General features: G+C 43.7%; 38 protein-coding genes, 1 rRNA gene and 1 other annotated feature (1 of these 40 only partly in view). Of the genes, 22 read left to right on the forward strand and 17 right to left on the reverse strand.

Annotated elements, in window-relative coordinates; genetic code table 11:
- The 4 genes in view from ptsP to GVO60_RS15935 are tightly spaced (at most 54 nt apart) and all read left to right on the forward strand, a layout consistent with a single transcriptional unit that may run on beyond the window.
- A protein-coding gene (ptsP, locus tag GVO60_RS15920) for a phosphoenolpyruvate--protein phosphotransferase (protein WP_159655762.1) crosses the window boundary here: on the forward strand, positions 1-1,514 show its 3' portion. Its footprint begins 733 nt before the window's first position; 1,514 of the gene's 2,247 nt are visible here — the last part of the coding sequence; the start codon falls outside the window, past its left edge; the stop codon is at positions 1,512-1,514.
- 5 nt (positions 1,515-1,519) lie between these two features.
- A complete protein-coding gene (locus tag GVO60_RS15925; protein WP_159655764.1) occupies positions 1,520-2,314 on the forward strand; it encodes a sulfite exporter TauE/SafE family protein in 795 nt (264 codons plus the stop codon).
- Between the two features lie 54 nt (positions 2,315-2,368).
- A complete protein-coding gene (gene lgt, locus GVO60_RS15930; protein ID WP_159655766.1) occupies positions 2,369-3,190 on the forward strand; it encodes a prolipoprotein diacylglyceryl transferase in 822 nt (273 codons plus the stop codon).
- A 9-nt stretch (positions 3,191-3,199) separates the two neighbouring features.
- The gene (locus GVO60_RS15935) at positions 3,200-4,051 is read left to right on the forward strand and encodes a thymidylate synthase (RefSeq protein WP_159655768.1); all 852 of its coding nucleotides are present in this window, start codon (positions 3,200-3,202) and stop codon (positions 4,049-4,051) included.
- A gap of 223 nt (positions 4,052-4,274) precedes the next feature.
- Here the strand turns inward: GVO60_RS15935 and GVO60_RS15940 are convergent, their stop codons facing one another.
- Complete coding sequence (locus tag GVO60_RS15940; protein WP_159655770.1) at positions 4,275-5,420, reverse strand: Na/Pi symporter; 1,146 nt, start codon at positions 5,418-5,420, stop codon at positions 4,275-4,277.
- 410 nt (positions 5,421-5,830) lie between these two features.
- Between GVO60_RS15940 and nhaR the strand changes: the two genes are divergently transcribed.
- Positions 5,831-6,721, forward strand: coding sequence for a transcriptional activator NhaR (gene nhaR, locus GVO60_RS15945; protein ID WP_159655772.1), 891 nt, complete (start codon positions 5,831-5,833; stop codon positions 6,719-6,721).
- A gap of 176 nt (positions 6,722-6,897) precedes the next feature.
- Complete coding sequence (locus GVO60_RS15950) at positions 6,898-7,197, forward strand: ArsR/SmtB family transcription factor (RefSeq protein WP_159655774.1); 300 nt, start codon at positions 6,898-6,900, stop codon at positions 7,195-7,197.
- Positions 7,198-7,292: 95 nt separating this feature from the next.
- Here GVO60_RS15950 and rpsT read toward each other — a convergent pair whose 3' ends face one another.
- Positions 7,293-7,553 carry a 30S ribosomal protein S20 gene (gene rpsT, locus GVO60_RS15955; RefSeq protein WP_124937459.1) on the reverse strand — a complete coding sequence of 87 codons (261 nt, stop codon included), beginning with the start codon at positions 7,551-7,553 and terminating at the stop codon, positions 7,293-7,295.
- A 246-nt stretch (positions 7,554-7,799) separates the two neighbouring features.
- On the opposite strand from rpsT, the gene murJ reads away from it, so the two are divergent.
- The 6 genes from murJ (at position 7,800) to ispH (ending at position 15,546) form a co-directional block, all read left to right on the forward strand.
- Complete coding sequence (gene murJ, locus GVO60_RS15960) at positions 7,800-9,362, forward strand: murein biosynthesis integral membrane protein MurJ (protein WP_159655776.1); 1,563 nt, start codon at positions 7,800-7,802, stop codon at positions 9,360-9,362.
- A 71-nt stretch (positions 9,363-9,433) separates the two neighbouring features.
- Positions 9,434-10,378, forward strand: coding sequence for a bifunctional riboflavin kinase/FAD synthetase (gene ribF / locus GVO60_RS15965; protein ID WP_159655778.1), 945 nt, complete (start codon positions 9,434-9,436; stop codon positions 10,376-10,378).
- A 55-nt stretch (positions 10,379-10,433) separates the two neighbouring features.
- Positions 10,434-13,274 (forward strand): isoleucine--tRNA ligase, encoded by a 2,841-nt coding sequence (gene ileS / locus GVO60_RS15970; protein WP_159655780.1) that lies wholly within the window; start codon positions 10,434-10,436, stop codon positions 13,272-13,274.
- 206 nt (positions 13,275-13,480) lie between these two features.
- The gene (gene lspA / locus GVO60_RS15975) at positions 13,481-13,984 is read left to right on the forward strand and encodes a signal peptidase II (RefSeq protein ID WP_159655781.1); all 504 of its coding nucleotides are present in this window, start codon (positions 13,481-13,483) and stop codon (positions 13,982-13,984) included.
- 138 nt (positions 13,985-14,122) lie between these two features.
- Entirely contained in the window at positions 14,123-14,554 is a 432-nt protein-coding gene (gene fkpB / locus GVO60_RS15980; RefSeq protein WP_159655783.1) for an FKBP-type peptidyl-prolyl cis-trans isomerase, read from the forward strand.
- A gap of 26 nt (positions 14,555-14,580) precedes the next feature.
- A complete protein-coding gene (ispH, locus tag GVO60_RS15985; protein ID WP_162596551.1) occupies positions 14,581-15,546 on the forward strand; it encodes a 4-hydroxy-3-methylbut-2-enyl diphosphate reductase in 966 nt (321 codons plus the stop codon).
- A gap of 110 nt (positions 15,547-15,656) precedes the next feature.
- On the opposite strand, the gene GVO60_RS15990 is transcribed toward ispH, so the two are convergent.
- Positions 15,657-17,141, reverse strand: a complete 1,485-nt coding sequence (locus GVO60_RS15990; protein WP_159655787.1) for a carbon starvation CstA family protein — start codon at positions 17,139-17,141, stop codon at positions 15,657-15,659.
- A 200-nt stretch (positions 17,142-17,341) separates the two neighbouring features.
- Between GVO60_RS15990 and GVO60_RS15995 the strand changes: the two genes are divergently transcribed.
- Positions 17,342-17,683, forward strand: a complete 342-nt coding sequence (locus tag GVO60_RS15995) for a DUF2799 domain-containing protein (RefSeq protein WP_159655789.1) — start codon at positions 17,342-17,344, stop codon at positions 17,681-17,683.
- 50 nt (positions 17,684-17,733) lie between these two features.
- Here the strand turns inward: GVO60_RS15995 and murQ are convergent, their stop codons facing one another.
- Complete coding sequence (gene murQ, locus GVO60_RS16000) at positions 17,734-18,660, reverse strand: N-acetylmuramic acid 6-phosphate etherase (RefSeq protein WP_159655791.1); 927 nt, start codon at positions 18,658-18,660, stop codon at positions 17,734-17,736.
- Between the two features lie 12 nt (positions 18,661-18,672).
- On the reverse strand, positions 18,673-19,785 hold the full coding sequence (locus GVO60_RS16005) for an anhydro-N-acetylmuramic acid kinase (RefSeq protein ID WP_159655793.1): 1,113 nt from the start codon (positions 19,783-19,785) through the stop codon (positions 18,673-18,675).
- 100 nt (positions 19,786-19,885) lie between these two features.
- On the opposite strand from GVO60_RS16005, the gene nagZ reads away from it, so the two are divergent.
- Positions 19,886-20,872, forward strand: a complete 987-nt coding sequence (gene nagZ / locus GVO60_RS16010; protein WP_159655795.1) for a beta-N-acetylhexosaminidase — start codon at positions 19,886-19,888, stop codon at positions 20,870-20,872.
- 49 nt (positions 20,873-20,921) lie between these two features.
- On the opposite strand, the gene btsR is transcribed toward nagZ, so the two are convergent.
- Positions 20,922-21,641 carry a two-component system response regulator BtsR gene (gene btsR / locus GVO60_RS16015; protein ID WP_159655797.1) on the reverse strand — a complete coding sequence of 240 codons (720 nt, stop codon included), beginning with the start codon at positions 21,639-21,641 and terminating at the stop codon, positions 20,922-20,924.
- A 9-nt stretch (positions 21,642-21,650) separates the two neighbouring features.
- Positions 21,651-23,327, reverse strand: a complete 1,677-nt coding sequence (locus GVO60_RS16020) for a sensor histidine kinase (RefSeq protein WP_159655799.1) — start codon at positions 23,325-23,327, stop codon at positions 21,651-21,653.
- Between the two features lie 236 nt (positions 23,328-23,563).
- Here GVO60_RS16020 and GVO60_RS16025 point away from each other — a divergent pair, with 236 nt between their 5' ends.
- Both GVO60_RS16025 and tyrA read left to right on the forward strand, forming a co-directional pair.
- Positions 23,564-24,634, forward strand: coding sequence for a 3-deoxy-7-phosphoheptulonate synthase (locus tag GVO60_RS16025; RefSeq protein ID WP_159655801.1), 1,071 nt, complete (start codon positions 23,564-23,566; stop codon positions 24,632-24,634).
- Between the two features lie 29 nt (positions 24,635-24,663).
- Positions 24,664-25,791 carry a bifunctional chorismate mutase/prephenate dehydrogenase gene (gene tyrA / locus GVO60_RS16030; RefSeq protein ID WP_159655803.1) on the forward strand — a complete coding sequence of 376 codons (1,128 nt, stop codon included), beginning with the start codon at positions 24,664-24,666 and terminating at the stop codon, positions 25,789-25,791.
- Between the two features lie 61 nt (positions 25,792-25,852).
- Here tyrA and GVO60_RS16035 read toward each other — a convergent pair whose 3' ends face one another.
- From GVO60_RS16035 to ettA, 3 genes are all read right to left on the reverse strand, one after another.
- Positions 25,853-26,860 carry a M23 family metallopeptidase gene (locus GVO60_RS16035; RefSeq protein ID WP_159655805.1) on the reverse strand — a complete coding sequence of 336 codons (1,008 nt, stop codon included), beginning with the start codon at positions 26,858-26,860 and terminating at the stop codon, positions 25,853-25,855.
- Between the two features lie 10 nt (positions 26,861-26,870).
- A complete protein-coding gene (locus GVO60_RS16040; protein ID WP_159655807.1) occupies positions 26,871-27,242 on the reverse strand; it encodes a PilZ domain-containing protein in 372 nt (123 codons plus the stop codon).
- A 183-nt stretch (positions 27,243-27,425) separates the two neighbouring features.
- Positions 27,426-29,093: an energy-dependent translational throttle protein EttA gene (gene ettA / locus GVO60_RS16045; RefSeq protein ID WP_159655809.1), complete on the reverse strand. Its 1,668-nt coding sequence runs from the start codon at positions 29,091-29,093 to the stop codon at positions 27,426-27,428.
- A 256-nt stretch (positions 29,094-29,349) separates the two neighbouring features.
- Between ettA and sltY the strand changes: the two genes are divergently transcribed.
- Both sltY and trpR read left to right on the forward strand, forming a co-directional pair.
- Positions 29,350-31,305, forward strand: coding sequence for a murein transglycosylase (sltY, locus tag GVO60_RS16050; RefSeq protein WP_159655811.1), 1,956 nt, complete (start codon positions 29,350-29,352; stop codon positions 31,303-31,305).
- A gap of 16 nt (positions 31,306-31,321) precedes the next feature.
- Positions 31,322-31,618 carry a trp operon repressor gene (trpR, locus tag GVO60_RS16055; RefSeq protein ID WP_159655813.1) on the forward strand — a complete coding sequence of 99 codons (297 nt, stop codon included), beginning with the start codon at positions 31,322-31,324 and terminating at the stop codon, positions 31,616-31,618.
- A gap of 76 nt (positions 31,619-31,694) precedes the next feature.
- Here trpR and yjjX read toward each other — a convergent pair whose 3' ends face one another.
- The 7 genes from yjjX to bamD form a co-directional block, all read right to left on the reverse strand.
- Positions 31,695-32,228 (reverse strand): inosine/xanthosine triphosphatase, encoded by a 534-nt coding sequence (gene yjjX / locus GVO60_RS16060; protein WP_159655815.1) that lies wholly within the window; start codon positions 32,226-32,228, stop codon positions 31,695-31,697.
- On the reverse strand, positions 32,194-34,542 hold the full coding sequence (locus GVO60_RS16065; RefSeq protein ID WP_159655817.1) for a putative bifunctional diguanylate cyclase/phosphodiesterase: 2,349 nt from the start codon (positions 34,540-34,542) through the stop codon (positions 32,194-32,196). Before GVO60_RS16065 ends, yjjX begins: the two co-directional genes overlap by 35 nt.
- Positions 34,526-35,569 (reverse strand): polyamine ABC transporter substrate-binding protein, encoded by a 1,044-nt coding sequence (locus GVO60_RS16070; protein ID WP_159655819.1) that lies wholly within the window; start codon positions 35,567-35,569, stop codon positions 34,526-34,528. The genes GVO60_RS16065 and GVO60_RS16070 overlap by 17 nt, the downstream gene beginning before the upstream one ends.
- Before the next feature lie 163 nt (positions 35,570-35,732).
- Complete coding sequence (gene pheA, locus GVO60_RS16075; RefSeq protein ID WP_159655821.1) at positions 35,733-36,911, reverse strand: prephenate dehydratase; 1,179 nt, start codon at positions 36,909-36,911, stop codon at positions 35,733-35,735.
- Positions 36,912-36,925: 14 nt separating this feature from the next.
- Positions 36,926-37,046 (reverse strand) — a sequence feature (Phe leader region).
- 129 nt (positions 37,047-37,175) lie between these two features.
- Entirely contained in the window at positions 37,176-37,511 is a 336-nt protein-coding gene (gene hpf / locus GVO60_RS16080; RefSeq protein ID WP_159655823.1) for a ribosome hibernation-promoting factor, HPF/YfiA family, read from the reverse strand.
- Between the two features lie 355 nt (positions 37,512-37,866).
- On the reverse strand, positions 37,867-39,306 hold the full coding sequence (locus tag GVO60_RS16085; RefSeq protein ID WP_159655825.1) for an MltF family protein: 1,440 nt from the start codon (positions 39,304-39,306) through the stop codon (positions 37,867-37,869).
- A 115-nt stretch (positions 39,307-39,421) separates the two neighbouring features.
- Positions 39,422-40,147: an outer membrane protein assembly factor BamD gene (gene bamD / locus GVO60_RS16090; RefSeq protein WP_159655827.1), complete on the reverse strand. Its 726-nt coding sequence runs from the start codon at positions 40,145-40,147 to the stop codon at positions 39,422-39,424.
- 172 nt (positions 40,148-40,319) lie between these two features.
- On the opposite strand from bamD, the gene rluD reads away from it, so the two are divergent.
- The 4 genes from rluD to GVO60_RS16115 form a co-directional block, all read left to right on the forward strand.
- Positions 40,320-41,300, forward strand: a complete 981-nt coding sequence (gene rluD, locus GVO60_RS16095) for a 23S rRNA pseudouridine(1911/1915/1917) synthase RluD (RefSeq protein ID WP_159655829.1) — start codon at positions 40,320-40,322, stop codon at positions 41,298-41,300.
- A 2-nt stretch (positions 41,301-41,302) separates the two neighbouring features.
- On the forward strand, positions 41,303-42,031 hold the full coding sequence (gene pgeF, locus GVO60_RS16100) for a peptidoglycan editing factor PgeF (RefSeq protein WP_159655831.1): 729 nt from the start codon (positions 41,303-41,305) through the stop codon (positions 42,029-42,031).
- A 114-nt stretch (positions 42,032-42,145) separates the two neighbouring features.
- On the forward strand, positions 42,146-44,719 hold the full coding sequence (gene clpB, locus GVO60_RS16105; RefSeq protein ID WP_159655833.1) for an ATP-dependent chaperone ClpB: 2,574 nt from the start codon (positions 42,146-42,148) through the stop codon (positions 44,717-44,719).
- Positions 44,720-45,253: 534 nt separating this feature from the next.
- A 16S ribosomal RNA gene (locus GVO60_RS16115) occupies positions 45,254-45,481 on the forward strand; the annotation flags it as partial.

The raw sequence follows: 45,481 nt of genomic DNA on the forward strand, positions 1-45,481 counted from the left end.
TCACTCACTTACTCAACGATCCTATGTTGCGTAAAGATCTTAAAGCGCAGATTCAAAAGGGTGATCGTGCTGACTGGGCGCTTAGACAAGTGGTTGAGAGTTATTCCAATCGCTTTGCTCGTATGTCGGATGTCTACTTGCGTGAAAGAGCACAAGATATCCGTGAATTAGGTCAGCGCCTGCTTTACTTTCTCCACAATACTGAAAAAGAACAGCCATCTTTGGACAAGCCGGTCATTTTAGTTGTGCGCGAGCTTACTGCGACGATTTTAGCTTCTATTCCTAAAGATAAGTTACTTGCGGTGGTTTCACTTGAAGGCGCCGCCAACTCACATGCGGCTATTCTTTCTCGGGCATTAGGCATTCCTGCTGTCATGGGCGCGAACGTTAACCTCAATACGATTAGTGGTAAACGTGGTGTGGTTGACGGGTACAGCGGTAAGATCTTGATATCACCAAGTCGACAGCTTCTGCGTGCCTACAAAGCATTGGCAAATGAAGAGCGTGAATTGTCCACTATGGTCAATCAACGTATCTTAGAGCCTGCTTGCACGAGTGATAATCAACGTATTGAGATTATGCTTAATGCAGGCTTAAGTGCTGATGCTAATATCGCGGTGAATCAAGGTGTTGATGGTGTCGGGTTATACCGAACTGAAATATCGTTTTTACTGCAACACCGCTTCCCATCTGAAGAAGAGCAAACTCAGCAGTATCAAGCGGTACTTAATACTTACCCAGAGAAACGGGTAGTCATGCGTACTTTGGATGTCGGTGGGGATAAAGCACTTCCATATTTGCCAATCGAAGAAGACAACCCGTTTTTAGGTTGGCGTGGTATTCGTTTTACCTTAGATCATCCTGATATTTTTTTGATGCAAATTCGTGCCATGATGAAAGCGAGTGCGCAGAGTCAGAACTTAAGTATTCTGTTGCCGATGGTTTCCGGGGCTCAGGAATTAGATGATGCGATAGAGTTGATCGAACGCGCTTATCACGAAGTGGTCGAGCTCGATGAGCGTATTCGTATGCCGCAAATAGGCGTCATGATTGAAGTCCCATCGATGATCTATTTATTACCGTTGATTGCAGATAAAGTCGACTTTGTCTCGATCGGCACCAACGATTTAACTCAATACTTGCTCGCTGTCGACCGCAACAATGCGCGAGTTTCTGATGTCTATGAGTCGATGCATCCATCAGTGATCATGGCCCTCAATCATATTCAACAAATGTGCCAGCAACTTAATCTTCCGGTATGCATTTGTGGTGAGTTGGCTGGCGATCCAATTGGTGCCTTATTGATGGTTGGTTTAGGTTATCGTAGCTTGAGTATGAACACTTCAAACGTAGCCAAAGTGAAATATCTGCTGCGACACACGAATAGTGAAGAGCTCAAGCAACTTGCTGACAAAGCCTTGATACAACCTTACGGCAACAACATTTATACTATGATGCAAGACTTCTTCGAAGAGAAAGGCTTCTCTGGCTTTATTCGAGCGGGTAAGCGGTAGAAATAATGGTGAATTTAGAGTTTATAGCGCTACTGCTTTTGCTAGGGAGCTTTGTCGGCATAATGGCTGGCTTGCTTGGTATTGGCGGCGGGTTAATTGTTGTTCCAGCGCTGATGTTTCTGCTGCCGGTGGCAGGCATTGATACAGGGATTAGCATGCAGATTGCTTTGGCTACATCACTTGCATCGATCATTGTGACTTCTGGTTCCTCAGCTTATAACCACTTTAAGCTAGGCAATGTTGATATGTTTGTGGTTAAGTGGCTGATGCCCGGTGTGGTTATTGGTGGTTTCCTTGGCGCTAACGTTGCGGAGTGGATCCCATCGCAGTATTTGCCTAAAGTGTTCGGCGTTATCGTGCTTTGCCTTGCGATTCAAATGCTGTTTTCTATTCGGGGAAAAAATCAGAGGATAATGCCAGGTAGTGGCGTAACGATGGCTATTGGTACTGGCATTGGTATGATCTCAAGCCTTGCTGGTATTGGTGGTGGTTCCTTATCGGTTCCATTTCTTAATCGGCATGGTATTGAAATGCGCAAAGCGGTGGGGTCATCTTCTGTATGTGGCAGCTTTATTGCGATATCAGGGCTTGCAGGCTTTATCCTCCATGGTTATAACGTTGAATCGTTGCCCAGTTACAGCCTTGGCTATGTCTATTTGCCTGCGTTGTTTGGTATTGCGTGTACCTCGATGTTAACTACCCGTATCGGTGCAAAATGGGCAACAAGATTACCAACCAGTACCTTGAAAAAAATTTTTGCACTGTTTTTAATGTTTGTTGCCGGAACTATGTTGCTGTAACGTAATCTCATCTATACGCTTCATTATTTTCTAAATTTAAAGAGTAATACTCCTATGTCTCAGGGATACCTTTCATTTCCTAATATAGACCCTGTTCTGGTTTCTATTGGACCTCTTTCAATCCGCTGGTATGGACTAATGTACCTAGTGGGTTTTGCTTTTGCCCTTTGGTTAGCTAATCGACGCGCAGATAAACCAGGCAGCGGCTGGACGCGTGAACAAGTATCGGATCTGCTGTTTGCCGGTTTCCTTGGTGTGGTCATTGGTGGCCGCGTTGGCTATGTACTGTTTTATAACTTTGACCTGTTTCTTCAAGATCCACTTTACTTGTTTAAAGTGTGGACTGGTGGAATGTCGTTCCACGGTGGGTTACTTGGCGTGATCTCTGCGATGTTCTGGTACGCCAAGAAAAACGGTCGAACGTTTTTTGGTGTGGCCGATTTCATTGCACCGCTTGTACCTTTTGGTTTAGGTATGGGTCGTTTGGGCAACTTCATGAACAGTGAATTATGGGGACGAGTGACAGATGTGCCTTGGGCATTTGTCTTCCCTAATGGTGGGCCGCTGCCACGTCACCCATCTCAGCTTTATGAAATGGCTCTGGAAGGGATCGTTCTATTCTTTATCCTGAACTGGTTTATCAAGAAGCCGCGTCCGTTAGGTTCTGTATCGGGTCTATTCCTTGCGGGTTACGGAACATTCCGTTTCCTAGTAGAATACGTTCGTGAACCTGATGCGCACTTGGGCCTATTTGGTGGGTTTATCTCAATGGGACAAATTCTATCTCTGCCTATGGTGATCGTTGGTGCTCTAATGATGGTTTGGGCATACAAGCGCGGCTATTACAAAGATGAATTACCGCAACAAACGAAATAAGGAATTGGCGTGAAACAGTATTTAGATCTCTGTCAGCGAATCGTTGATGAAGGTACGTGGATTGAGAACGAACGTACAGGCAAGCGCTGCTTAACGGTTATTAATGCAGATCTGACGTACGATGTTGGCAACAACCAATTTCCACTTGTCACAACTCGTAAAAGCTTTTGGAAAGCAGCGGTTGCTGAGCTGCTGGGTTATATCCGTGGTTATGACAATGCGGATGATTTTCGTAAGCTAGGCACAAAAACCTGGGATGCTAATGCTAACTTAAATGAGGCTTGGCTAAATAATCCTTACCGTAAGGGTGATGATGATATGGGGCGTGTGTACGGTGTACAAGGCCGTGCTTGGGCGAAACCTGATGGCGGTCATATCGATCAGCTACGTAAGATTGTTGATGATTTAACGCGTGGTGTTGATGACCGTGGTGAAATTCTGAATTTTTACAACCCGGGTGAATTCCATATGGGATGTTTACGCCCATGTATGTACAGTCATCATTTCTCGCTATTAGGTGATACCCTGTACCTCAATAGTACTCAACGTTCATGTGATGTTCCTCTCGGCCTAAACTTCAACATGGTTCAGGTTTACGTGTTCTTAGCGATTATGGCGCAGATCACTGGTAAAAAAGCGGGTCAGGCATACCATAAGATTGTGAATGCTCACATCTATGAAGATCAGTTAGAGTTGATGCGTGATGTTCAACTGAAACGTGAACCTCTAAATGCACCAACGTTCCATATTAATCCAGAGATTAAGTCCCTAGAAGATTTAGAAACTTGGGTGACACTAGATGATTTCTGGGTAGAAGGTTACGAGCACCACGATCCAATTCAGTATCCGTTCTCGGTGTAATAACACACTATGATTGAGAAAGCCGCCTTAGATAGGGCGGCTTTTTTGCGTCCGAAGGAGCGGGCTTCATCTTGAATGAGATCACCAATTCCATATTGAGTCATTCCATAGAGTGACGAAGGAGCGAGCAGGGAGTCTCTACTCGCTTTTGGTTTCCTTAACCTAAATACGAAAAAGCCCGCTACCTAAGTAGCGGGCTTTTAAATAAGCGATGGTGTCGGTATTAAGCTGTCAGCGCTAGGATAGAACCTGGCAGTACAAGGAATACCGCAATAAGGTAACCAGCGACAACCGCTTTATTTTTAACAGCCATATCAGAAATCATATCAGCTGCTTTTACTGGTAATTCACGTAGGAAAGGAATGCCGAAAATAAAGACGGTAGACATTACGTTGAATACTAGGTGTACCAGAGCAATTTGTAGTGCGAATACTGCAAACTCACCAGACACTGCTGTTGCTGCAAGTAGTGCTGTAATACACGTACCAATGTTAGCGCCCAAAGTGAATGGGTAAACATCACGTACTTTAAGAACGCCTGAACCAACTAGTGGAACCATTAAGCTTGTTGTCGTTGAAGAAGACTGAACAAGAACAGTAACAATAGAGCCAGAAGCGATACCGTGTAGAGGACCACGACCAATTGCATTCTTTAGAATTTCACGAGCACGACCAACCATTAGGCTCTTCATTAGCTTACCCATAACAGTGATAGCTACGAAGATAGTCGCGATACCTAGTACGATAAGCATTACACCACCAATTGTGTCACCAAATGTCGCTAGAGGCTCTTTAATAGCGCTAACTACTGGTTTAGTAATTGGTTTGATGAAGTTCAGACCTTTCATGCTCATGTCACCTGTTGCAAGCATAGGTGATACTAGCCAATGAGAGACTTTTTCAAGGATACCAAACATCATCTCTAGTGGTAGGAAGATCAGTACTGCAAGTAAGTTAAAGAAATCGTGAATGGTTGCACTTGCAAATGCACGCTTGAACTCTTCTTTACAACGAACGTGACCTAAAGAAACTAGAGTATTTGTTACCGTTGTACCGATATTAGCACCCATAACCATAGGGATTGCTGTTTCTACCGGTAAACCGCCAGCCACTAGGCCCACGATAATAGAAGTTACGGTACTAGAAGATTGAATCAGTGCTGTTGCTACCAAGCCAATCATAAGACCTGCTACTGGGTGAGAAGCAAATTCAAAAAGTACTTTTGCTTGATCGCCAGTTGCCCATTTAAAACCGCTACCTACCATAGATACAGCTAGAAGTAGTAGGTATAACATGAACGCCAAGTTAGCCCAGCGTAACCAGCGAGCTGTGCTCGAGATAGGTGCTGCTGCAGTAGTAGCTTGGTTCATAATTTTTCTCCGTGGACCGTTAATGTCTTGTTTTGGTCTGTTGTTGAAACTGAGGGCGATGTTAGAGGGGAAATATTTCAGTAATATTACAGTTAGATGTAATAAAACTTTTTTTCTCGGTGAGGTCAAAAAAAAAGCTGTTTGTGAAATTTTACATGTTAGTTAAGTTGTTGATTTGTAATTAATAAATTAGGTGTGAATATGGTCGTGAAATATGAATTTTTTATGGCAGTTTTCTCATTAAGTAAGACAGGTTTCTCCTCTTTATTACACCGTTTTGTCATATAAGTCGGAACAACTTTCGGTAAAACTGTAGCTATTGATTGTATGATTCGTTTTTCTCGAACTATTGTTGTCATTGAATGGTTTTGTTATAACCCTATTCATTCCTAGCATTTCGAGTGACTGATATGTCTCATCTTAATTACAACCATCTCTACTACTTTTGGATGGTGTGCAAACAAGGGTCTGTGACCAAAGCGGCAGACGCTTTGTTTTTAACACCACAAACGGTAACAGGTCAGATCAAAGCCTTAGAAGATCGAATGGATGGTAAATTAACCAAACGCAATGGACGTAGCATTGAACCTACCGAGTTAGGCCAACTTGTCTTTAAGTATGCTGACCGTATGTTTGGTTTGAGTTACGAAATGCTAGATATCGTTAATTACAGCCAGCGCTCAAATATTCTGTTTGATGTTGGTGTTGCAGATGCTCTTTCTAAGCGCCTAGTCAGCAAGATTTTGATGACGACTGTTCCGTCTGACAACAGCATTCATCTACGTTGTTTTGAGTCGACTCATGAAATGCTGCTTGAGCAGTTGTCGCAACATAAGCTGGATATGATCTTATCTGATTGCCCAGTGGATTCGAGTCAAAGCCCAGGCCTGTATAGTAAAAAGCTCGGCGAATGCAATATGAGTTTCTTTTGTTCTGGCAATGTCGATAAAGTTCAGTTTCCAGCCGTTTTAGAACAAAGAAAGTTACTGATCCCAGGGAGTCGAACAGCAATGGGACGTAAGGTGTTGCAATGGTTCGATCGCCAAGGCATTCAACCGAATATTCTCGGTGAGTTTGATGACGTGGCGTTGATGAAGTCTTTTGCTCGCTATCATCATGATGTCATTTTCTTAGCACCCTCACTTTATGTGTCTGAGGTAGAAAGCGATTTACCTTTGCAACTGATTGGTCATATTGAAGAGCTCAAAGAAGAGTATTATGTGATATTTGCCGAGCGAATGATTCAGCATCCTGCTGTAAAAAATGTCTGCGATGCGGATTTTATATCTCTGTTTAAGTAGCGTTTTCATTTATAACAAATAGATTACTTGTTACAAATCGATTAATATTGTCAATATAAAATTTTGACATGAGCAATGAAGTCAGTCATACGCGCATTCTGAATCCGATGTGATCAGACTATGATGATAGCGTTGCAGATGATTTAGTTGTATTTGGCTTTAAGAGGTTGTGGCCGATGAATTTACAAGAGATGGAGCAAAACTCTGCAAAAGCGGTTGTATTACTTAAAGCAATGGCTAATGAGAGAAGGCTGCAAATTTTATGCTTGCTACATAATAATGAGTTATCGGTTGGAGAACTTTGCTCGAAGTTAGAGCTTAGCCAGTCAGCTTTATCACAGCATTTGGCTTGGTTAAGGCGTGATGGCTTAGTCCATACTCGTAAAGAGGCTCAGACCGTTTATTACACTTTGAGTAGTGAAGAAGTAAAATTGATGATTCAGCTGTTGCACAGTTTGTATTGCAGCGAAGTATAAGAAGAGAGGCGAAAGCCTCTTTTTTTGACCCTGAATTTCAGATATAAAAAAACCGGCCTAAGCCGGTTTTTTCTTCACTGAGAAATCAAATTCTATTAAAGAGCTTTGATTGCTGCAGAGAAGCGAGACTTATGACGAGCAGCTTTATTCTTGTGAATAAGGCCTTTAGTCGCCATGCGGTCTAGGATTGGTGTAACTACAGCGAATGCAGCAGTTGCAGCTTCTTTGTCGCCTGCTTCGATAGCAGCAACAGTTTTCTTCATGTAAGTACGCATCATTGAGCGACGGCTAGCGTTGTGCTGACGACGTTTCTCAGCCTGGATAGCGCGCTTCTTAGCAGATTTACTATTTGCCAAGGGTCTAACTCCCAAAAACTTAGTTCAGTGACAATTTAAGGGCGAGGAATATCCCTCATTTGCGCTTAAATGTCAAATAATTTGTGCAAAAACCAATCGTGCCAAACAAATTTTGGATTGAAGGGTCTTCACGGTTAAGATGGCGGGGATTCTAACAGTATTTTTTTTTCAATGCTAATACTAATCTGCTCCATCTATGACATTCCTGTTGTAAAGTAGAGCAAATTTTTGATTCCCGAGGTAATTGTGAGTAAACGTCTGCTCAAGTCTGGCATGATCGTGAGTGCCATGACATTGATTTCACGCGTACTTGGCTTAGTGCGTGATGTCGTTGTAGCGAATTTAATGGGTGCGGGTGCAAGTGCTGACGTATTCTTCTTTGCCAATAAAATCCCCAACTTTTTACGTCGTCTTTTTGCTGAAGGGGCGTTTTCTCAGGCATTTGTCCCGGTATTGACAGAATCACATGCCGCTGGAGATATGAATAAGACCCGAGAGCTCATCGCAAGAGCGGCAGGGACGCTTGGGGTTATTGTCTCTATTGTGACCGTTTTAGGTGTACTGGGCTCCGGTGTAGTCACTGCGATGTTTGGTTTTGGCTGGTTCCTTGATTGGTTGAATGGTGGTCCATCGGCTGAAAAGTTCGAACTTGCCAGCTTGATGCTTAAAATTACCTTTCCTTATTTATGGTTTATCACTTTTGTTGCGTTGTCTGGGGCAATCTTAAATACGATGGGGAAATTTGCCGTTTCTTCATTTACCCCTGTTTTCCTCAACGTAATGATCATTTTGTCTGCTTGGTTCATTGCCCCTCAGTTATCCCAGCCAGAAATAGGCTTAGCAATCGGGGTGTTCCTCGGCGGCTTAGTTCAGTTCTTATTTCAAATTCCGTTTTTAATTAAAGCGGGCGTGATGGTCAAACCCAAGTGGGGTTGGCGAGATCCTGGTGTTGTTAAAATTCGCACCTTAATGATTCCTGCTTTATTTGGGGTTTCTGTCAGCCAGATTAACTTATTGTTTGATACTTTTATTGCCAGTTTCCTGCAAACGGGGTCGATCAGTTGGCTTTATTACTCGGATCGCTTATTGGAATTTCCTCTTGGTCTATTTGGAATTGCAATCGCGACGGTCATCCTACCCGCGCTGTCACGTAAACATGTCGATGCGCAAAGTGATGGTTTTGCCCATACCATGGATTGGGGCGTCCGTATGGTGACCTTATTAGGCGTGCCGGCAATGTTAGGCTTGATGGTCCTTGCCAAGCCGATGCTGATGGTGCTGTTCATGCGTGGTGAATTTAGCCCGCAAGATGTACAGTTTGCCTCGATGTCTTTGGTCGCGTATGCCTCAGGACTATTGAACTTTATGCTGATTAAGGTTCTCGCTCCTGGCTACTACTCACGTCAAGATACAAAAACACCAGTTAAATATGGCATTATTGCGATGGTAACGAATATGGTATTCAACGCTATTTTTGCTTGGTTTTATGGTTATGTAGGTCTGGCGATTGCCACCGCTCTGTCTGCTTTTGTTAACATGTCTCTATTATATAGAGGGCTACATATTGCTGGCGTATATCGCCTGACGGGTAAAACCATAGCTTTCATTGCCAAGTTGGTGTTTGCTGGTGGAGTGATGGTTGCTGCTATTTTATGGAAACTTGAAGAGATGAGTGTTTGGCTTACATGGAGCTTTATGGAGCGCGTTATGTGGCTAGTGGCATTAATTGCTCTCGGGGCTGGTGCTTATCTAATCACATTGCTCTGTTTAGGTGTTCGTCTAAAAGATCTAAAAGCAGCGACAGAGTGAGACTGATTAGTATATAATCCGTCGGTTTCACGCGATATAAATATTAAGTTACAGGTTTCTAGCAGCTTCCAATGGAATTGATCCGAGGTATTCAGAATATAAAGTCACACCATGCAGGGTGTGTATTGACGATCGGAAACTTCGATGGTGTCCATCTCGGACATCAAGAGGTCTTGCGACAAGTGTCTGAACAGGCAAAAGAATTAGGTTTGCCTTCAACAGTGATGACATTTGATCCTCAACCATTGGAGCTATTTGCTAAAGAGAAAGCACCTGCAAGATTAGCCCGTTTAAGAGACAAGTTTGTTCAACTCAGTAAACTCGATATAGAGCGTTTACTTTGTGTAAACTTTAATCTGAAGTTTGCTAATCAAACGGCGGACGAGTTTATTAGTGACTTGTTGGTAAAGCGTTTGGGTGTTAAGTTTCTCGTCGTTGGCGATGATTTCTGCTTTGGGCGTGGTCGTGAAGGCAACTTTTCGATGCTCAAAGAAGCCGGGAAAAAGTACGGTTTTGAGGTCGTCAGCACGCAAAGCTACCGTATGCAAGAATTGCGAGTCAGCAGTACTGCTATTCGCGAAGCATTAGCGCAAGATAAGCTTGATGTTGCTGCAGGTATGCTGGGGCGCAACTATAGTATCAGTGGTCGAGTGTCTCATGGCCGAAAACTAGGACGAACCATAGGTTTCCCTACGGCAAACATCCCACTGAAACGATGCGTATCACCGGTTTCTGGTGTTTATGTCGTTCAAGCACTTGGCCTTGGCAATAAAGCGATAGGCGGTGTGGCGAACATTGGTAATAGACCAACCGTAAACGGCGTTCGCCAACAACTAGAAGTACATTTATTCGACTTTCAAGCCAACTTATATGGCAAACAATTAGAAATTGTACTTTTACACAAGCTGCGAGATGAGCATAAATTTGACTCTTTCGACGCTTTGAAACAACAAATAGAATTGGATGCTGATGCCGCAAGGGTGTGGCTGCATCAGCTTGAAGACCAAGCGGTTTAGTTCACTGCTTGGCATAATGTCTAACTGTCACCCAACACAACGGAATTAAGAATCGATGAGTGAGTATAAAGATACCCTGAACCTTCCTGAAACAGGGTTTCCGATGCGCGGTAATCTGGCCAATCGCGAGCCAGAAATGCTTAAGCGTTGGTATAAAGAAGACCTTTACGGTGAAATCCGCAAAGCGAAGAAAGGCAAAAAATCTTTCGTCCTACACGATGGCCCTCCATACGCGAACGGCGACATTCATATTGGCCACGCGCTAAACAAGATTCTTAAAGACATTATTATTAAATCCAAAACACTTTCTGGTTTTGATGCACCGTACATTCCTGGTTGGGACTGTCACGGCCTACCAATTGAACTAATGGTAGAAAAGAAAAAAGGCAAACCAGGCCAAAAGATTTCTGCATCTGAATTCCGCGAGGAATGTCGTAAATATGCAGCGGGTCAGGTTGAAGGCCAAAAAGAGAGCTTTAAGCGTCTTGGTATCATGGGTGAGTGGGACAAACCTTACCGCACTATGGACTTTGGCACAGAAGCAAACATTATCCGTGCACTAGGTAAAATTGCAGATAATGGCCACCTACTAAAAGGTTTTAAACCTGTTCACTGGTGTACAGACTGTGGCAGTGCACTTGCGGAAGCAGAAGTCGAATACAAAGACAAAGTCTCTCCATCTATCGATGTGAAATTCACAGCGGCAGACGAAGCAGCACTGCTTGAGAAATTCTCTTTAGCTGATGGCCACGAAGGCCAGGGCGAGATCTCAATTGTTATCTGGACAACAACGCCATGGACACTGCCTGCAAACCGCGCAGTGTGTCTACGTGATGATCTAGAGTACGTACTGATCCAAGTCGAAGCAAATGGTGAGCAACCAGCGCAACGTATCGTTGTAGCTTCTGAATTAGCAAAAGACGTTATGGATCGCGCGGGTATCGAGCATTTCCACAACCTTGGTTTTGCTAAAGGTGCGGATCTAGAGCTTGCTCAGTTCAACCACCCATTCTACGACTTTACAGTTCCTGCGATCCTTGGCGATCACGTGACAACTGACTCAGGTACTGGTGTGGTTCACACTGCTCCTGGTCACGGTCAAGAAGACTTTGTAGTTGGTAAAAAATACAATCTAGAAGTTGCTAACCCAGTCGGTTCGAATGGCGTTTACCTACCGGATACAGAGCTATTCGCTGGTCAGCACGTATTTAAAGCAAACGACTCTGTTTTAGAAGTTCTAAAAGAGAAAGGTGCACTACTGCATCACCATGCGTACGAGCACAGCTACCCACATTGTTGGAGACACAAAACTCCAATTATCTTCCGTGCAACACCACAGTGGTTCATTTCTATGGATCAAGCCGGTCTACGTGCAAAAGCACTAGAGTCAATCAAAGGTGTTGAGTGGTTGCCAGAATGGGGTCAAAGCCGCATTGAAGGTATGATTGAAGGTCGTCCTGAGTGGTGTATCTCTCGTCAACGTACTTGGGGTGTGCCAATCGCTCTATTCGTTCACAAAGAGACTGCTGAGCTGCACCCGAATTCACTAGAGCTTATTGAAAAGGTAGCGCAGCTAGTTGAAGAGAAAGGTATTCAAGCATGGTGGGATGTGGATGCAGCGGACCTAATGGGTACTGAAGACGCAGCTAACTATGAGAAAGTCCTTGATACGCTAGACGTATGGTTCGACTCAGGTGTGACTCACTACTCTGTGGTTGATTCTCGCGAAGAGTACAACGGTAACAGTGCTGATCTATACCTTGAAGGTTCTGACCAACACCGTGGTTGGTTCCAATCTTCTTTGATTTCATCAATTGCGATGAAAGACGAAGCGCCATACAAGCAAGTGCTGACGCACGGTTTTGTGGTTGATGGTCACGGCCGTAAGATGTCTAAATCAATCGGTAACGTTGTAGCACCAAAAGACGTAACCAACAAACTAGGTGCAGACATTCTGCGTCTATGGGTTGCATCTACAGACTATACGGGTGAAGTTGCGGTTTCTGATGAAATCCTTAAGCGTTCAGCTGATGCGTACCGTCGTATTCGTAACACAGCACGTTTCTTCCTAGCGAACCTAAATGGCTTCAACCCTGAAACGGATATTGTTCCTGCAGAAGAAATGGTTGCACTGGATCGCTGGGCTGTAGGTCGTGCTCTCGCTGCTCAAGAAGAGATCGTTAAAGCGTACGGTGAGTACAATACTCACGCAGTAACGCAGCGTCTAATGCAGTTCTGTTCAATTGAAATGGGTTCATTCTACCTAGACGTGATTAAAGACCGTCAGTACACAGCGAAATTGGGTGGCCACGCTCAACGCAGTTGTCAGACTGCGCTTTACTACATCGTAGAAGCGCTAGTTCGTTGGATGGCTCCTATCATGTCATTCACAGCAGATGAAATCTGGAACGAAATGCCAGGCCAGCGTGATAAGTTCGTATTCACTGGTGAGTGGTTCGATGGTCTATTCGGTCTAGCTGAAGGTGAAGAGCTAAATAACGAATTCTGGGCTGAAATCCAGTCAGTTCGTGGTGGCGTTAACAAACTGCTAGAAGATGCTCGTAAAGAGAAAACCATTGGTGGTTCTCTACAAGCGCAAGTGACGCTTTATGCGGATGATGCACTAGCGGCGAAAATCAACAAGCTAGAAGATGAGCTACGTTTCGTATTGCTAACATCGGCTGCAGTGGTTAAGCCTCTAAGCGAAAAGTCAGACACAGCACAAGCGACCGACGTTGAAGGCTTGTTTGTTGAAGTACAAGCGATTGAAGCTGAGAAGTGTGACCGTTGTTGGCACCACACACCAGACGTAGGCACAATCGAAGGTCACGAGAAGATTTGTGGTCGTTGTGTGTCGAACGTTGATGGTGAAGGTGAAGTTCGCAAGTTCGCTTAATTGCTCGTCATTCTTGGCACTGTAGCTGTGTTGACTGCACTGACTCGCTCCATCACATAGGAAAACTATGCTCAGGAGCCTCGTAAGCTTGTCGCCTTGCTACAGCACCAATAATTTAGAGCAAGAGTTCTCGGAACTTTATTGAAATTTTATAGCCCCAGTATCTACTGGGGTTATTTTTAGGATTTATTTCTTTAGGGGATAAGATGTCAAACATTCCACTAAAACAATCAGGTGTGCGCTGGCTATGGTTAGCCGTGTTGATCTTTATTGCGGACATCGCGATTAAACTGTTTGTTATGGACAATATGGGTTATGGCTGGGCAAATCGTATTGAGGTATTGCCTTTCTTCAATTTCCTCTATGTTCATAACTATGGAGCTGCGTTTAGCTTTTTGAGCGATCAAGCAGGTTGGCAACGTTGGTTCTTTACCGGTATCGCATTCTTAGTGACAGGCATGCTGACTTACTGGATGAGCAAGCTACCAGCCAAAGAAAAGTGGAACAACATTGCTTACGCCATGATCATTGGTGGAGCCGTTGGTAACGTCTTTGACCGCGTGGTACACGGCTTTGTTGTGGACTATCTTGATTTCTTCTGGGGTGATTATCATTGGCCTGCATTCAATCTAGCGGACACGACTATCTGTATTGGTGCGGCAATGATCATTCTTGATGGCTTTCGCAAGAAAGAAGATGCCAAAGCTTAAATCGTGATTAATTGAATAACCCTAAGCGCTGTCTGTTGATTCAGGCGGCGCTTTTCTTTATGTTGATGCCCAAGTCGACAGTTATTCGTATTACAAAGTTAAAAGAGTCGACAAACCTAACCACAAGGAAGCAGTAACGTGACAACAATCGCCCAAGACTCAGCAGTAACTCTGCATTTTACCATTAAGATGAACGACGGCTCTGTCGCTGATAGCACTCATAACATGGGTAAGCCAGCTAAGTTAGTGATTGGGGACGGAAGTTTAAGTGAGAACTTTGAAAACTGCCTGATTGGTCTACAGCAAGGTGATAGCAAAGCCATTGAACTGAAAGCTCAAGACGCATTTGGAATGCCAAATCCTGACAGTATTCATCATATGGACCGTGCTAAGTTTGTCGGCGATGCTGAAGTTGAAGTCGGCACTATCATGGCTTTTTCTGGCCCTGATGGTATGGAAATTCCTGGAATCATTACCGAAATTGCAGGTGATTCAGTAACAGTCGATTTCAACCATCCGCTAGCCGGACAAGATGTGACTTTTGAAGTTGAGATTTTGACAGTAGAATAGCCAGCCAGAGCGAAAATATAACCACCATGAGCAATGAAATGAAAATTCTTTTAGCCAACCCTCGCGGTTTTTGTGCCGGTGTTGATCGCGCGATCAGTATCGTTGAGCGTGCATTAGAAATGTATCAGCCACCGATTTATGTTCGCCATGAAGTCGTGCATAACCGTTTTGTTGTTGAGGGTCTTAAACAGCGCGGCGCAATATTTGTTGAAGAGCTGCATGAAGTACCTGATGACAATATTGTTATCTTTTCCGCTCATGGTGTGTCTCAAGCGGTTCGCAAAGAAGCTAAAGAGCGTGATCTTACTGTGTTTGATGCGACTTGCCCATTGGTTACAAAAGTTCATATGGAAGTGGCTCGCGCAAGTCGCAAGCATATGGAAGTGGTTCTGATTGGTCATGCTGGTCACCCTGAAGTCGAAGGTACAATGGGGCAATATGCGAGCGAGCAAGGTGGTATGTACTTGGTTGAAACGCCAGCAGATGTTGAAGCTCTAAAAGCTAAGGTTAATGATCCAAGCAAATTGCACTATGTTAGCCAAACAACACTGTCTGTTGATGAAACGGCAGATGTGATTGAAGAATTACGCCGTGTCTTCCCTGATATTCAAGGCCCTCGAAAAGATGATATCTGTTACGCGACTCAGAACCGCCAAGATGCAGTGCGTGAGATGGCAACGGATGTGGATGTCGTGATTGTTGTTGGCTCAAAGAACTCATCAAACTCGACGCGTTTGAAAGAGTTAGCTGAGAAACTGGGCACGCCAGGATTTCTAACTGATTGCCCAGAAGATATTAAACCTGAGTGGTTTGAAGGAAAAGTTAAGGTCGGCGTAACAGCGGGCGCATCTGCACCGGAAGAGCTTGTGAATCAGATCTTAGAAAGAATTAAAGAACTAGTGGGTACTCGCTCAGTCGAAGAAATTCAAGGTCGTGAAGAGAACATGTTCTTTGAAGTACCTAAAGAGCTGCAAATTAAGCAAGTTGACTAAATACATTGATTAAGAAAAGCCAGCGGTAATCGCTGGCTTTTTTACATTTTCAGATAGAGATAAGGCTCCCGAGGGAGCCTTTTTGTATAGCAAGCGAAGTGCTGTTGGCTTTATGCAGTTTCAGTGACTGCTTGTGGTTTTTCTTCATCAGCAAGGTCGGTTTCGCCTTTCCCTTTTGATGTTTTGATTACGTAAGCCGTTACTGCTAGTGCAAATAGGATTCCTGAGACGGTTGATACCTGAATTGGTAGACCGAAACCAAGGGTACTGTTGTTCAAAATGAACGTTGCACATACAGTTGTCATGAACATCGCTGGGATAGTTGTAATCCAGTGCAGCTTGTTATGGCGTAGTAGGTAAGCCGATGCAGTCCACAGCATCATTACCGCTGTTGATTGGTTAGCAAAGCCGAAGTAGCGCCAAATAACGCCGAAATCTACTTGAGTTAAGATGCCACCAATGATGAATAGTGGAACAGCCATCATTAGTCGATTGCGTAGTGCTTTCTGGTCAACGTTAAAATATTCAGCAAGGATTAAACGGCTAGAGCGGAATGCCGTGTCACCTGAAGTGATTGGTAAAATAACCACACCTAGGAAAGCAACGATACCACCGAAGACACCAAGTAGACCAAATGATGCACTGTAGACGACATTACCTGGACCACCGTTCTTAACTGCCTCAGAAAGTGATTCTAGTGAGCCGAAGAAAGAAAGCGCAATCGCACACCAGATAAGAGCAATTACACCCTCACCAATCATTGCACCGTAAAAGACAAAGCGACCATTCTTTTCATTTTCCATACAACGAGCCATTAGTGGCGATTGTGTCGCGTGGAAGCCTGAGATAGCACCACAAGCGATGGTAATGAATAGAGCAGGCCATAAAGGCATATCGTTCGGGTTTAGATTGCTCAGCATGTCGCTGACTTGGAAATCGCCCATAACTGTGTGCTCGCTTGAGAAAGCCACTGCAGTCATCAAGCCAACAGACATAAAGATTAGTAGTGCACCGAATAGAGGGTAGAAGCGACCGATTATCTTATCGACAGGAACAATCGTTGCGATGATGTAGTAAGCAAAGATGGCGATAACCATTGTCGTCATGCTGACATTTAAGCTGGTTTGATCGTTGATAAGGTTGGTGATCATGCCTGCTGGAGCAGAAACAAATACCACACCAACTAGCAGTAATAGAACAATGGCAAAGATGTTCATAAAGTGTTTAGCGCCATTGCCTAGGTATCGACCCGTGATAGTTGGTACGGATGCACCGCCATTGCGCACCGATAACATACCGGAGAAGTAGTCATGTACGGCACCAGCGAAGATACAGCCAACGACAATCCATAACATTGCTGCCGGGCCGTAAAGCGCCCCCATGATTGGCCCGAAGATTGGACCTACACCCGCAATGTTGAGTAGCTGGACAAGGTAAACTTTTTTCGTCGACATTGGTACGTAGTCAACACCATCTTGCTTGGTATGAGCAGGTGTTTGACGTTTTTCGTTAATACCAAATACTTTCTCAATGAAAGCACCATAAATAAAGTAGCCGCCGATGAGGGCTGCAACGCAGGTGAGAAACCACAACATAACACTTATTCCTTAGTATTTAAGCTCACCATGGATATTACGGAGTCTCTTAGCAAGATACATTCGCTTCTGAAGTGAGTGGTCGTATTGTAGTTTTAGTGGTAATAACTCAACTTGAGCGGTTTTTATCTCTCATAAGTGGCAATTTCACCAATTTAGTGTTTTAGTTAAAAGAACAGTTGAAAAAGTGAAGAAAAACAATGAGAAAGATTGTATTGGTTCTGATATCTCTATCATTAATGGCGTGCATGGCATCTCCAGAACAGCTTGCACAAGAGGGCAATTGGTACGAGATTGGTTATCAAGATGGTGTGTCCGGTCACACTCAGCGTTCAGTGAAAAACCTATCTAAGTTAGGTTCAGCGAAATATGGTGAATATGAGCAAGGTTATCTAGAGGGTGTGGATGAGTATTGTAACCCCAACTTTGCGTATCAAATCGGTCTATCTGGGCAATATTATGAAGGGGTTTGCGAAGGCACTCAGTATGGACAAAAGTTTCGTATGGAGTGGCAACGTGGTTGGAATGAATATAACCAGTAAATGAGATAACCGCTGAATAAGAGGGAGGAGAGACCTCTCCCTCTTAATACCTATTCACCTTTATAGTGTTGTACGGCTTTGCGTAAGAAACCATTTTGGTGAGCTAATTGTTCATGTGCCGCCTCGATATCCATTCCCGTCAATATCATCAGGATCGCCAGTTTCACATCATATTTTGTTTGCTGTAAGGTTTGTTCGGCAAGCGATTTATCGCAGTCGGTCGCTTGCATCACAATGCGCGCAGCGCGTGCGACAAGCTTTTTGTTGGTTGCTTTTACGTCGACCATTAAATTCTGATAGCTCTTGCCTAGGCGGATCATACTCGCTGTGGTGAGCATGTTTAAAACTAGTTTCTGTGCAGTCCCTGATTTCAAACGTGTTGATCCGGTTAAGGCTTCTGGTCCAACAACTGGGCTAATGGCAATTTGGGCAATGTCAGCAATCGGTGAATCAGGGTTACATGACAGAGCAACCGTAGTCGCACCAGTCTCATTCGCGTATTCTAAAGCGCCAATCACGTATGGAGTGCGCCCGCTCGCTGCAATACCAACAACAACATCTCGTTGACTGAAATTAATAGCTTTGAGGTCTTCGACACCTAAAGTGAGCGAATCTTCCGCCCCTTCCTTAGCTTTAAGAATCGCTTCTGGACCGCCTGCAATGAGCCCTATGACCATTTGATCGGATACGCCAAAGGTCGGTGGACATTCTGAAGCATCAAGCACCCCTAAACGGCCACTTGTTCCTGCGCCCATATAGATGAGTCTACCGCCAATTTTGAATGCTTCGGTAATCTTCTCAACCGCTTGGGCTATTTCAGGTAACACCTTCTCTACTGCAATTGGAACTTGTTGGTCCTGTTGATTGATCCTTTGGACTATTTCTAAAGCGGGAAGCAAATCGATGTCCATAGTGTCTGGGTTGCGTCCTTCGGATACAAGGTGTGCGAGCGCGGCAATGAGTGCATCGTTTGTCATGGAAATCCTTAGTTAATTAGCTGAATAGAGCACGCCAAGTGAAGCTAGGCGACTTGCCCCTGTCACTTCGGGTAGGTTGCTTGGCAGGCGGTGTATGTGGCGATAAGCTAGCCAAGCAAAAGCCATCGCTTCCATATTGTCACTACTGATGCCTTTTGTGTCTGTAGCGCAAACCGACCAATCAGGTAGTAGGGCGGAAAGACGTTGCATGAGGAGTGGGTTGTGAACACCGCCACCGCAAACAAGAACTTCAGGGCTAGGACCCAAAGTAAACTGCTCTACCTGTGCGCAAATAGTCTGCGCGGTAAATTCACATAGTGTGCGCTGAACATCATGATGATCCATAACGTGATGAGTTAGCTTTGATGTGAGCCAGTCAAGATTAAATAGCTCCCTACCTGTGCTTTTCGGCGCTTTTAAAGCAAGGTAGGGCTCTTCAAGTAGAGTGGCCAGCAAATCAGTATCGACATTGCCTTGCCGTGCAAACTCTGCATCTTTGTCGAAAGGCTGACCTCTATGGAGGTGACACCAAGCATCCATCAGCATGTTACCAGGCCCGGTATCATAACCTATCACTGGTGCGTTGGGGCTCAGTACCGAAATATTCGCAATCCCACCAATGTTAAGTACCACGATGCTGGAATCTGTTGGCTGAAAAATCGTTTGATGAAAGGCTGGAACTAATGGCGCTCCTTGGCCTCCGAGTGCGATATCTTTACGACGAAAATCCGCCACGGTATCAATACCAGTGTGCGCCGCGATGATATTAGCGTCGCCAAGTTGGGTCGTAAATGGTGTTGAGCCTGTTGGCTGGTGGAAGACAGTTTGACCGTGGTTGCCAATAGCTCGAATCGATTCATTCGGATAGCCCGTGCTATCTAATAGCGCATTGATCGCGTCAGCATAAAGTACACCTAGCAAGTGATCGATTTGGCCAATTTCAATCAGATCTGTTTTTTGCCCTAAACAAATATTGAGCACGCGCTGGCGAATCTCGTCAGGGTAGGGGAAGTCATGATGAGCCAGCAGCCTCGGTTGACCATTGTCAATTTCAACCAGTGCAGTGTCGACACCATCTAAACTGGTGCCCGACATGACACCGATATATAACTCTTTTGTAGCCATTCTCAATTTTTACTACGCCTGACATAGAATCCATTGTAAACCGAGAATAATCCTAATACTCTCGGCAGCATAGCGAAAAATCAGTTTGGCTGGAGTAAATATGGGACCATTATGGCTGGATGTGGATGGCTACGAGCTAACCGCTGAAGATAAAGAGATTTTAGAGCACCCAACGGTGGGTGGTGTCATCTTATTCTCACGCAATTACTATGATAACAAACAGCTTCTGGCATTAAATCAATCGATTCGTGAAGCGGCGAAACGACCTATATTAATTGGTGTCGATCAAGAAGGTGGCCGAGTTCAGCGATTCCGTGATGGTTTTTCTATTATTCCGGCAGCGCAAGAGTTCGCCAAACATAATCGCGGAGAGCAATTGGCTGAGCAAGCTGGTTGGTTGATGGCGGCTGAGCTGATTGCTCATGATGTTGATCTCAGTTTTGCCCCTGTTTTGGATAAAGGGCATGAGTGCAAAGCGATTGGTAATCGAGCGTTTGGTGATGAGGTGGATACGATTGTTCGTCACAGCACGGCTTATATGCGTGGAATGAAATCTATTGGTATGGCGACAACGGGTAAACACTTCCCGGGCCATGGCGGTGTAATTGCAGATTCTCACCTTGAAACGCCTTATGATCAACGTGACACAATTTTTGAGCTCGATATGCAGGTGTTCAAAACGCAGATTGAAGCTGGTGTATTGGATGCCATGATGCCAGCTCATGTGGTTTACCCTCATTACGATGATCAACCAGCAAGTGGTTCTGAATATTGGTTAAGACAAGTATTACGCGAACAGCTTGGCTTTAAAGGCATTGTGTTTTCGGACGATTTAACGATGGAAGGTGCGGCCATTATGGGCGGACCAGCAGAGCGTGCGCACCAAGCTTTGGTGGCAGGGTGTGACATGATATTGGTGTGTAACCAACGTGATGCTCAAGTTGAGGTATTAGATAATCTACCTGTATTAGAGACCCCAGGCGCTGAAGTTCTTTCGAAAAAGCAGAGCTTTACCTTGGCGGATCTTCAACGTAGCTCGGAGTGGAAGCAAGCCTCTGAAGCCATGCGTCGTATGCTTGAAGATTAGTTTTTTACGTCATTATAAGTATAAAAAGAGCCACAAAATGTGGCTCTTTTTAATGGAAACCCAGTCGCTCTTTTAATGTTTTTAAGTAGCGTCGACTGACGGGGATTGGGTGATCGCTGATGGTAATGATTTCGGCTAATCCGTTTTCGAGCAACTTGATCTCTTTAATCGCCTTAACGTTAACTAAAAACTGGCGATGGCAGCGAACGAGCAAGGTTTTCTCTTCCAACGTTTTAAGTGTGAGTTGAGATGTGGCTTGTTGCTCGTTCGTCTGAACGTGTACCCCACTAATATCGCTATACGCAAATTCAACATCTAGGGTAGGGATGATTACGATTCGGTTTAAACCCACACAAGGGATCTGATCGAGGCTTTGTGGCGCGATAGCCGCTATTTGATCATGGCTGTTTAGTTGGGATTTTAGTAGGCGTTTGATGGTCTTGTTTAATCGCTCTGTGTCGACTGGCTTTAATAAATAATCAAAGGCATTGTCTTCAAAAGCTTGAATAGCAAATTCATCATAAGCCGTGACAAAGACGACTTTAGGCATGGTTTCAGGATCAAGCATTCCAAGCAGCTCAATACCTGTAATTTGCGGCATTTGAATATCAAGGAAAACCACATCAGGCTTGAGCTGGTTGATCTTCTTTAATCCTTCAATTGCATTGCTTGCTTGATCAATTACGTTAATCTTTCCTGTCTCTTCCAGCAGTTCCGTTAGCTCTTCACGAGCGAAGAGTTCGTCATCTATGACTAAAGCAGAAAGCATCTCAGTACCTTAATTTTTGTTCTTGATTGGAATGATAAAACTCATTCGGGTTAATTGATTCGGTTCTACATCAATAGTTAGGGCTGAATTCCGCCCAAATTGATTGGTTAGGCGCTTGTCTACGATTTGCATGCCTAAACCTGCATGGTCCTCTTTGGGCGCGACATAGCTGCCAGCGTTGTCTTGCACAATGACTTTGTAACCGTCTTCTATGGCTTGGCTGTAGATTCTGATTTGCCCGCCTTCAAGTAAGTTAGATATCCCGTGTTTAATTGCATTCTCAACTAGTGGTTGCAACGTAAAGGTTGGCAACTTAAGGTCCATTAGGGCGTGATCAATATTGATGTCGACTTCTAACCGATCTGTAAAGCGTGCCTTTTCAATCGTGAGATACGCATTGACATGAGCCAACTCTTCTTCAAGGGTTACCGTTTCTATATCTTGCTTCAAGTTACTGCGAAAGAATTGTGACAGATGCTGTATGAGCTCACGTGCCTTGGTTGGATCACGCCTGATAACCGCACTTATGGTATTCAATGCATTGAATAAAAAGTGTGGATTTACCTGAGCGTGAAGCAATTTAATTTCGGCTTGAGAGAGGAGAGTTTGTTTCTGTTGATAGTCTCCAAACAGAATCTGACTGGAAAGAAGTTGGGCGATACCTTCAGCCATCGACATATTGATGGTTGAGAACAACTTTCTTTTCGGTTCATATAGCTTAATGGTACCGATCACCTTGTCACCGGTTCTAAGAGGAATGATTAAAGCGGAGCCGAGTTTACAGTCCATGCTTATGGAACACTGATATGGGCGTTCTTTGCCATCAAGGTAGATGATGTCGTTTTTCTTAATTGCATCCATCGTACTTTGAGAAGAGATTGGCGTCTCGGGTTTATGGTGATCATCACCAATACCAACGAAAGCGAGAATCTTTTCGTCATCGGTGATTGAGACTGCACCTACATTGGTCTCTTCATAGATGATGCGGGCAATTTTTTCAGCATTTTGACTATTAAAGCCAGACGCAAGAATCCCTACTGAACGTTCAGCAATATTTAACGCTCTACGAGAAAAGGTTGCAGAGTATTCTTCAAAGATGGTTTTTCTATCTTGTAGGATACTCATAAACAATGCGGCACCGACGGAGTTGGCGATAATCATTGGTGCGGCGATAGCAGAAACTAGGCTATATGCTTGATCAAATGGTTTAGCGATGATCAAGATGATCACCATTTGGACGATTTCAGCGACCAATGTGATAGCAAACACGACGCTAGGATTAAAGAGTTGATCGCTCTTGCCTTTACGTACGAGGTAGGTGTGTAGTAAACCGCCAATTAATCCTTCTGCTGTCGTGGAAATAGTACAAGCAAGATCGGTAAAACCGCCTAATGTGTATCGATGAATGCCGCCAGTTAATCCGACGAAGAATCCCACCACGGGGCCACCAAACAATCCACCCATAACAGCGCCAATCGCTCGGGTATTTGCGATGGCATCATTGATCTGTAAGCCAAAATAGGTGCCCATAATACAAAACAGTGAGAACAGAATATAAACACTGACTTTGTGGCTGATTCGATTTGAGATATTGAGCAGAGGCAAAAAGATAGGGGTCTTGCTTAGCATGTAAGCTAAAACGAGGTAGACGCACATTTGTTGAAGTAGCGAAAGAATCAGATCCATAACTTTTTCTGCTGATGTTTTTTGTCTATTTTAGATAACTTCTCTGTTAGAAAGTATGTTTAATGCGTCACTTTGGCATAAAACGTCTATTTTTATCTGATGTAAATTATTATTTACGATTGTGTTTTTTATTGTTTACGGTTGAAATCTGGATTTAGCCTGTTAAGGTAGAGTTATTCACCACTCAGTATGAATGGATAAATTGAGTGTAAATTTATATATACAGGTCAAGAGTTATGCAAAAAAGTGAACTAAGCAATATCAATATCAGTGAAGAGCAGGTGTTAATCACGCCGGAAGAGTTAAAAGCTAAAATTCCACTGAGCGACAATGCGCGCCGCTTTATTCAAGAATCTCGTGATACGGTAGCTAACATCATCCATAAAAAAGATCATCGTTTATTGGTGGTATGTGGACCATGTTCAATTCACGATGTTGATGCGGCAAAGGAGTATGCGCGTCGATTGAAACAGCTTTCTGAGCAGCTTAGTGACCAACTGTATATTGTAATGCGTGTTTACTTTGAAAAACCTCGAACAACGGTTGGTTGGAAAGGGTTGATTAATGACCCTCAATTAGACGGAACGTTTGATATTGAGCACGGGCTGCATGTTGGCCGTAAACTGCTGGTTGAATTGGCTGAGATGGAAATCCCGCTGGCAACAGAAGCGCTTGACCCAATTAGTCCACAGTACCTAGCAGATACTTTTACTTGGGCTGCGATTGGCGCGCGTACCACTGAATCGCAAACACACCGTGAAATGGCGAGTGGCTTATCTATGCCTATCGGCTTTAAAAATGGTACTGATGGCAGCCTAGCGACCGCAATTAATGCGATGCAAGCGGCTTCTTCTAGCCACCGCTTTATGGGTATCAATCGCGAAGGCCAAGTTGCATTGCTGACTACCCAGGGCAACCCAAATGGTCATGTAATTCTGCGTGGCGGTAAGCAGACTAACTACGATTCGGTTTCTGTGACTGAGTGTGAGCAAGACATGGCGAAGCACGGTCTAGATGCATCTTTGATGGTGGACTGCAGCCATGCGAACTCACGTAAAGACTTCCGTCGTCAGCCATTAGTTGCGGAAGATGTTATCCATCAAATCCGTGAGGGCAATAAATCTATTATTGGCCTAATGATTGAGAGCCACATCAATGAAGGTAATCAATCTTCAGATATTCCTTTGAATGAAATGCAATATGGCGTATCTATTACGGATGCATGTATCAATTGGGATACAACTGAGGCACTATTGCGTCATGCGCACACAGAATTAGTGCCATTTTTGGAAGAACGCCTGAAGTAACTATCTCTTCAATCAAGTAAGGAAAATCAATGGCTGTTGAGCTGAATGAGTTGCGTGATCAGATAGACGCAGTAGATAAGCAAATTTTAGATTTATTGGCGCAACGTTTGTCGTTGGTTGAAAAAGTCGGTGAAGTTAAGAGTGAACACGGCTTACCTATTTATGCTCCAGACAGAGAAGCAGCCATGTTGGCTTCGCGTAGAGAAGAAGCTGAGAAGAAAGGCGTTCCACCGCAACTGATCGAAGATATTCTACGTCGCACTATGCGCGAATCGTACGCGAGTGAGAAAGACTCAGGCTTTAAGTGCTTAAATCCTGAGCTGCGTTCAGTGGTTATTGTCGGTGGTAACGGTCAGTTAGGTAGCTTGTTTGGTCGTATGTTTAAGCTTTCTGGCTACGATGTGAAAGTGCTCGGTAGTCAAGATTGGTCGCGTGCCGATGAGATTCTAGATGGTGCGGGTTTGGTTGTTGTAACGGTTCCGATTCACCTGACGGAAGGGGTGATCGAGAAACTAGGTAAACTGCCGGAAGATTGTATCTTATGTGACCTGACCTCAATCAAATCGAAACCGTTGCAAACTATGCTGAATGCCCACTCCGGTCCGGTTGTTGGATTGCATCCAATGTTTGGCCCTGATGTTCCTAGCTTAGCGAAGCAGGTGATTGTCTATTGTGATGGACGCGGTGAAGAGCAGTATCAGTGGCTCTTGAAGCAGTTCTCGATCTGGGGAGCGAGTTTGTGCCAAATTGATGCGGCTGAACACGATCACGGTATGACTTTAATTCAGGCTTTACGTCACTTTACTTCGTTTGCTTACGGTCTTCATTTAAGCCGAGAAAACCCAAGTATCGATAAGTTGCTTCAGTTGAGCTCTCCGATTTACCGATTGGAATTGGCGATGGTTGGACGCTTGTTTGGTCAAGATCCAAATCTATACGGAGATATCATTCTCTCTTCAGATGAAAACATTGCGATGATCAAACGTTTCCACCAATGTTTTGGTGAGGCATTGACGGTACTGGATGGTAAAGACAAGAAAGCATTCGTGGAAAGCTTTGAGAAAGTGAGCGACTGGTTTGGTGACTATTCACAGCAATTTTTGGATGAGAGCCAAAACCTGCTCAAACAAGCGAACGATTCAATTCATCGCGGGTAGCCTTAAACTTTCTAACGAAAAAGAGCAGCTTCGAGCTGCTCTTTTTGTTTTCAATGTTCGATTACTGAACAGTCGTCGACTCTGCAGGCTCTTCAGTTTTCACTGTACTTACAGAGTTGTCGATGTAAGGTTTGTTGGTCAAGTTGACCTGTAGGCGAACCGTATTGTCGATCAGTTGAACAAGTGGCGCCCATTTTACTTTTTTCTCTTTCTCAAACAGATAGTTAAAGTTTTCTGGTGACCAGTCCATCGTATATTGAGGGTTGAGTGGGCGACCTAAGAAGCGCACTTCATAATGTAAGTGTGGCCCTGTCGAGTTACCTGAATTGCCACAAGTTGCGATGAGATCCCCTTTACTCACAAATTGGCCGCTGCGAACTTTAAAACGCGATAAATGAGCGTATGAGCTCATAAAACCAAACGAGTGTCTAACGGTTAGGTAATTACCATACCCTTTTGAACTTGGGCGCACGGTTTCAATCACACCATCAGCCGGTGCGTAGATCTCTTCACCGCGCTTACAGGTCAGGTCGATGCCTGTGTGAGTGTGTCGCTTACCGGTAATTGGGTTGGTTCGACGTCCATACGAAGATGAAATACGTTGGTACTGCATTGGGGAATCGTTAGGGATCATGCGGAACATGGTCGCACGTACTGCTGAGTCGACAGCTGCAGCGTCTAAACGATCTTCTAAGTTCTCTTCCGTTGTGGATTCTTCGTTTGCCAGCCCTAGAACAGATTCAACATCAAACACTCTTTTTCCGAGAATGCTGATTTCTGTTTTTTTATCTTCTAGCTCTTGGGTAACGGCATGTGTTTCATTGATTTGTTCAGCGTAGAGTTGCTCTAACTCACTTTTTTGTTTTTCAACTTCGCTCAATTTATCAATCAGTAAGTTGTATTGCTGCTGAGCAGAGCGTTCACTTTGCCAGTTATGGTAAACATAACCTGCACCGATTGCAGCAGACACTGCTACGGCAGAGAGTGAACCGATCAGGGCTTTTCTCGAGACGTGAAAATCTTGTACACCAGAGGAAGCTGGAATAGAAATGGTAATTTTTTTAGACATACTGCTTTCGTTAGGTGTATTCACCTAGGTCAGACAAGTGCTCGATATCTCGATGCAATAGTTCGTCATCACCTACGTTTAATTCAATCAACCGCTTTAGATGTCCGATACTCTCAATATCAATATGATCAATGCTTAGACGAATCATATTGTTATTAATACCAACAATATTCCCTACGAGTTGGATCGTGACATCGCTTCCTGAAAGCGAAAACTCTACGTTAACTTGTTCATCTTGAGTCAGTAGTGCTGACTGGTCACAGTCAATTAATAAGCCATGTAAGGATAAATCACTGATAGTAGCATTTACAGTATTTATACCTTGGCGAAGCACAGTTTGGGTGCGATAAACAATACGCGAAAAACGACGACGTTCAATCATAGCAATCTCTCTTAATCTGAACTCTCAGAGTAACAAAATTATTATGGTAGCTATGCGGAGTCGTTCGCATTATTTAGCATTATCAATCGGGATATTTATCCGTATTGTGAGCTATATAATAAAGGCCGCTAATTTAAGCGGCCTTTGGACAAATTTCAAGCATTAGCTATTGTGAGAGTAAAATTACTTCGTAATACGCTTGTATTTGATGCGATGCGGCTCTGCTGCTTCAGGCCCTAAGGTCTTCTTCAGCCACTCCATGTACTCAGTATAGTTACCTTCGTAGAAGTTCACTTGGCCTTCATCACGGTAATCGATGATATGCGTTGCGATACGGTCTAGGAACCAACGGTCGTGCGAGATTACCATAGCACAGCCAGGGAACTCTAATAGCGCTTCTTCTAGTGCACGTAGCGTTTCAACGTCAAGGTCGTTGGTTGGTTCATCGAGTAATAGTACGTTACCGCCAGCTTTAAGCAGCTTAGCAAGGTGTACACGGTTACGCTCACCACCAGAAAGCTCGCCAATGATCTTTTGTTGATCACTGCCTTTGAAGTTGAAGCGTGAACAGTAAGCACGAGCTGGGATTTCGAAGTTGTTGATCTTAATGATATCAGCGCCTTCAGAGATCTCTTGGAATACGGTTTTGCTGTCATCCATGCTGTCACGGAACTGATCAACAGACGCCAGTTTCACCGTGTCACCCATCTCGATAGTACCTGAGTCAGGTTGCTCTGTGCCGCTTAGCATTTTAAATAGGGTCGATTTACCTGCACCGTTGGCACCGATAATACCGACGATCGCACCTTTAGGCATGCTGAACGATAGGTCGTCAATAAGAACACGGCCATCAAATGATTTCGTTAGGTTATTCACTTCGATAACCTTGTCGCCTAAGCGCTCGCCTGGCGGAATGAACAGTTCATTTGTTTCATTACGCTTCTGGTGATCGCCGCTTTGTAGTTCTTCAAAGCGCGCCATACGTGCTTTTGACTTCGCTTGACGACCTTTAGGGTTTTGACGAACCCACTCAAGTTCTTTCTCGATAGTCTTTTGGCGAGCTTTTTCTTGAGATGCTTCTTGTTGTAGACGCGCATCTTTTTGCTCAAGCCAAGAAGTGTAGTTACCTTGCCATGGAATACCTTCACCACGGTCAAGTTCAAGAATCCAACCCGCAGCGTTATCAAGGAAGTAACGGTCGTGGGTGATAGCAACAACAGTACCTGTGTAATCTACAAGGAAGCGTTCTAGCCATGCCACAGATTCTGCATCCAAGTGGTTGGTTGGTTCGTCAAGAAGCAGCATATCAGGCTTCTCAAGAAGAAGACGACAGATAGCAACACGACGACGCTCACCACCAGATAGGTGCTGAATTTTTTGGTCCCACTCAGGAAGACGAAGGGCATTTGCTGCACGCTCAAGAGCGTTTTCTAGGTTGTGGCCATCTTTCGCTTGAATCAGTGCTTCAAGTTCACCTTGCTCTTTTGCTAGCGCGTCAAAATCAGCACCTTCTTCAGCGTAAGCCGCATATACCGCATCTAGACGCTTTAGTGCGCCTGCGACGTCTGAAACCGCTTCTTCCACTATTTCACGAACGGTTTTCGATTCGTCGAGTACCGGTTCCTGCGGTAAGTAACCTACGTTAAGTCCCGGTTGTGGACGAGCTTCACCATCAATATCAGTATCGATACCAGCCATAATACGTAGCAGTGTTGATTTACCTGCACCGTTTAGACCCAAAACACCGATTTTTGCACCAGGGAAGAAGCTCAGAGAGATATCTTTTAGAATTTGACGCTTAGGTGGCACAATTTTGCTCACCCGCGACATGGTATATACGTATTCAGCCATTGCCGATCGTTCCTAAAATTTAAATTCACGTAGCTGGCTATTTTATACCAAGATGGTGCGCTTTGTTACCTCCAAAACGGGACAAGTGGTTGGAAAGTAGCTATTGATGCTTTACTGATCAATATTCCGAGTAAAGCAAGGGTGCGGTCACAGTTGTGTGAATTTATTATTATTTACATCTCCGCGCTTTACATGGCTGCGTACAATGAGCATAAATTAGGAACTTAATTGATTATTCTCAACGGGAAGAGAATCTATGATGCTGACGTTTTCCAAGTCGCTGCATCGCATTCCTTCATCGGTGCTGACGTTGGCATCGATGGTTTGCAGCGCAAGTTATGCCACTTCAGCACTGGCAACTAACCTTCAAGAACAACGTAATATTTACGATCAGGTACAAGACTATTTAGACGACAAAGATGTCGCTAGTTATCAGAAATTACGGGGTAAGATTTCAGACTACTCGCTCACTCCGTATGTCGACTACCGAGCTTTTTTGATTGATATCGGTGATCGCTCACCACAAGAAGTTGAAGCTTTTATTCAAGATCACCAAGACTTTCCATTTTCGGGACGAATCCGAGCGCCTTATATTAGTAGCTTAGCTAAGCAAGGTGATTGGAAAAGACTACTCGAGTTTCAAACAGTTGAGCCGCGCGGCGAAACTTATCAGTGTCATTATTACAATGCGCTTTACCAACAAGGAAAAACTGAACAAGCCTTTCAAGGCGCTGAAAAGCTTTGGCATTCGGGTCACTCCATCGCAGACGCCTGTGATCCTCTATTTGAGGCATGGGACAACGCGGGTTTAAGGAGCGACGAGCAAATCCTACAGCGCATGCTGCTGGCATTTGAAGCTCGAAATGGTTCGATAATGAACTACCTCAAAAAACAGGTGGAATCAAAGCCGGCAAAACAAAAGGCGACAGATATGAAGGCTCTGTTTAACAAGCCTGAGACTGTTGCTGAGTTTGCACGCTCTCATCCAGCGGAACCGTTTTATCAACAGCAAGTGATTCAAGGGCTTAAAAAGCTGGCGCGTAAAGACGTTAAGCAAGCTCAGAAAGTATTTGATTCCGTGGTGACGGCTCAGGAATTACCTGAAGCAGAGGTTCAAATACTGGCGGATTATCTTTCATTTCGTTTAATTAATACCGATTCCGATGAATTGGCTAAGTGGCGTGATAGCAAAATCAAAACATCCAATAGCGGAGTTTTAATTGAAAGACGTGTTCGGCTGGCAATTCAGCATGTTGATTGGCCGGGAGTTAAGCAGTGGATTGAGGTACTTCCTGAAGATAAACAGAGTACGATTCGTTGGCAATATTGGTTAGGGCGTAGTGAAATTGCAACGGGAGAGCAAGTCTCGGGACAGCAAAGACTCGCGAGATTGGTTGGGCAACGCAATTTTTATAGCGTAGCTGCTGCTAAAGAGATTAAACGTTCTATAGATTATCCTGTTTCGACAGTACAGCTTGATAAAAAAGCGATTGCACCATTTCACTCATCATTGGTTCGTATCGCTGAATTGATTGAACGCGACAAGATTGCTGCCGCCAAGAGTGAATGGCGCTGGTTATTAAATCGTGTTGATAACAATCAAAAAGAGATGTTAGCCGCCTATGCGTCATATAAGCGTTGGCATAACCTAACTGTTACCGCCAGTATCGAAGCAAAAATGTGGGATAATTTAACCTTGCGCTTCCCAGTTGCTCATCGCTGGTGGTTTAATTTCTATGGAGATAAACATGGCATTGACCCTATCACTCTAATGTCATTAGCTAGGCAAGAAAGTGGCTTGGATGTTGAAGCTCGCTCACCAGTTGGCGCAAGAGGCATTATGCAGATCATGCCTGCAACCGCGAAATATACCGCGCGTAAGTATCAATTAACTTACCAAGGTACAGGCGATTTATATGAAGTGGGCAAAAACATTGAAATTGGTAGCCATTATTTGAAAGGTTTATTGGATCAATACGATAACAATCGAATTTTTGCCTTGGCGGCGTATAATGCGGGACCACATAGAGTAAAAACCTGGCGTGGACGAACCCAAGGGAAACTGGATGCGTACGCATTTATCGAGGCGATTCCATTTAAAGAAACTCGCGGTTACGTACAAAATATTCTGATGTTTGAAACGTATTATCGAAACCTATTAGGAGAAGATGGTGCCTTTTTGGACAAGAATGAGATGACCACCAGGTATTAATAGGTAGTAAAATTTAATGGCAACAGAACCTGAGTACACAGACTGGCAACAGATTTTAGATCTGGTTAAGAGTAGTAGTGAGTCAAATCAGCATGAGATGCTGCTGACGATGTTGTTGACTCCTGATGAAAGAGAGTCTCTCGTTGCTCGGGTGAACATATTTAGAGAGTTGCTTGAGGGTGACTTGTCTCAGCGTCAAATTAGTCAGATGCTTGGCGTTGGTATTGCAACCATCACTCGTGGTTCTAATGAACTCAAATCTAAGTCTGAACTAGACAAGCAAGCTCTTGCTGAATTGTTGCAACGAAAATGAATGCTTGATTGATTGCGATTAAAGGGTGCCTTGATGGCACCCTTTTTGTTGTTTCTTGTTCGCCAATTGCTATTAATTATAGATTAGCTGGAAAGTGTTCTGCGTTTGTGAAAGGAATCAAAGCGAGAATTAGAGCTTGGTGGTAGACGCTGCTGCGGGTGAGTATATCGTTAGTTAGTAAACTAATCGCCCCCCCTTTTTGTTTAATATTCTCTGTTGCAAATACTTCGTCCATCACATCACCTAGTTCATTAGCATTGGTGAGCTTTTCAATTACTAGTGGCGGTAACATCAAGCTTGCTGAGCGAGATTCACCTCTGTGTGTTGCTGATTCAATGACCATCCAGGCAAATGTGACGCTGCCCTCTATTCCTGCTTCTAAGCCGACATAGTAATCCCCATCTACCTGTTCTGATTTTGCGTTTCTTACTCTATTGCGCGCACCATCATAAGTTTCTTGGTTAGTCATAGGTTGGTCTGCGACTTCACTCGCTACACTAACTCCTGAAAAATAGAACTCTTGCTCTGGAAATGCCGCTTGAAAGGCACTTTTAACGGCATTAATTTTGGCTGGGTTAAGCGAAGCTACAATAACTTTCTTCACTGACATCGATGATTCCTTGGTGATTCTTAGTGTTCAATCTGAGTTGCTCAAGTGAGAGTGGAGCAGAGAGGTAGTAACCCTGCATAAAATCACATTGATTACTGGCTAGCCACTGGTGCATTTCGGCGGATTCGATTCCTTCCGCGGTCACTAGCATAGATTGAGAGTGGCAAAGGTCAACTAAAGGTTTTACAACATTTTGGTTGTTGGTTTTGATCAATGCCGCCAAAAATTCTCGGTCAAATTTAATCTTTTGTACTGGGTATTCAACTAACTGAGTGATTGAGGTATAGCCTGAGCCAAAGTCATCAATGGTTAGCTTAAAGCCCATTTGTGATAGCTCATAAAGCAATAAGTAGCTTTGAGAGTCTGAGGCAAAAGTCTCAGTGATCTCAAAATCAATTAAGCTAGGGAGAACTGCATATTGACTCGCCATCATTGTTATATCTTGAGCCAGCTGAAGTGAATCAAGTTCTGCTGAGGAGAGGTTGATCGATATTTGGACTGGTGATTCAAAACACGATTGTATCTCAGAGAAATTTTTAAAGGCTGTTTTTACAACCCAACGATCTATTGTGCCAAAGAGACCAATTTGCTCTGAGATTGGGATAAATTCACTAGGGTCCACTTTACCGAGCTTTGGAGAGTTCCAACGAAGTAGTGCTTCCACACCTACGATTCGTTCACCAGTGCGATTGTAGTAGGGTTGATAAAGGAGTTGAAACTCTTGGTCTAGGTGACAGGTTCGCAATGCCCGCTCGATTTGGGAGCGACGGCGTACGAGCTGATCGAGTTCTTTCGAATAGTGGGCAATTTGGTTTTTACCAGCTCGTTTAGCCTGATACATCGCGGTATCTGCATTCGAGAGCAGTGAAGTTAACTCTCGGCCATCCTCAGGGTACGAGGCAATACCAATACTGGCTGTGATTGGAAAATTCCCAAGTGGAGAGTTAGCACTATTTTGAATTGGTTCTAATACAGCTTGTGCGATATCAGGAGCATAGCTCGTATTTTGTGTCGAAGAGGATATAAAAACAGCAAACTCATCCCCAGAGAGTCGCGCCGCAAGACATTTGATATTGAACTTAGCTTGGAATTCATTGCAGCGTTGTTTGATATGTTCAGCAAAATTTACCAGTAGAGAATCGCCAATGTGGTGACCGTATTTATCATTAACGTATTTGAAGTTGTCCAAGTCGATATACAGAATCCAAGCGCGAGTATTCATTAATTTATTTGCGATAGTTCGTTCAACAAAGACTTGGAATTGATAGCGATTAGCAAGCTGAGTTAAGTGATCATTTTCCGCCATCGCTTTGGTCTTTTGATAGCTGGAATTGAGCTCTTTGTACATGTCATAAAAGCGGACAGATAGACGACCTATCTCGTCGTCTGTTGTTAGACGATCGATATTCGTTCTTTTTTGTTGTTCGACCTCTTGTAGCTGGTCATCTAAGCTTGTAATCGGTCGGATGACATGGCGATAGAGTAAGAACAATAAAATTAGAACAGTCGATACAGCTGAAGCACCAAAGGCAAGCAACAACTTGTTTTCAATCTTATTAAGCTGTTGTTCAAGTAGATATTGAGCAGGATCTAACACCGCATAGAGGTTAGGTTTGAGTTCTACCGATTGAGTCAAACCTGATTTTTTTACAGGTTCTTGCGCAAAGAAAATACTACTGTCGTTATCAAACTCAAGAATGCGTTTGAGTTGATCGAAGTTTTCGAGTGATAAGGAAACAACAACAAAAAATATCTCGTCTTTGTTATAGCTTAATGGGGTGCTTAAGGTATTACTATCTAAAACGTCATAACGAATTAATATACTTTGCCCTTGGTAGTTATTGGCAAAACCGGTGTGGGATAACTCCCCAGTTTGTTTATAAATATGTCTTATGTACTTGAGTACATTTTCATCGAGTGTTGAGAAAGGGTCGGATTGGTTATCTGCATAAAACTTAACCCCGGCTTTGCTATCTACGATTGCGACCGCGATATTATCTTGTTTGTTGGGTTGAAGATCATCGATGGTCGTTTGCAGATTATTTATGAGCCTCATATCTCGATAGGGATTTTCTGGCTGGCTGTAGTAGTGGCGTATGATATCGCTTTTTATAAGGGTTAAAGAATAGCTGTTTATCAGTGAGACAGATTGGCGAAAATGTCCAGCAAGCTTTTCCATGGTGAGCTGCAGGTAGCTATTTTCTCGTTTAATAAGAGTATTTTTTTGGTTTACATAGATACTATAACTCGATGCCGCAGCACTGAGCATAATGACAGGTACAACCAACAATAGGACTCTAGTACTGAGCTTCATGGTTCTTGACTATATGGTTAATTATTTTTGTTCTCAAACTGATGTTTTCCGCTGAAAGCTCACTATCAATAATGCTGTTTTTAATTCGTTCTGGGCTAGGAAATAATGATGCATCATTTTTATACCAATCAGGCACTTGTTTTAATGCACTTAAATTCGGCGTTGCAGCTTTGATATCTATTGCATTTTTTGCAGCAATTTCGGGATCTGAGATATAGTTTAAAAAAGCCTTAGCCATTTTTTTATTGGTAGAGTGGCTACTGACGGCTAAACAGTCTAGCCAGATGTAAGTTTCTCCTTTTGGAATTGTAAATCCCCAAATATCTCTACCAAAAGTACGATTGAGAGAGTGTTGATCGCCGCTATAGGCGAGTGCCATTTGCAGTTGGCTTTGCTTATGCTGACTACGTACGTAGCTAAGTACATACTCGAACGTTAAAACCTGTTTGCTGAATGCTTCAAATTTAGGAAAGGCAGCTTCAATTTGTTGTGTATCTTCCGTTAGCGGGGAAAGATTAAGGCTATAGAAGATAGGAAGGAGTGACTCAACGCTATCGTTAATCATTCCAATCTTCTTGTTAAACTCGGGTGGCGGATTAACAAATTCACCCCAAGTTACCGGTGGAGAGGCTATCAGATCTTTTCGGTAAGCAATACCGACACTTCCCCAAAAGTAAGGGATCGCATAATCACCACAAGCTTGGTTCCATCTAGGTGCATTATGCTTTCTATTGGGTAAATCAGAGAGATTTTCAAAGCTTCCTAAATCACCATAGATTTGAGCAGATACATTGTCGAGTACCACGATATCAAAGGGAAGTTGAACGTTTTTCATCATGAGTAAACTGCGTTCATCGTCGTTGTCAAAATGAGACAGTTCTAGTATCGAGTTGCTTTCCTGTTCCCAACTCTGAATAACCCGCGGCGATAGAGTATCTTCCCATAGATAGAGACTTAGTGAGTTACTCTTGGCATTTATGGGGAAAGAGAAGAAGGAGAAGAGTAGAAGTGAGGTTAACGCTCTCATGCTGACTTGTGTGGCACCCTTAAACAAAATTGTCTATCAATGCTTATCAGAGTCAGTTGTCGAGCTGACACAAAACTAATATGCAACTTAATAATTGAATACTAAGAAGATTACTAAATTGTGTCAGCTTTAATGTGAATTTATTTGAGCTGGGTAGATTTATTTACTGCAACTTAACTTGAGTTGGTTTTACATTTTCACTTGGAAAGCAGCCTAGTACTTTTAAGTGTTTGGTGATTTTGGTCAACTCTGCCAAGGCTTGCTGCATCTCATCAGAATCTAAGTGAGAGGCTAGGTCGACGTAGAACATCTCTTCCCAAGGGTTACCCATGATAGGGCGTGATTCAAGCTTAGTCATGTTGATACCATAGCGCTGAAGAACTAACAGTGTTTCTACCAATGAGCCCGCTTCCTGAGAGGTTGACATAATCAGTGTGGTCTTCGCTGGTATTTGTGTCGATACTTCGACAGGTTTACGAGCGACAACAATAAAACGAGTGTGGTTCTCTGTTTGGTTGGCTATGTTGCCTTGAATAGACTGTAAACCATACAGCTTTCCGCTTGATGCATTACCAATAGCAGCTACATCGTTGCGATTCATTTGTTGAACTTTTTGCATCGCATCTGCGGTACTCGCGCAAGATTCTAGTTTGACGCCTTTCAGCTTACTGAGAAATTCACTGCATTGTTGGTGAGGCTGCGGATGAGAATAAAGCGTTTTGAGTTCTTCTAAACGCAGTTCAGATGTCGCGACTAAACAATGCTCTATTGGCAATGTGAGTTCACCAACAATATAAAGAGTGGTGTGTTGCAATAGATCGTAAACTTCATTGATCGAACCTGAACTGGTGTTTTCAATCGGTAGCACACCATAATCTGCATGACCTGATTCAACCGTATTGGCCACTTCTTTAAAATGCTCGCAGTTTAGCTCAATTAGTTCAGTGTTCTTACGACTGAAGAACTCGCGGCTTGCCAGGTGTGAGTAAGAACCTTTTGACCCGAGAAACGCAACTCGTGCCAGTGGTTTACGGCTTATCTCTGGATTTGCTAGGTTTTGTAGGTATGACTGCTGTAGAAGGACTGAATCTTCAATGATGGTATGGAACAGTTTAGTGATGTATTGAGCATCAAGTTGATACTTATCTTTACCTGCATTGATTAACTTTACGAGCAGCTGTTGCTCTCGGCTTGCGTCGCGGACGGGTTTAGATGTCTGAACTTTGCTTTTAGCGACTTCGATACTCATTTCTCTTCGCTCAGAGAGTAGCTTTAGCAATTGGTCATCAAGCTCATTCAATCTTAAGCGTATTTCTTCCAGCGAGTATTTTTGTTCAGTCATCCTATATTCCTTAAAATAAAAAAGCCTCCCGTTTGGGAGGCTTCCTGTTCGTTTTTGACTTTTCTTTCGAAAACGAGAGAGCCCCCAACCTTAGTGGAGAAAAAAGAAGTCAAAAAAGAACAGAGAGGTAAATTGCATAAATAGTTACTTTTTGTTGAGGCTCTAAACACAATAAGCAACCACTGATTGAGCGTCAAGCAAAAAAATAGCGCCCTTAGGCGCTATTTTTTGAATTCCTCTATTACTCATTAAGGGTGAGTTTGATTATTCTTCTTCTAGTTCCGCTTCTTCTAGCTCTGGTTTCTCTGTTCGACGAGCTTCAGGCTTGTGGCGTAGTTTGTTTAGCTGACGTTCTAGTTTCTGTTCTACCTCATTAACGGCAGCGTATAAATCTTCATGTGTTGCGGATGCGACTAGTTGGCCTTTTGGTACGGTGATCACTGCTTCAAACTTTTTCTGTTTGTTCGGCTCCTCGCTGAAGCTTGCTTGACACCCAATAATGTCTACCTGCCACTTTTCTAGTTTCTTAAATTTGCTCTCAATATGAGTGCGGATTGCAGAGGTGATGTCGATATTTTTACCAGTGATGTTTACTTTCATAGATGTTTTCCTCTGTGTCATCCCTCATGGGTTAACTCCAGATTACCCTTCGTCAGCGAAAATAATGTGATCTAAGTCATGGTTTGATAGGGGGGTTTTAGTGCCGAAACTAAACGTGATCAATCTCAAAGAGTGTGGCGTTTTTTATATGAAAAAGCTTGAATCAGTGAAAAAACTCATTAGATTGGAAGAGGTAAGACGCTAAAAATCATCTGCTTTTTAGGGGCTTAATACGACCATCAAAACTGCCTGCCCAAACTTTAACCGCAATTAAACTGTGAATGCTCTTCCAAAAAAATCGTTCTTCTATCCATGACAGCTCTTTAGTTGATTGTTTTGTAATCTAACTATTTAGCTAGCGTAATATCGTGGGAAGTGTAATTTCTCGATTAATGGTGGCTGATTGGTTCTCTCTGATTGATTTGAGAGATTCTAACTGTTTGTAAATAACGAAATAGCGATTAATGTTGGCCACATAGTGAACAGGTTCGCGGCCTATATGTCTGCGAGTGATGATCTCGACATTTTTAAACCACTTATTTGGGTCATAACCTTGCTGTGAGGCAAGTCGTCGCATTTTTCTAATATTCGCTGGGCCTGCATTATAAGCAGCTAACGAAAAATAGACTTGATTGTCTGGGCTTATCGTCTCATCACTAAAATAACGGTCTTTGAGAAAGCGCATGTACTTAACACCAGCGTGGATGTTGTTGTCTACTTGGTAGATGTCAGGAATATTGACGTTGGGATCTTTAGCCGTACTTGGCAATACCTGCATCACTCCTACAGCACCTTTGTGTGACACTTTGCTCTGATCTAATCCAGACTCTTGGAATCCCTGAGCAGACATCATTAGAGGATCGAAGCTGTATTGCATCGAATATTGGGAAAATATTCCTGAGAGTGATTCAAGACGGTTGATATGGTTTGGGTTGAGAATTTTTTTCAGCCAACGCGTGTTATCAAGGTATTTCCCATAGATAACATTCCCTAGCAACGTACCAGAACGAGACGTTTTAAGGTACTGATTAACAAATGCTTCTAACTTAGGGCTCTGCTCACGCATCGCCCAAGCGATTTGACCATTACTACGAAGAGGCAGTGCATCATGTACTTGAATATTATCCATTACCTTTAGCCAAAGTTCGGTTTTGTGGCTATCTAGCACGGTTGCCTGAATATGTCCTTGGTTCACCAGTTCTATCAATTCAATATCTTGGAGAGTCTCTTCTATAAAGCGGACAATAACAGGTGGAAAACCTTGGCTATCTAGCTGGTGGTTGAGAGCTTGAAGGCTTTCGAAATAGCTCGAACTGGCTCTTACCCAGACTTCTTTGCCACTCATCTCTGTAAGGTTTTGTAGAGGAGGAATCGATTTATTGGTAACTAAGAGCTCTCGCACATCTTTAAGCACAGGTAGGCTGAAATCAATTAGTTGATCCCGAGAGTCAGTGATAGTTAGGTTTGCGACGATGAGATCGCCATAGCCTTTTTCTAACGAAGGGATGAGTTCATCTCGGTGAACAGGGATGACTTGTAGGTTAAAGTAAGAAGAGCGCTGTTTAAGTTGTTTTTCAAAGTGATAAAGCAACTCGGCTAGAATCCCTTTTGGTTTACCATCTTCTACGTAATAGAAGCCGAGATCGGCAGAGACTAGGACTCGAATAACCCCTTTGCTTTCTAGCTCTGGAAGGTCACCAAAGTAGGGCTCTTTTTGCAGTGGGGACAGCGACAAGGCTGAAGCACTCGAAATAGATAACCATATTAGGACCAAGCTCAGTACAACTCGTGACATCAACTAACCTCTTAACTTTGTTAGTTAAAAATAGTCTGCGAGTTTGATTTGAGCCAAGAAAGAGTACAAAAAAACCGCTCCAAATGTGAAGCGGTTCTGATTAATTAATAAACGGCTAAAGAGGGTTTAATTCAATCAACTCTTCTGTACGTTTGATTGCGTCCTCAAGGCCTAGTTGTTTATAGGCTTCAAGTTGAATCTTTAAAGACTTACGTGCGGCGACAGTATCAGGGTACGTTTTTTGTAGTTCTTGAGTTCGGTTTATCGCGGCGATCCATGCTTCTCGACGTAGGTAGAAGTCTGCTGTTGCTAAATCATATTCCGCGAGACGATTCTTTAGAGCGAGCATGCGTTTTTGAGAATCTTCCGCATACAGGCTAGTCGGGTAGCGATCCAATAATCGTTTGAAATCAGCAAACGCTTTTTTTACTGGCTCAGGATCTCGGTCACTACGATCGACGCTGAACAAATCATGCATGAAGTTACGGTCTTGAGCCATGTGGGTCAAACCGCGCATGTAGAGTACCCAATCCAGTTTTTCATGAGTTGGATTCAAACGAGTGAAACGTTCGATGGTTGCTAGGCCTAATGCTAAATCATCATTTTTGTAGTAGGCGTAAATTAAGTCTAATTGAACTTGTTCCGAGTAAGCGCCAAATGGGTAGCGCGAGTCTAAGGCCTCTAACTGACTTATGGCCGAAAGCCAATTACCACTTTGAAGCGAAATCTGGGCTTCTGAATACAGTTCAGATGGTGGCACATCTGGGACGATCTCTTCGCTGCTTGAACAGCCAACTAGTACTGATAATGCCAATAAGCCAGATAAAGTATGCTTTTTCATGTCAGGATTCGATTCCTTGAGATAAATATTTCTGTTGCTTCCGTTACTTTCTGGGCAGTAACAGATACAATGTCCAATTATACCCGATCAACTCGGTCTATTGAGTTGTGGTGAGTAGCCTATTTTTCCACAGTAGTGACAATTAGTCTCACAGTTTTTAAAAAAGTTCGATATGGCTCAGCAGATTGAATTAACCAATACAGTAAAAGATAGCCAGTTAGGCCAACGCCTAGACCAAGCTATCGCCGAATTATTCGCCGATTTTTCTCGTTCGCGCCTTAAAGAATGGTTGCTAGCGGGTAAAGTCCAAGTCAATGGTGAAGTAATCACTAAGCCTCGCACCAAAGTGATGGGTGGGGAAGAGATTATTCTGCAAGCGGAACTTGAAGATGAAGAACGCTGGGAAGCGCAAGATATTCCATTAGACATTGTGTTTGAAGATGACGACATCATAGTGATCAATAAACCACGAGGTTTTGTTGTACACCCGGGTGCCGGAACTCCAGATGGCACAGTGCTTAATGCATTGTTACACCATTACCCAAATATTGCTGAAGTACCACGTGCTGGTATCGTGCACCGTTTGGATAAAGATACAACTGGTCTAATGGTCGTTGCGAAAACCGTACCTGCTCAAACGCGTTTAGTACGTGCTCTCCAGAAGAAGCGCAACTTTATTCGTGAGTATGAAGCGATCGCAATCGGCCGAATGACGGCTGGTGGTCGTATTGAGCAACCTATTGGTCGCCATTCGACAAAACGTACTCTGATGGCGGTTAGCCCTATGGGTAAACCTGCGATCACACACTACCGTGTAGCCGAGCACTTCCGTGAGCACACTCGTATTCGTCTTCGTCTAGAAACGGGCCGTACGCACCAGATTCGTGTTCATATGTCTTACCTACAGCACCCACTGTTAGGTGATAGTGCATATGGTGGACGAGCGCGTATTCCAAGTGGCGCGACAGAAGAACTAGCAGAGAAAATCCGCAGTTTTGATCGTCAAGCACTGCATGCGGTGATGCTTAAGTTTGAACATCCAATCACAGGTGAAGAAGTGGAGTTCCACGCACCAGTACCTTATGATATGGTCGAAATGGCTGAAGCACTGCGTCAAGATACCCAAGAACACGGTTTACAAGACGAGTTCTAAGTATGGATATGATCATTCCTAATTGGCCCGCGCCAAAACATATTAAAGCTTTCGCTTCTACGCGAGTGGGAGGAGAGTCCAATGCTCCATACCAAGGCTTGAATATTGGCGCGCATGTTGGGGATGATGTGGATATCGTGGCAAAAAATCGAGAGTGGTTGTTTGAACACTCTCCGATGCCGACAAAGCCAATCTGGCTTAATCAAACCCATTCCACACGAGTGTTTGAAGTAGAACAACCTAGTGACACGGTTCTTGATTGTGATGGTGTTTTTACTCAAGCGGGTAATGTGGTTTGTAGCGCAATGACAGCAGATTGCTTACCCATCCTCTTGACGAATCTTGCAGGCACTCAAGTTGCTGCAGTACATGCTGGTTGGCGTGGGCTTGCTAATGGCATTGTTGAAAATGCACTTGAGAAGTTTGATGGCGAAGTTATGGCTTGGATCGGTCCTGCCATTGGCCAAGCAGCGTTTGAAGTCGGTCATGATGTATTCGAAGCATTTTGCTCATTTGATCCTCAAGCAGAGCAAGCCTTCCAACCGAAAACAACCCCAGGAAAGTTCTTAGCTGACATGAATATACTGGTTACTCAACGCTTGAATCGAGCAGGAGTCAAGCAAGTGTATTACAGCCATCTATGTACTTATCAAGGTAAAGAACGTTTTTATTCCTATCGTCGTGACGGTGTTACAGGTAGGCAGGCAACCTTTATCTGGATAGAGAATTAATCCATATCAAAGAAGTGATTTATCTTCGCTCCCTCCCTTGAAAATCTGAACTTGTGTAGCCATCTTTCATACTGATTAAAGAACTTTTTCTCAGTTGAGGTTAGGAAGATAGATATGCGTCTTGACAGATTCACAAGTAAATTTCAAATCGCGATATCTGACGCACAATCGTTGGCGTTAGGCCGCGACCATCAATACATTGAACCCGTGCACCTGATGGTGGCATTAATGGATCAGGACGGTAGCCCAATTCGTCCGTTACTGACCATGCTCAATGTTGATATCACTCATTTGCGCTCAAAGCTAAGCGAAATCCTAGATCGACTGCCGAAAGTTAGCGGCATTGGCGGAGATGTTCAGCTTTCTGGTGCTATGGGAACGATGTTTAACCTGTGCGATAAAGTGGCACAGAAGCGTCAAGATGCCTACATCTCATCTGAAGTCTTTTTATTAGCTGCTATTGAAGATCGTGGCGCGCTAGGTTCTTTGCTAAAAGAGCAAGGGTTAACTGAAGCTAAAATTAGTGAAGCGATTGATAAAGTACGCGGCGGTCAAAAAGTGAATGACCAAAATGCCGAGGAACTACGTCAAGCTTTAGAGAAATTTACCATTGATCTGACAGAGCGAGCGGAGCAGGGCAAGCTTGATCCTGTTATCGGCCGAGACGATGAGATCCGTCGTACGATTCAAGTACTCCAACGCCGCACCAAAAATAACCCAGTCATTATTGGTGAGCCTGGCGTCGGTAAAACTGCAATTGTTGAAGGCTTAGCTCAACGCATCATCAATAACGAAGTACCAGAAGGGTTGCGTGGTCGTCGCGTACTTTCTCTCGATATGGGAGCGCTGGTGGCGGGGGCCAAATATCGCGGCGAGTTCGAAGAACGCTTGAAATCTGTTTTGAATGAATTATCGAAAGAAGAGGGAAATGTCATTCTCTTCATCGATGAGATTCATACCATGGTTGGTGCGGGCAAAGGCGAAGGCTCGATGGATGCGAGTAATATGCTGAAACCAGCATTGGCGCGTGGTGAATTACACTGTGTTGGTGCGACCACCTTGGATGAATATCGTCAGTACATAGAGAAAGATCCAGCCTTAGAGCGCCGATTCCAAAAAGTGCTCGTTGATGAGCCTTCAGTTGAAGATACGGTTGCAATTCTGCGTGGGTTGAAGGAGCGTTATGAGCTGCATCATCACGTAGAAATTACTGACCCAGCGATTGTTGCCGCGGCGAGTTTGTCTCATCGTTATGTTTCTGATCGCCAATTGCCAGACAAAGCGATTGATTTGATTGATGAAGCGGCATCAAGTATTCGAATGCAGATTGACTCAAAACCAGAGTCACTGGATAAGCTTGAGCGCAAGATCATTCAACTTAAAATTGAGCAACAAGCACTGACCAACGAGCACGATGATGCAAGTGAAAAACGTCTTGAGATTCTTAATGAAGAGTTGCAAGAGAAAGAGCGAGAGTTTGCTGAGTTAGATGAAGTTTGGAATGCTGAAAAAGCGGCCTTGTCGGGCACGCAACATATCAAATCTGAGCTTGAACAGGCTCGTATGGATATGGAGTTTGCACGTCGAGCTGGTGACTTAAATCGAATGTCAGAGCTGCAATATGGTCGTATTCCTGAATTAGAAAAACAGCTCGATTTAGCGACTCAAGCTGAAATGCAAGAAATGACGCTACTTCGCAATAAAGTAACGGACAATGAAATCGCGGAAGTTCTCTCTAAGCAAACAGGTATTCCAGTATCTAAGATGCTAGAAGCAGAAAAAGAGAAGCTGCTTCAGATGGAAGGTGTGCTACATAAACGCGTTATTGGACAAACTGAGGCGGTTGAGGTCGTATCAAATGCGATTCGCCGTAGCCGAGCTGGGTTATCTGATCCGAATAAGCCGATTGGTTCATTCTTGTTTTTAGGTCCAACAGGTGTAGGTAAAACGGAACTGTGTAAAACCTTGGCCAACTTTATGTTCGATAGTGAAGATGCCATGGTTCGTATCGATATGTCAGAGTTCATGGAAAAGCATTCGGTGGCTCGATTGGTTGGTGCTCCTCCTGGTTATGTTGGTTACGAAGAAGGTGGTTACCTAACAGAGGCCGTCCGTCGTAAGCCTTATTCTGTCATTTTGCTTGATGAAGTAGAGAAAGCGCACCCTGATGTGTTTAATATCTTACTGCAGGTATTAGATGATGGACGTCTAACGGATGGTCAAGGTCGAACCGTGGATTTTCGTAATACCGTCGTGATCATGACTTCAAATCTGGGATCGGCTCGTATTCAAGAGAGTTTTGGTACTGTTGATTATGAAGGTATGAAACAACAAGTCATGGACGTTGTTAGTAAGCATTTTCGCCCTGAGTTTTTGAACCGAGTTGATGAGAGTGTGGTATTCCACCCATTAGGTCAGGAACATATCAAGTCGATTGCATCTATTCAGTTAAATCGTTTGTCTAAACGGATGGAAGAAAAAGGTTATCTACTAGAGGTATCAGAGAAAGCGTTAGACCTTATTGCCCAAGTTGGCTTTGATCCTGTGTTTGGTGCGAGGCCGCTAAAACGAGCGATACAGCAAAGTGTCGAAAACCCACTAGCGAAAGCGATACTTGCAGGTAAAGTAATACCAGACAAACCCGTGAAGTTGTTAGTCAACAACGATCAGATTATTGCGCACCAATAATATGCTGTTAAATAAAAGGGTCATTTGGCCCTTTTTGTCGATCTTTAGTTCGCTTTGAGTAAAATTTCAACGAACAAACTAAAAAGAGATGTTTTTTGCAAATTAGGGGTTGTACTGCAACGATTACTCCCTATAATGCGCCTCCGTTGTCACGGGAAACTTAGAGTTGAACGGGGCAATGAGACGGCATAGGAAGTTAACAATTAACATCCAGAGAAATAACTAAAAAAGTGTTTGACACTGAATGTTATCTCGCTAAAATGACCGTCCGTTTTGAGAGAAGACTCAAAGCAAAGCTCTTTAACAATATAAACCTATCAATCTGTGTGGGCACTCGTTGATGATAATCCAATTAGAAGCTTAGGCTTCAAATTAGGTTTCAATGAAACGAAGTGACCAATACAAATAATTACTTTCTTTATAGAGAGGGGTTATTTGGCACAGTCAATTCATTATCGTTCTGTTGGAACGATAATAGCTTTAAAATTACACAGTAGTTTTGAAGTCAGTATTCATTGAGCCGAACAAAATCTTAAATTGAAGAGTTTGATCATGGCTCAGATTGAACGCTGGCGGCAGGCCTAACACATGCAAGTCGAGCGGAAACGAGTTATCTGAACCTTCGGGGGACGATAACGGCGTCGAGCGGCGGACGGGTGAGTAATGCCTGGGAAATTGCCCTGATGTGGGGGATAACCATTGGAAACGATGGCTAATACCGCATAATGCCTTCGGGCCAAAGAGGGGGACCTTCGGGCCTCT

The sequence above is a fragment of the Vibrio atypicus genome, assembly GCF_009811315.1.
GTDB classification, from domain to species: domain Bacteria; phylum Pseudomonadota; class Gammaproteobacteria; order Enterobacterales; family Vibrionaceae; genus Vibrio; species Vibrio atypicus.

What these genes read in the sequence shown, in the direction of transcription:
- ispH (WP_162596551.1), top strand. Translation starts at nt 14,581, where the DNA reads ATGAGCAATGAAATGAAAATTCTTTTAGCCAACCCTCGCGGTTTTTGT.
- GVO60_RS15995 (WP_159655789.1), top strand. Translation starts at nt 17,342, where the DNA reads ATGAGAAAGATTGTATTGGTTCTGATATCTCTATCATTAATGGCGTGC.
- btsR (WP_159655797.1), bottom strand. Translation starts at nt 21,641, where the DNA reads ATGCTTTCTGCTTTAGTCATAGATGACGAACTCTTCGCTCGTGAAGAG.
- lgt (WP_159655766.1), top strand. Translation starts at nt 2,369, where the DNA reads ATGTCTCAGGGATACCTTTCATTTCCTAATATAGACCCTGTTCTGGTT.
- GVO60_RS15990 (WP_159655787.1), bottom strand. Translation starts at nt 17,141, where the DNA reads ATGTTGTGGTTTCTCACCTGCGTTGCAGCCCTCATCGGCGGCTACTTT.
- sltY (WP_159655811.1), top strand. Translation starts at nt 29,350, where the DNA reads ATGATGCTGACGTTTTCCAAGTCGCTGCATCGCATTCCTTCATCGGTG.
- pgeF (WP_159655831.1), top strand. Translation starts at nt 41,303, where the DNA reads ATGGATATGATCATTCCTAATTGGCCCGCGCCAAAACATATTAAAGCT.
- murQ (WP_159655791.1), bottom strand. Translation starts at nt 18,660, where the DNA reads ATGACAAACGATGCACTCATTGCCGCGCTCGCACACCTTGTATCCGAA.
- GVO60_RS16025 (WP_159655801.1), top strand. Translation starts at nt 23,564, where the DNA reads ATGCAAAAAAGTGAACTAAGCAATATCAATATCAGTGAAGAGCAGGTG.
- yjjX (WP_159655815.1), bottom strand. Translation starts at nt 32,228, where the DNA reads ATGTCAGTGAAGAAAGTTATTGTAGCTTCGCTTAACCCAGCCAAAATT.
- GVO60_RS16070 (WP_159655819.1), bottom strand. Translation starts at nt 35,569, where the DNA reads ATGAGAGCGTTAACCTCACTTCTACTCTTCTCCTTCTTCTCTTTCCCC.
- GVO60_RS16065 (WP_159655817.1), bottom strand. Translation starts at nt 34,542, where the DNA reads ATGAAGCTCAGTACTAGAGTCCTATTGTTGGTTGTACCTGTCATTATG.
- GVO60_RS16085 (WP_159655825.1), bottom strand. Translation starts at nt 39,306, where the DNA reads ATGTCACGAGTTGTACTGAGCTTGGTCCTAATATGGTTATCTATTTCG.
- tyrA (WP_159655803.1), top strand. Translation starts at nt 24,664, where the DNA reads ATGGCTGTTGAGCTGAATGAGTTGCGTGATCAGATAGACGCAGTAGAT.
- ettA (WP_159655809.1), bottom strand. Translation starts at nt 29,093, where the DNA reads ATGGCTGAATACGTATATACCATGTCGCGGGTGAGCAAAATTGTGCCA.
- rluD (WP_159655829.1), top strand. Translation starts at nt 40,320, where the DNA reads ATGGCTCAGCAGATTGAATTAACCAATACAGTAAAAGATAGCCAGTTA.
- trpR (WP_159655813.1), top strand. Translation starts at nt 31,322, where the DNA reads ATGGCAACAGAACCTGAGTACACAGACTGGCAACAGATTTTAGATCTG.
- ileS (WP_159655780.1), top strand. Translation starts at nt 10,434, where the DNA reads ATGAGTGAGTATAAAGATACCCTGAACCTTCCTGAAACAGGGTTTCCG.
- GVO60_RS15940 (WP_159655770.1), bottom strand. Translation starts at nt 5,420, where the DNA reads ATGAACCAAGCTACTACTGCAGCAGCACCTATCTCGAGCACAGCTCGC.
- GVO60_RS16005 (WP_159655793.1), bottom strand. Translation starts at nt 19,785, where the DNA reads ATGGCTACAAAAGAGTTATATATCGGTGTCATGTCGGGCACCAGTTTA.
- GVO60_RS16035 (WP_159655805.1), bottom strand. Translation starts at nt 26,860, where the DNA reads ATGTCTAAAAAAATTACCATTTCTATTCCAGCTTCCTCTGGTGTACAA.
- GVO60_RS16040 (WP_159655807.1), bottom strand. Translation starts at nt 27,242, where the DNA reads ATGATTGAACGTCGTCGTTTTTCGCGTATTGTTTATCGCACCCAAACT.
- clpB (WP_159655833.1), top strand. Translation starts at nt 42,146, where the DNA reads ATGCGTCTTGACAGATTCACAAGTAAATTTCAAATCGCGATATCTGAC.
- pheA (WP_159655821.1), bottom strand. Translation starts at nt 36,911, where the DNA reads ATGACTGAACAAAAATACTCGCTGGAAGAAATACGCTTAAGATTGAAT.
- hpf (WP_159655823.1), bottom strand. Translation starts at nt 37,511, where the DNA reads ATGAAAGTAAACATCACTGGTAAAAATATCGACATCACCTCTGCAATC.
- nagZ (WP_159655795.1), top strand. Translation starts at nt 19,886, where the DNA reads ATGGGACCATTATGGCTGGATGTGGATGGCTACGAGCTAACCGCTGAA.
- ribF (WP_159655778.1), top strand. Translation starts at nt 9,434, where the DNA reads ATGGAATTGATCCGAGGTATTCAGAATATAAAGTCACACCATGCAGGG.
- GVO60_RS15925 (WP_159655764.1), top strand. Translation starts at nt 1,520, where the DNA reads ATGGTGAATTTAGAGTTTATAGCGCTACTGCTTTTGCTAGGGAGCTTT.
- bamD (WP_159655827.1), bottom strand. Translation starts at nt 40,147, where the DNA reads ATGAAAAAGCATACTTTATCTGGCTTATTGGCATTATCAGTACTAGTT.
- GVO60_RS15950 (WP_159655774.1), top strand. Translation starts at nt 6,898, where the DNA reads ATGAATTTACAAGAGATGGAGCAAAACTCTGCAAAAGCGGTTGTATTA.
- GVO60_RS16020 (WP_159655799.1), bottom strand. Translation starts at nt 23,327, where the DNA reads ATGGATCTGATTCTTTCGCTACTTCAACAAATGTGCGTCTACCTCGTT.
- nhaR (WP_159655772.1), top strand. Translation starts at nt 5,831, where the DNA reads ATGTCTCATCTTAATTACAACCATCTCTACTACTTTTGGATGGTGTGC.
- lspA (WP_159655781.1), top strand. Translation starts at nt 13,481, where the DNA reads ATGTCAAACATTCCACTAAAACAATCAGGTGTGCGCTGGCTATGGTTA.